This window comes from Streptomyces sp. NPDC021080, from assembly GCF_044333225.1.
Lineage (GTDB): Bacteria > Actinomycetota > Actinomycetes > Streptomycetales > Streptomycetaceae > Streptomyces.
The window spans coordinates 66,895-123,782 of the sequence record NZ_JBIRQM010000010.1 but is presented as its reverse complement, the minus strand read 5'-3'; the positions used below and the strand labels follow the sequence as shown (position 1 = coordinate 123,782).

Below are 56,888 nucleotides of genomic sequence, written 5' to 3'. Positions count from 1 at the left end.
CGCCATCAACCGGTTCTCGGACGAGGGCTTCAAGTGCCGGCTCGCGATCTCCCTGCACGCCCCGGACGACGAGCTGCGCGACACCCTCGTCCCCGTGAACACGCGGTGGAAGGTGCGCGAGGTGCTGGACGCGGGCTGGGGGTACGCGGACAGGTCAGGGCGGCGTCTGTCCATCGAGTACGCCCTGATCCGCGACATCAACGACCAGGCGTGGCGTGGTGACCGTCTCGGGCGGATGCTCAAGGGCAAGCCCGTGCATGTCAACCTCATCCCGCTGAACCCGACCCCGGGCTCGAAGTGGACCGCGTCGCGGCCCGAGGACGAGAAGGCGTTCGTCGAGGCGATCGCGGCCCACGGTGTCACGGTGACCGTCCGGGACACCCGGGGCCAGGAGATCGACGGAGCGTGTGGTCAGCTCGCCGCGACCGAGCGGTAGTCTGAACCGAGCCGGGCCGTCGTCCATCGCGTGGTCCGGCGGCACCATCGCCGGACATGGACATGGACCGGCATCTTTCACCGTCCGACATCTTCATATTCCGACAGGGGAGCGCCACAGCGCTGAGAGTGCGGGACAGACCGCAGACCCTCTGAACCTTGCCCAGGTCATTCTGGGTAGGAAGTTCGGTCCTTACTCAAGCTGTTGCGCCCTGCCCGGGAACCGTCAGAGGTCCCGGGCAGGGCCGCGTCTCTTCCTGGTCACCCAGGAGGAATCAGTGAGCATCACCACCACCACGACCGGCAGCGGCAGACGGTTCGCGGCCATGGCCGTCGGCCTCGGCCTCGTCGCGCTGCCCGCACTGTCCGCGTGCGGCTCGTCCGGCGCCGCCGGCTCGGGCGACTCGAAGACGATCACGCTCGTCAGCCACGACTCGTGGCTCGTGTCGAAGAACGTGCTGGCGGACTTCGAGAAGCGGTCCGGCTACAAGGTCCGCGTCCTCAAGGACGGCGACGCCGGGCAGGCCGTGAACAAGGCCGTCCTGACCAAGGACAACCCCCAGGGCGACGTGTTCTTCGGCGTCGACAACACCCTGCTCTCCCGCGCGCTCGACAACGGGCTCTTCCAGCCGTACACGGCCAAGGGAGCGGACCAGGTCCTGCCCCCGTACCGGACCGACCAGGCCAAGCACCGGGTCACGCCCGTCGACACGGGTGACATCTGCGTCAACTACGACAAGGCCTGGTTCGACAAGCACAAGATCGCGCCGCCGCGGTCCTTCGACGACCTGGTCAAGCCCGCGTACAAGAACCTCCTCGTCACCGAGAACGCCGCCACCTCCTCGCCCGGCCTCGGCTTCCTGCTCGGGTCCGCCGCGCACTACGGCGACCAGAACTGGCAGGGCTACTGGAAGAAGCTCAAGGCCAACGGCGTCAAGGTCGTGGACGGCTGGGAGCAGGCCTACAACGAGGAGTTCTCGGGGTCCGCCGGCGGCAAGAAGGCCAAGGCCGACCGGCCGCTCGTCGTCTCGTACGCCTCCTCGCCGCCCGCCGAGGTCATCTACGGCGACCCCAAGCCCGCCACGGCCCCCACCGGGGTCGCGGACGGCACCTGCTTCCGGCAGGTGGAGTACGCGGGTCTGCTCAGCCACGCCAAGAACGCCAAGGGCGGCAAGGCGTTCCTGGACTTCCTGCTCACCAAGGAGTTCCAGGAGGACATGCCGCTCAACATGTTCGTCTACCCGGTGCGTGAGGGTGCGCGGGTGCCGGCCGAGTTCACGCGGTTCGGTCCGCAGGCCAAGGACCCCGAGACCATGGCGCCCGCGAAGATCGCCGCCGACCGCGACCAGTGGGTCAAGTCGTGGACCTCGCTCGTACTGAAGTAGCCGACAGGCCCGAGGCGGCCGACGGGGCCGGTGGAACAGGAGAGGCCGGCCCCGCGGACGCGGCCTCGCGCCGCGCGCGCCGCCGAGGGAACGCGGCGCGGTTCGCCCTGATGGCGCTGCCCGTCGCGTTCTTCGCGGTGTTCTTCGCCTACCCCGTCGCCGCGATCGTCTCGCGCGGGCTCCACGGGGACGGCGGCTGGCAGCTCGGCCGGATCTGGGACGTCGCGACCCGGTCCGACATCCGGCACGTGCTGTGGTTCACCACCTGGCAGGCGCTCGCCTCGACGGCGCTCACGCTGCTGGTCGCGCTCCCCGGCGCGTATGTCTTCGCGCGCTTCGACTTCCGGGGAAAACAGATCCTCCGGGCCGTGGTGACGGTGCCCTTCGTGCTGCCGACCGTGGTCGTCGGCACCGCGTTCCTCGCGCTGGTCGGCCGGGGCGGGCTGCTCGACGACCTGTGGGGCCTGCGCCTGGACACCACGGTGTGGGCGATCCTGCTCGCGCACGTCTTCTTCAACTACGCGGTCGTGGTGCGGACCGTCGGCGGGCTCTGGTCGCAGCTCGACCCGCGTCAGGAGGAGGCCGCGCGCATGCTCGGGGCCTCGCGCCTCGCGGCCTGGCGCAGGGTGACGCTGCCCGCGCTCGGGCCCGCCGTGGCCGCCGCCGCTCTCATGGTCTTCCTCTTCACCTTCACCTCGTTCGGTGTGGTGCAGATCCTCGGCGGCCCCACCTTCTCGACCCTGGAGGTCGAGATCTACCGGCAGACCTCCGAGATCTTCGACCTCACGACGGCGGCGGTGCTGACGATCGTCCAGTTCGTGGCGGTCGGCGCGATCCTCGCCGTGCACGCGGCGACCGTGCGCCGACGGGAGACCGTCCTGCGCCTGGTCGCCCCCGACACCACCGCGCGCCGGCCGCGCGGCGGCGGACAGTGGGCGCTCCTCGCGGGCGTGCTGGCGAGCATCGCCGTCCTGCTCGTGCTGCCGCTCGCGGTCCTCGTCCAGCGGTCCCTCGACGCCCCGGGACTCGGCTACTACCGGGCCCTGGCCCACGACGACGGAGGGGTCTTCCTCGTCGCCCCGATCGAGGCGGTCGGCAACTCGCTGGAGTACGCGCTCGCCGCCACCGCCATCGCCGTGCTGATCGGCGGTCTGGCCGCAGCGGCCCTCACCCGGCGGGCCGGGCGGCTGATGCGGGGCTTCGACGCGCTGCTGATGCTCCCGCTCGGCGTCTCCGCGGTGACCGTCGGCTTCGGGTTCCTGATCGCCCTGGACGAGCCGCCGCTCGATCTGCGCGCGAGCTGGATCCTGGTGCCGCTGGCGCAGGCGCTGGTCGGCGTCCCCTTCGTCGTACGGACCATGCTGCCCGTGCTGCGCGCGGTGGACGGGCGGCTGCGGGAGGCCGCGGCCGTCCTCGGGGCGTCCCCGTGGCGGGTGTGGCGCGAGGTCGACCTGCCGATGGTGCGGCGGGCCCTGCTGATCGCGGCCGGCTTCGCCTTCGCCGTCTCCCTCGGGGAGTTCGGGGCGACCGTGTTCATCGCCCGGCCCGACAACCCGACGCTGCCGGTCGCCGTGGCCCGGCTGCTCGGCCGCGCGGGCGATCTCAACTACGGCCAGGCGATGGCCCTTTCGACGATCCTGATGGTGGTGTGCGCGGTGTCGTTGCTGCTCCTGGAACGGGTGCGGACCGACCGGACCGGGGAGTTCTAGATGCTGCTGAGCCTTCAGGGCGCGACCGTACGCTTCGGCGGACGGGCCGTGCTCGACGCCGTCGACCTCGATGTCGCCGAGCACGAGATCGTGTGCGTGCTCGGACCGAGCGGCAGTGGCAAGTCCACTCTGCTGCGGACGGTGGCCGGACTGCAGCCGCTGGACGCGGGCCGGGTGGTGCTGGACGGACAGGACCAGACGGCCGTCCCCGCGCACAAGCGCGGCGTCGGCCTGATGTTCCAGGACCACCAGCTCTTCCCGCAGCGGGACGTGGGCGGCAACGTCGCCTTCGGGCTGCGGATGCGCGGCACGTCCAAGGACGGACAGGCGGCACGGGTGGGGGAGCTGCTGGATCTCGTCGGTCTGCCCGGAGCCCGGGACCGCGCCGTCGCCTCGCTCTCCGGCGGCGAGCAGCAGCGCGTGGCGCTGGCCCGGGCCCTCGCGCCCCGCCCCCGGCTGCTGATGCTCGACGAACCGCTCGGCCAGCTGGACCGCTCGCTGCGCGAACGGCTCGTCGTCGAACTGCGCGAACTCTTCGGTGAACTGGGCACGACGGTGCTCGCCGTCACGCACGACCAGGGCGAGGCCTTCGCGCTCGCCGACCGGGTCGTGGTGATGCGCGACGGGCGGATCGCCCAGTCCGGTACGCCGCTCGAGGTCTGGCAGCAGCCCGCGGACGCCTTCGTGGCCCGTTTCCTCGGCTTCGACAACGTGGTCGAGGCGACGGTGGGCGCGACGGCCGCCGACACCCCGTGGGGCAAGGTCCCGGTGCCCGAGGGCACCGACCGGGGACCCGGCACGCTCCTCGTACGGCCCGCCGGCGTACGGCTGGTGGCCGCTGCGGACGGGCTGCGCTGCACCGTGGCCGCACGCACCTTCCGGGGCACGCACGTCGCCGTACAACTGCAGCCGGAGGGGGCGCCCCGGCTGGAGGCGGCGTGCGCGCTGCGGGACGCGCCCGAGCCCGGGGACGTGGTCGGGGTCGAGTTCGACGCCGCCGAGATCGTCGTCCTCGGGGATCCCGGGACTCCGGGGACTCCGGAGGCGCGGTCCACAGTGAAGGGCTCGGCGCCTCACGCCGGTTGAGCGCGGCGTCCGGACAGCCGTGTGGCCCGCCCCCTCGACGGGGACGGGCCACAGGCTTGTTCAGGAGGTGGTTCAGCTCGCCTTCGAGGCGCCACGGCGGCGCATGCCGAAGAAGACCGCTCCGCCACCGACGAGGACGAACGCACCGGCGATGCCGGCGATCATCGGGGTGTTGGAGTTCGCACCGGTCTCGGCGAGGTTGGACTCACCGGCGGCCGCGGACGGCTGGTTGTCGCCCGGGGTGGCCGGAGCGGCGCTGCTCTCCGAGTCGGAAGGGCTGGCCGAGTCCGAGGGAGCCTCCGAGGAAGCGGACTCCGACGGCTCCGGGCTCGCCGACGGGGACGGCGACTCCGACTTCGTGGAGCAGGCCTCGTCCTTCGTCACCAGGTTCGGCGAGATGTCCTTGTCCACGATGTTCGGGACGCTGACGTGGATCCGGTACTCGGCCTTGGGCGCCCAGTCCTCCGAGAAGGAGATGGTGGCGCCGTTCTTGCTGCCGGTGACCTTCTGGGCGTCGCCGACCTGGCGCGCGTCGGCGCCGTTCGACTCCAGGAAGACCGTGACGGTGGCTTCCTTGGCGGAGCCGTCGATGTCGGTCACGGTGATGATGCCCTTCCCGTTGCCGTCACAGGTGGCGGCGGCCGAGAAGTCCTTGATGTTGCAAGCGAGTGCGTTGCCGGCGACGCCGAGCGCGAGCGCGGCAGAGGCGGAGGCAACGCCGAGGATTCGCACGGAACGTGCGGTGCGTCGAGATATGGACACGATTGCCCTTCACAGGTTGCGCAACTGCGGGGGGTGTTGGGGGATTTGCTGTGAATCATTCCAGCAACATGGCCCCCAGCGGTTTCACAGGTTTATAAGCGCGACCTAAGGGCTGTCAATGCATATGCCCTCCCCCGCTGTTGGCTTTGCCGAGTCGTTAACCTCCGAGGTGTTTGAGCGCCTGCGGAGCGTCATCGACCTCGTCGACGAGCGCGATCCGCGACTCCATCGCACGGTCCCGGGCCAGCGACTTGAGCAGCTCCCAGGCCGGGAACCGCTCGGTCCAGTGCGCGCGGTCCACCAGGACCATGGGAGTCGGCTCACCCCTGGACCCGTAGAAGTTGGGCGTCGCGTTGTCGAAGATCTCCTGTACGGTCCCGGCGGCGCCCGGCAGGAAGACGACCCCCGCGTTCGAGCGGGCCAACAGCCCGTCCTCACGGATCGCGTTGGCAAAGTACTTGGCGATGTGCTCGGCGAAGGCGTTGGGCGGCTCGTGGCCGTAGAACCAGGTGGGGACCCCGACCGAGGGGCCGCCCGAGGGCCAGCGTTCGCGCACCTCGAACGCCGCGCGCGCCCAGTCGGTGACGGACGGGGTGAACGAGGGGGCGGCGGCCAGCACGCGCAGCGCCTCGTCGAGCATGCCGTCGTCGAACGGGGCCGCGTACGCGCCGAGGTTCGCCGCCTCCATGGCGCCGGGGCCGCCGCCGGTGGCGACCATGAGGCCGGAGCGGGCGAGGGTGCGGCCGAGCCGCGCGGCCCCCGCGTAGGCCTCCGTGCCGCGCTCCATCGCGTGGCCGCCCATCACGCCCACCACCCGTACACCGGAGAGGAGTTCGTCGAGCGCGTCCGAGACGGAGTCGTCGTGGAGCGCGCGCACCATCGAGGCGAATATGTCGCCGTCGGCCTTGGTCCGCTGGAACCAGGCGTACGCGCGGGCGTCCGGCGTCGACTCGTATCCCTCGTCGAGCGAGGCGAAGAGTTCGCCGGGGGAGTAGAGACGACCCCGGTACGGGTCGAGGGGGAGGCCCGGTACGGGCGGGAAGACGAGGGCGCCCGAGAGCCGGACCCGCGTGGCCGCCTCGGGCTCCATCGGGCAGCCGAGGAACACGGCACCCGTGGTGTCCACGGAGAGCAGCTCCCGGGTACGGCCCGTCAGGTCGACGGCCTGGACCCGGAATCCGGCGAGCGAGCCGCCCGCCGAGACGACCCCGTCGAACTCGGCGAGGGATTCGATCTCATGGTCGGGGGAGACGTGAAGAGGAGTCGGCAGCACGCGGCCATGCTAGGGGCTGCCGCCCGGGGACACCGGGGATACCGGGGTCCGGGGCACCCGGCACCCGACCCGCCCCGGAGTCCGGCCGCTCTCGAAGTCCGGAACACCGGCACCCGACCCGCCCCCGGGACGGCTGGTACCCGACCCCGTCGTGGGGTGGCCGGTACCGCGATCCGCCCCGGGGCCGGGATGCGAGACCGAAAGGCGCCCGTGTCAGGGTTCCCGCCCGGTGCGGTGGTGTCCGGGGAGGTGGGCTGTCGTCGCGTCAGCCGGGCTCGTCCGGTGGGCGGGTGACGCTCCGGTGGATGCCCCACCGGTGTCCAGGGCCGGCCCAGGGCTCCGGGCGACGCGCCGGGCCGGCGCGCGGACCCCTGTACCGCGCGCCGGCCCCGGGAAACCGGCCGGCTGTGAGGCCCGGCCTCGGAACGCAGGCCGGTCGGTGGGGCTCAGCCCTGGACCGCCGCCGGGTCCATCCACATGACCTCCCAGGTGTGGCCGTCCAGGTCGTCGAAGGCGCGGCCGTACATGAAGCCCTGGTCCTGGGCCTCGCCGGTCCCCGAACCGCCCGCCGCGATGGCGGCGTCGACCAGCTCGTCGACCTTCTCGCGGCTCTCGGCGCTCAGACACAGCAGCACCTCGCTGGTCTTCGTCGCGTCCGCGATCTCCTTCTTGGTGAAGTCCGCGTAGCGCTGCTTGCCGAGCAGCATCGCGATGATCGTGTCGCTGATCACCACGCAGGCGCAGTCGTCGGTGGAGAACTGGGGGTTGATCGAGTAGCCGAGCTCCGTGAAGAACTTCCTCGAGGCGGCGACGTCGGACACGGGCAGGTTCACGAAGATCATCTGCTGGTACATGCGAGGTTCTCCCGTCGGTGTTGTGCCGTTCGCAGGGACAGACCGGGGGCCCGCCCGGAAATCATCGGCCGGGCACGGATCTTTTTTCCGGGGGACCGCGCCGACCGGTCCGCGGGCGTCTCGGCCGATCGGCCCGCGGGCCGGTCAGTTGATCAGAGGAAGCGCGGCCAGTTCGGCGACCACCCAGGTCAGCGGGGCGAACACGACGAACAGCGCCCCGGCGCGCAGAACCGCGGCAGCGCGCAGCATCGAGGCGGGCGCCCCCAGCCGCAGCAGGGCCGCCGTGGTGTCGGCACGGGCCTGCCTCGCCTCGACGGCGGCGGTCGCCAGGGTCAGCAGCGTGCACCCGGCCACCAGCAGGGCGCCGAGGGTGGTCAGCGGACCGAACGCGGGCCGGGCGCCGGTGTACAGCGCCGTCATGGCGAACCCGCCCGACGCCACCGCGCACACCACCCCCAGCGGCTGCCCGATGCGCCGCGCCTCCGACTGGAGCATCCGCCCGGCCAGCAGGCGCAGCGCGCCGGGCCGTACGGCCTGGAGCAGCCATCCGCACAGATACGTGATCGCGGGCCCGGCGAGGGCCAGGCCGAGCGCCGTCAGCACCCAGCCGAGCAGCACCCCGGCCGGTCCGCCGGCGAAGCCGCCGGGCAGCGCGAGCGCGGGCGCGGGTCCCGAACGGCTCGCGTACGTCTCCACGGCGAGTCCCGCCGCCAGCGTGGCCGCGCCCCAGGGGAGCCCGTCGGGGCAGGACTGCGGGGGCGTCGGCCGCCGGGTGCCGGCCACGGCGGCCCGGCGCAGGTCCGCGCGCACCCAGGGCACGGACGCCCCCTCGTACGCCATCGCCGCCCCCTCGGCCACGTATGCCGCCGTCACGCCATCGGCCGCGTACGCCACAGTCGTCCCCTCGGCCGCGTACGGCATGTCCATGAACTCGTACGAGGAGGGGGATCCGTGTCGAGCTCGGTCTTCGGGGGCGACCGCGGCCGGACGGTCCTCCAGGGCCGGACGCGGGGTCTCCCCGGAGGCGTACGCCGCGGCGGTCCAGTGGAAGTCGGGGCCGACGGAGCCGTCCGGTCCGGGGGCTCGGGGGTCGGGTGCCGGCAGGACGGCGCCGTCGGCATCCGTCGACGCGTCCCGGAACCCGTCGCCGGTGCCGGTCACGGTGAGCCCCTCGGCCGTTCCGGTCGCTCCGGGCGTGCCGGGCGCGGTCCTGCCGGGAGCGCCGGCCACCGGCCGGCCGTCGCCGCCGCGGGTACCGGGCCGGGGAGCGCTCGCGACCGCGTTCTGCCGTGCCGAGAGCCAGGTGCGGCCGTACGACCACGCGGTGCGCGCCGGACGGCCGCCGCGCGGGCGCAGGGCCAGGGCGGCCGCTCCGGAGGCCGCGGCCGGCACCAGGACGAGCAGCGTCAGGGCCGCGGGCAGGGGCAGGGACTGGCCGGAGGCGAGGAAGTCCGCCGCCGCTCCGCCGAACGGGACGCCGGTCAGATCGCCGCGCAGATGGAGGAAGACGAGCAGCGCGAGCAGCGAACCGAGGAGCGTGGACAGGGCCGTGGTGGCGGCGGAGACCGCCATCAGCCGGCCCGGGCCGAGGCCGATGGCGGACAGGCCGGACCGGGGCCGGGTGGCGGGGTCGGTGCGGGCCACCGCGACGGCGAAGTAGACCGTGGCGGCGAGGGGGGCGACGCACCAGGCCAGGCGCAGCGCGCCGGCGGCCGAGGCGTCCGGATGACTCATCGCGTAACCCAGTGTGCACAGCAGCAGGAACCCGGTGCCCGCGGAGGCGGCGGCGACCAGGAGCCGGCGGAACTGGACGAGGGGGTGGCCGCCGCGGGCTAGACGGAGAGCGAGCACGCGGCCCGGCCTTCCGCCTCGACGACCGGGGGCAGGTGGACGGTGTTCACACGCCGTCCGTCGAGCAGGGACACCGTGCGGTCGGCGAGGGCCGCGGTGGCCGGGTCGTGGGTGGCGAGGACGACGGTGATGCTGTGCGACCGGGCCGCCGAGGTGAGGGTGCGCAGTACGTGCGTCCGGTCGGCGCGGTGCAGCGGCGCCGTCGGCTCGTCGGCGAACAGCACGGTGGGCGCGGGGGCCAGGGCACGGGCGACGGCCACCCGCTGCCGCTCGGACTGGAGCAGGGCGTGCGGGCGCTTGCGGGCACAGCCGCCGATGTCCAGGCGCGTCAGCCACTCCAGGGCGGCGGTCTTGGCGTCCCGGCGGGTCCAGCCGCGCAGCATCAGCGGGAGGGCGGTGTTCTCCCAGGCGTTCAGTTCGGGGACCAGCATCGGGACGGGGTCGATCCAGCCGAACCGGTCCCGGCGCAGCCGCTCGCGGGTGAGCGGCCCCATGGTGTGCACGGGCGTGCTGTTGAACCAGACCTCGCCCCGCTGCGGCAGCAACTGGCCGGACAGGCAGCGCAGGAGGGTCGTCTTGCCGCTGCCGCGCGGGCCGCCGACGGCGAGGATCTCGCCCTCACGGACACCGAGCGAGACACCGCTGAGCGCGGGCGAGCCGTTGTGCTCGACGTGCAGGGCGCGTGCCCAGAGCACGTCGTTGTCGGGCGGGGCCACCATGGCGTACACCTCGTTCGGATCTGATGTGCCGTGCCCGGCGATCTCTTCGAGGTCGCTCGGTCCCCCGGACGGAGGAACGAAGGCAGGGCCGATCGGTTACAGGGCACGCTAAGGAGTCGGGGCCGGGAGGCCGGACAGCACGCGGCCCCGGGCCGCCCATTCTCACTCGAACGGGCGCCACCGGGGCCGGTGCCGGTCAGCCGTACGGAAGACCGGACCCGCCGGGGGAAAAGGCGGGGCCGGGCTCACGGCTCGGGATCAGAGCTTGGTCCACGCCTCCGTCAGGACCTGACGGACGATCCCCTCGATCTCGTCGAAGGTCGACTGGTCGGAGATCAGCGGCGGCGACAGCTGGATGACCGGGTCACCGCGGTCGTCGGCGCGGCAGTAGAGGCCGTACTCGAAGAGCTTCTTGGAGACGAAGCCGTAGAGCACGCGCTCCGACTCCTCGTCCGTGAAGGTCTCCTTGGTGGCCTTGTCCTTCACCAGCTCGATGCCGTAGAAGAAGCCGTTGCCGCGGACGTCGCCGACGATCGGCAGGTCGTGCAGCTTCTGCAGGGTCTTCAGGAAGTTCGCCTCGTTGTCCAGCACGTGCTGGTTGAGGCCCTCGCGCTCGAACAGGTCGAGGTTGGCCAGGCCCACGGCCGCGGAGACCGGGTGGCCGCCGAAGGTGTAGCCGTGCAGGAAGGTGTTGTCGCCCTTGTAGAACGGCTCGGCGATGCGGTCGGAGACGATGCACGCGCCGATCGGGGAGTAGCCCGAGGTCATGCCCTTGGCGCAGGTGATCATGTCCGGTACGTAGCCGAACTTGTCGCAGCCGAACATCGTGCCGAGGCGGCCGAAGGCGCAGATGACCTCGTCCGAGACCAGCAGCACGTCGTACTGGTCGCAGATCTCGCGCACGCGCTGGAAGTAACCGGGCGGCGGCGGGAAGCAGCCGCCGGCGTTCTGCACCGGCTCCAGGAAGACCGCGGCGACGGTGTCCGGGCCCTCGAAGAGGATCTCCTGCTCGATCTGGTCGGCGGCCCAGCGGCCGTAGGCCTCGGGGTCGTCGCCGAAGAGCGGGGCGCGGTAGATGTTGGTGTTGGGGACCTTGTGGGCACCCGGGACCAGCGGCTCGAAGGGGGCCTTCAGGGCCGGCAGGCCGGTGATGGACAGGGCGCCCTGCGGGGTGCCGTGGTAGGCGACCGCACGCGAGATGACCTTGTACTTGGTCGGCTTGCCCTGCAGCTTGAAGTACTGCTTGGCCAGCTTCCACGCGGTCTCGACGGCCTCGCCGCCACCCGTCGTGAAGAACACCTTGTTCAGGTCGCCCGGCGCGTGGTGGGCGAGGCGCTCGGCCAGCTCGATGGCCTTGGGGTGGGCGTAGGACCACACGGGGAAGAAGGCCAGCTCGGCGGCCTGCTTGGCGGCCACCTCGGCCAGCTCCTGGCGGCCGTGGCCCGCCTGGACCACGAACAGGCCCGCGAGACCGTCGAGGTAGCGCTTGCCCTTGTCGTCGTAGATGTAGGTGCCCTCACCACGGACGATCGTGGGAACGGGCGCGTTCTCGTACGAGGACATGCGGGTGAAGTGCATCCACAAGTGGTCGTACGCGGTCTTGCTGAGGTCCTTGGTGCTCACGGTTATCGGGTTCCCCACATGTAGGTCTGCTTCTTGAGCTTCAGATAGACGAAGCTCTCGGTGGAGCGCACCCCGGGCAGGGCCCGGATGCGTTTGTTGATGACGTCCAGCAGGTGGTCGTCGTCCTCGCAGACGATCTCGGCGAGGATGTCGAACGAGCCCGCGGTCATCACCACGTACTCGACTTCCGACATGGCAGCCAGCGCTTCGGCCACCGGGTCGAGGTCGCCCTCGACGGTGACACCCACCATCGCCTGACGGCGGAATCCCACGGTGAGCGGGTCCGTGACGGCGACGATCTGCATGACGCCCTGGTCGAGCAGCTTCTGGACCCGCTGGCGCACGGCGGCCTCGGAGAGGCCCACGGCCTTGCCGATCGCGGCGTACGGGCGGCGTCCGTCCTGCTGGAGCTGCTCGATGATGGCGAGGGAGACGGTGTCCAGCTGGGGACTGCCGTTCCTGGACTCGCGGGAGTCCCTGGGTTCCGCGCTTCGACTGACCACGACCCCACTGTGCACGACGTATCGACAGTTCCGCAAGGTTCGGGCGATGAAATTCGTTGTTTACGGGTACGTGTCTTGCGGATTTCGCAGCTCTGGGCCGTTCGGGGGTGTTGAAAACGTGGAGCCACGGATTAGGGTGGGGACTCAGGCATCTCAGGTAGTGGACACCTGGGTCGTTGGACATCCGACAGGAGGGCCGGGCAGTGAGCACCGAGCTGCGTCGTCTGCGCAATTACATCGACGGAGAGTTCCGCGATGCCGCCGATGGACGGACCACGGAGGTGGTCAACCCCGCGACCGGCGAGGCGTACGCGACCGCGCCGCTCTCCGGCCGGGCGGACGTGGACGCCGCCATGGCGGCCGCCGCCGCGGCCTTCCCGGAGTGGCGGGACAAGACCCCCGCCGAGCGGCAGAAGGCCCTCCTGAAGATCGCGGACGCGTTCGAGGAGCGTGCCGAGGAGCTGATCGCGGCCGAGGTGGAGAACACCGGCAAGCCGATCGGTCTGACCCGGTCCGAGGAAATCCCCCCGATGGTCGACCAGATCCGCTTCTTCGCGGGTGCCGCCCGCATGCTCGAGGGCCGCTCGGCCGGCGAGTACATGGAGGGCATGACCTCGATCGTCCGCCGCGAGCCCGTCGGCGTCTGCGCCCAGGTCGCTCCGTGGAACTACCCGATGATGATGGCGGTGTGGAAGTTCGCCCCGGCCCTCGCCGCGGGCAACACGGTCGTCCTCAAGCCGTCGGACACCACGCCGGCATCCACCGTCCTGATCGCCGACATCCTCGGCGGCATCCTGCCCAAGGGCGTCTTCAACGTCGTCTGCGGCGACCGTGACACGGGCCGCGCGATGGTCGAGCACCCGACCCCGGCGATGGCCTCCATCACCGGCTCCGTCCGCGCGGGCATCTCGGTCGCCGAGTCGGCCTCCAAGGACGTCAAGCGCGTCCACCTGGAGCTGGGCGGCAAGGCCCCGGTCGTCGTCTTCGAGGACACCGACATCGCCAAGGCCGTCGAGGACATCTCGGTCGCGGGCTTCTTCAACGCCGGCCAGGACTGTACGGCCGCCACCCGCGTCCTCGTCCAGGACTCCATCCACGACGAGTTCGTCGCCGCGCTCGCCAAGGCCGCCTCGGAGACCAAGACCGGTCAGCCGGACGACGAGGACGTGCTCTACGGCCCGCTGAACAACCCCAACCAGCTCAAGCAGGTCGCCGGGTTCATCGAGCGTCTGCCCGCGCACGCCAAGGTCGAGGCGGGCGGCCAGCAGGTCGGCGACAAGGGCTACTTCTACGCCCCGACCGTCGTCTCCGGCCTCAAGCAGGACGACGAGATCATCCAGAACGAGGTCTTCGGCCCGGTCATCACCGTCCAGTCCTTCTCGGACGAGGCGCAGGCCATCGAGTGGGCCAACGGCGTCGACTACGCGCTGGCCTCCTCGGTCTGGACGAAGGACCACGGCCGCGCGATGCGCCTGTCCAAGTCCCTCGACTTCGGCTGCGTGTGGATCAACACCCACATCCCGCTGGTCGCCGAGATGCCGCACGGCGGCTTCAAGAAGTCCGGCTACGGCAAGGACCTGTCGGGCTACGGCTTCGAGGACTACACGCGCATCAAGCACGTGATGACGTCGCTGGACGGCTGAGGACCGTCGGCCGACGGCTTCACGGTTGCCGGCCGAGGCCCGACGGCCGAGGGTTGTCGGCTGACCGGCTGACCGGCTGACCGGCTGACCGGCTGACCGGCTGACCGGCTGACCGGCTGACCGGCTGTCGGCCGGCGTCGCGTCACGGCCCACCGCTTGCCTGCGGCCGTGCGCCGGTCGTGTGAACCACGTGGCCCCGGACGGGAGTCGATCCCGTCCGGGGCCACGCTGTTCCCCCTTCGCGCCGGATCAGGCGCTCTCGGTCACGCCGGAGAGCGTGGGCTCGTCGGGTGTGCCCGGCTTCCCCTTCTCCGTGTGGAATCCGGGCACCTCGCCGAAGCCTCCGGCGGAGCTTCCGACGGAGCCGCCGTCGGACCTTCCGATGGAGCCGCCGACGGAGCCCCCGCCGGATCCGGAGCCGGGCTTGCCGGGCTTGCCCGGAACGGGCGGCGCCGGCAGGCCGGCCTTCGACGAGAGGGTGATGCCGGCCTTCTTCAGGATCGGCGCGCACGCCTTCTGCGCGGAGCGGTAGCTCTTGGAGTCCGGGTCGAATCCCTTGGTCGCCCCGACCCGCACGCTGAACCGGATGCGGCCCTCCTTGTCCTTCGAGGCGTGGAAGGCGGGAAAGACCTTCTGGCCGTGGCCGCGCATGCAGGCCGCGAACGCGTCGTTGGCGGTGTTCACGTCCCCGGGCGCGTGCGAGGTAGGCCGGTACCCGACGGCGCCCGGGGCTCCGACGGGGGGCAGACCGTCCTTCGGCGGCTTGCCGGTCGTCGAGTGCTGCGTGATCCGGGCCGACGCGGCGGTACCCGTCGTCGCCGTGGACCTGTCGGACGCCGAAGCGGCCGAGGCGCTGACGGTCCCGAGAGTGGCGGCCGAGATCAAGGCGCAGGCCAGGGCGAGTCGTCGTGGCCGAGCGGTCGGTGCACGCATGGGCTTCCTCCATGGGGTGGGCGGCGGTGCCGCCGGTTCGTACGGGTGGCGCACGACGGCGCGCCGCCGTGCCGTCGCGCGTCGTGGTTCGACGCGTCGCGCCGCGATGTGCCCGGCGGGATCCGTCGTGCCGGGACACGGCTCGGCGGGGTGTGCGCTGTCGTGCTGCGCTCCAGACAAGCCCGGGAGCGGTTACGGCACGGGAACGGCCGCCCTTATCGCGAACCGACAGGGAGCCGGGGGCCGCGGGCCGACCTCGAGTGCGGGTCCGGCCCCGGCCGAGGAGCGCGGGGGCTCGCACAGGGGGCGCTTATCCCCGTGTAACCACCGGGCCGCCACACTGACCGCCATGCGTGTGCTGGTGGTCGAGGACCATGAAGAGCTGGCCGAGACCGTGGCCGCCGGGCTGCGCCGTGAGGGCATGGCGGTCGATCTCGCGCTGGACGGGCCCACGGCGCTGGAGCGCGCCGCGGTCAACGGGTACGACGTCGTCGTCCTCGACCGCGATCTGCCCGGCGTCCACGGCGACCAGGTGTGCCGGACGCTGGCCGCGGGCGACAGCCGGGCGAGAGTGCTGATGCTGACCGCGTCCGGCACGGTGGCCGACCGGGTCATGGGACTCGGTCTCGGCGCCGACGACTATCTGCCCAAGCCGTTCGCGTTCGCCGAACTCGTGGCACGTGTACGGGCATTGGCGCGACGCGCGCAGCCCGCGCTGCCTCCCGTCCTGGTCCGCGGGGAGCTGCGGCTCGACCCGGCCAGGCGGCAGGCGACCCGGGGCGGTTCGGGGCTCGCCCTCAGCCCGAAGGAGTTCGCCGTGCTCGAACTCCTGCTGGCCGCGCAGGGCGCCGTGGTCTCCACCGAGGAACTCCTGGAGCGGGCCTGGGACGAGGCGGCCGATCCCTTCAGCCAGACCGTGAAGGTCACCGTGAGCCGGCTGCGCCGCAAACTGGGGGAGCCGCAGCTGATCGCGACGGTGGACCGGGCGGGATACCGGATCGCATGACGGACGTGTCCGCAGGCGTGAACCGGGCGGCCCCGTACGGCACGCGCCCGCGGTCGGCGCAGCCCGGTCACCGCTGGTGGCGAGTTCTGCCGGCCGTCCGCGGTCGGCAGGCCCCGGCAGGTGTCCGCGGGAGGCAGGCCCCGTACGGCACGCGCCCGCGGTCCGTTCCGCCCGGTCGCCGTCGGTGGCAAGCCCCGCAGACCACCCGCGGGCGGGAGGTGCCCGGCGGCGTCGGCGGACGGCAGGTTCCGGGCGGTGTCCGGTGGCGGCCGGCTCCGCGCAGTATCCGCTGGCGGCTCACCCTGATCTACAGCGCGCTGTTCATGGCCGCGGGGGCCGCCCTGCTCGGCTTCACCTACCTGCTGGCGTCGCGGGCCGCACCGTCGGCGGCGGTCGGGGGCTCGGTCTCGGGGTCCGGGATGCCCGGCAGTGACGCCTACACCCCCGATCCGCCGACCCTCACGATGTACGCCGAGGCCCTGCGCGCCGATCAACTGCACCAACTGCTCGTCGAGGCGGGCATCGCGCTCGCCGTGATGACGTTCGCCTCGGTGGTCCTGGGCTGGCTGATGGCCGGACGCGTTCTCGCGCCGCTGCGCACGATGACCGCCGCCGCCCGGCGGATCTCCGCGGACAACCTCCGCCAGCGGCTGGCGATGCCGGGTCCCGAGGACGAACTGAAGGCGATGGCGGACACCTTCGACGACGTACTGGGGCGGCTGGAGGGCGCGTTCGAGGCACAGAAGCAGTTCGTCGCCAACGCGTCGCACGAACTGCGCACACCCCTCACGCTCCAGCAGGCGATCGTGGACGTCGCGCTCGCCGACCCCGGGGCGTCGGTGGAGAGTCTGCGGGCCGCGTGCCTGCGCGTTCGCGCCGCCGGACAGGAACAGGCGCGTCTCATCGACGCCCTGCTGACTCTTGCCCGCAGCCAACGCGGGCTTCAGCGCAGGGAGTTCGTCGACCTCGCCGAGATGGTGCGGGAACGGCTGCCGGACGGCGCGGTGGTGGACGACGGCTCCTGTGGTGCCGGGTCGCCGTCCGGCGAGGAGCCGGACGGAGGGCCCGGGGACGGCGGGCCCGGGGATGCCGAGTCCGAGGGCGGCGGGTCCCAGGAAGGCGCGCCCGGGGACGGCGGGTTCGAGGGTGGCGGGCCCGGGGATGCCGAGTCCGAGGGCGGCGGGTCCCAGGAAGGCGCGCCCGAGGAGGGCGGGTCCGAGTGCGGCGGGTCCGAGGGGGGCGGGCCGCAGGTGCGGGCCGATCTCGGCTCCGCGCTCGTGCTGGGCGACCCCCAGCTGATCGAGCGACTCGTGGTCAACCTCGCGGACAATGCCGTACGGCACAACAACCATGGGGGCGACGAGAGGTGGGTCCGCCTGTGGACCGGGACCGAGGCGGGGCGCCCGGTCCTGCGGATCGACAACTCCGGCCCGGTGATCGCGCGTGAGCAAGTGGCCGGACTCTTCCAGCCGTTCCGGCGACTGGGCGCGGAACGGACCCGCACGCACCCGCGCGGGAAGGGTCGGCCCCGCGAGGGCCTCGGGCTCGGCCTGTCCATCGTCACGGCCGTGGCCACCGCCCACGGCGGCACGGTCGAGGCGTGGCCCCGTCCGCGGGGCGGCCTGTCGGTGAGGGTCACGTTCCCGCCGTGCGCGCTGCCGCGCCCGGACACGGATCGACAGGGTGTCGGGCCCACGCGCGAGTGATCGACGCAGCGTCCATTGTCCGGACCGGGCCAGGGTCGGCATGCTTCGCGCGTGCCCGTGAATCGGAAGACCTCGCCCCCTCCCGCCGGTCCCTGCTGCGCGCCCTGGGCGGTGGTGCCGCGCTCGGCGCCCTCGCGGGATGCGGGGTGCCGGCGGCGTACGTGGGGCCGGGCGACCGGGCCGGAGCCGACCTCTCCGCCACGGACAAGCGGCTGACCTGGGCGAACTGGCCGCTGTACATCGACACCGACGACGAGGACACCACCCGGCGGCCGACGCTGGAGGCCTTCGAGAAGCGCACCGGGATCTCCGTCGACTACATCGAGGAGATCAACGACAACGACGAGTTCTTCGGCAAGATCAGTCCGTCCCTGATGAACCACCAGCGGACCGGCCGCGACCTCATCGTCATCAGCGACTGGATGTGCGCCCGTTTCGTCCGGCTCGGCTGGGTCCAGGAGATGGACAGGACCCGGCAGCCGAACGTCGCCAAGTACCTTGATCCGCTGCTGAGTTCGCCCGCCTTCGACCCCGGCCGCAAGGCCTCGGTGCCCTGGCAGTCGGGGATCACCGGCATCGCGTACAACCGCCGCAAGACGGGTCGCGAGATCCGGCACGTGTCCGACCTGTGGGCCGACGACCTCAAGGGCCGGGTCACCCTGCTCTCCGGCCTGGACGAGGCGTTCGCGCTGCTCATGCAGGGCAACGGCGTCGACATCACGAAGTGGCGGGCCGACGACTTCCATCAGGTGTGCGATCAGGTCGAGAAGCAGGTCCGCCGCGGTCAGATCCGCCGCTTCACCGGCAACGACTACATCAAGGACCTGGCCGGCGGGGACGTGCTGGCCTGCCAGGCCTACTCGGGCGACGTGATCCAGCTCCAGGCCGACAACCCCGACATCCGTTTCGTCGTCCCCGAGGAGGGCGCCGAACTGTGGGCCGAGTCGCTGATGATCCCCAACCTTGCCCGGCACAAGGCCAACGCGGAGAAGCTCGTCGACTTCTACTACGAGCCGGAGGTCGCCGCCGAGCTGGCCGCCTGGGTCAACTACGTCTGTCCGGTCCCCGCCGCCCAGGACGTCCTCGCCTCCTCCAAGGACAAGGACACCGCCGCCCTCGCCGAGGACCCGCTGATCTTCCCGGACGCGACCATGCGGAAGCGCCTCGCGATCGCCCGCGACATCACCGCCGACGAACGCACGGAGTTCGCCAAGCGCTGGAACGCGATAGCGGGCCTGTGAACCGGAGGCCTCCGCTCCTGTGACGCCGAGGCCCTCTCGCCCCGGACGGCGAGAAGGCCCGTTTGGACTGCCCCTGCCCCTGCTCCTACCCCTGCCCTTGCCGCTCAGCGAGACAGCCCCGATGCCCTCAGTACGGCGCGCACCGTCTCGTCGTCGATCCGGTGCCCCAGCCGGTCGAGGAACTCGGCTCCGTGGCGCAGTGTGCCGCGCTCGACGGAGCGGCGCACGCCGGTGTCGAGTTCGTGCCAGATCAGCGGGTTCGCGGTGAGGACGCGGGGGTCGAGCTCCAGGCGGTGGCCGCTCGCGTCCCGCAGGACGAGGTGGGAGGAAACACCGTCGTACTGCCGTACGCTCGTCAGCGCGTCCGTGCGGACGACGCGTCGGCGCCACGGTGTGCGGACCGCCAGCCAGCCGGGGCCGGCGCTCACCCGGGGTGGCAGCAGGACGACACCCACCGCCGCGGACACCGTGAGCCACAGCAGGGCGCGCAGGGGTGTCACGCTGCCCGCGTCCCAGTCGACGAGCAGGGCCATGGCGCAGAACAGCAGGGCGCAGGTCACCGCGAGCCGCGCGCTGCCACTCCAGTTCCGGTCGCCGACCGGGCCGACCGGTCCGCTTCGTTCCACGCAACCGACGCTATGCGGCCCCGCCGGGTCCGGCGATCGTCGCTGACGGACTCCTGACGCCAAAGGCGTGGATGCTGACGGGTTCCATACGCGCGGACCGACGTCAGCCGGTGTGGACATGGGGGCGGCGGGCCCGGTCCGGTTCCGCCTCGCGCAGCACCTCGCGCGTGACCGGGGCGACCTCGCCCTGTCCGAAGAGGTAGAAGCGCAGGAAGTTGGCGAACGGGCTGCCCTCGGTCCACTCGAAGTAGATGTGCGGGATGGAGCCGGTGAGATCGCGCGCGTGCAGGAGAAGCGCGGCCAGGGCGTTGGGGATGGACGCCGACTCCAGGGTCAGCACGCGATGGCGCCCGTGCAGGACCTCGCCGCGTACGGTCAGGCCCGCCTCGAACTCGGACGGGTCGGTGACCGTCACCTCGACGAAGACGAAGTCCTCCTGCTCCGGCATGTCGTTGTCCGCGCGGATCTGCTCGGCCTTGTCCCGGTACTCGGCCTTGTCGCGGTGCCCGGGGTCGTTGGCGATGAACCGCAGCTTGCGGTTGGCCATGTCCCGGATGAATCGTTCCGCGACCGGGTCGAGCGTCACACTGGTCACGCGCAGCTCGAAGGCGCGGAACAGCCGGGACAGCAGCGAGACCAGCATGATGCCGACGATGAAGAAGGCGCCGATCTTCACACCGTCCGGGCGTTCGATGACGTTCACCACGGTCGTGTAGAGGAACACGGCCGAGATGAGCGCGAAGGCGATCGTCCAGTTCCGTTGTCCGGCCTTGCGGGCCGCGATGGTCACGGCGACGGCGGCCGAGCTGATCAGGACGAGGACACCGGTGGCGTAGGCGCCGCCCTGGGCGTCGACGTCGGCGTCGAAGATCCAGGTCACGAGGAACGCGACCAGCGTGAAGACGATGACCATCGGACGCACCGCACGGGCCCAGTGCGGGGCCATGCCGTAGCGGGGCAGATAGCGCGGCATCAGGTTGAGCAGCCCGGCCATGGCGGAGGCGCCGGCGAACCACAGGATGGCGATGGTCGAGACGTCGTACACCGTGCCGAAGGCGTTGCCGAGGTACTCGTGCGCGAGGTAGGCGAGGGCGCGGCCGTTGGCCGCGCCGCCCGGCTTGAACTCGTTCTCCGGTATGAGCAGCGTGGTGATGAAGCTCGTGGCGATCAGGAAGCAGCTCATGATCAGCGCGGCGGTGGTGAGCAGCCTCTTGGTGTCCCTGATCCGGCCGGTCGGCCGCTCCTCGGTCTCGCCGGGGTCCCCTTGGACGTGCGGCATGACGGCCACGCCGGTCTCGAAGCCCGACAGACCGAGGGCGAGCTTCGGGAAGACGACGAGAGCGACTCCGATCATGACGAAGACGTTGCCGTGTTCCGCGGTCAAGGCGCTGGTCCAGTCGGTCACCACGTGACCTGCGGTGAGGACGTGCCACAGGCCCACGACCACCACCACGACGTTCAGGCTCAGATAGATCCCGACCAGGGCGACCGCGACGCCGATCGCCTCCAGGAACCCCTTGAGGAAGACCGCGCCGAGCAGTGCGACGAGGACCAGCGTGATCAGCATCTGCTTGCCGTGCAGGGCTTCCGTCAGATGCGGGTTCTCCACCAGGTGCGTCGACGCGTCCGCCGCCGAAAGGGTGATGGTGATCAGGAAGTCGGTCGCCGCGAAGCCCAGCAGGGTGAGGACGAAGAGCTTGCCCTGCCAGAAGGACAGCAGGCGTTCCAGCATCGCTATGGAGCCCTCGCCGTGGGGGCTCTCCTCGGCCACCCGGCGGTAGACCGGCAGGGCGCCGGCCAGGGTGACGACGACCAGCACGATCGTCGCGATCGGTGACAGGAGGCCGGCCGCCAGAGCCGCGATGCCGGGCTGATAACCGAGGGTCGAGAAGTAGTCGACGCCGGTCAGACACATCACCCGCCACCAGCGCTGCCCCTTGTGCGCGGGTTCCGGCGCGGCGTGCGGCTCTGCGTGGCCACCGTGTCTGCCCACCTCGGACAGACCCTCCAGCATCCATGCCCGCAGTCGGCTCGGCGGAGGGTGTTCGGTGGTGGCCATCGACGTGTTCTCCCGGTGTGCGGCTCAGCGAAGGCATGGCCATCACTCGAATGGCCGCACCAGCGTAAGCAAGCAGTCACGTCATGGCCCGCGGCTGGGGCATGGGCGCGCATCAAGACGGCGTTAAGACTTGGTGAGCACGCGGCCCGGAGGCGATCGGCCTCGCGCTCCTCGCTCTCCCGGCTCATGCCGGAGGCGTTGACGGCGGCGGCCTTCCTCGGCGGAGCGTGGGGGAGCCTGCTGCAGAACCAGCGGGGTGCGGTGGTCGCCCACGCGGTACGCCGGGAGACGGACACCGTGATCCGCCGGCTCCGCTTCCGGCTTTCGTGACGCGGACGGACGAAGTCCACGGTGGCCTGCTCGCCGGTGCGGGCCGACGGCCGTAAGGGCTCCGTCAAAGCCGCGCGCACCGCCGTAAGGGAGCCGTCAACGGCGTCCGAATCCGGCCACGGAAGCGGTTTCCTCTAACCGTCCGCTTCAACCGAACCTCACCTCAGGAGTTCGCGATGGCCGATCTGGCCTTCGTCGTCACCGTGCTCGCGGGTTTCGCGCTGGTGGCCCTTGTCGCCAAGGGGGTGACGAAGCTGTGACCGCCGAGAACGTCGTCGGCCTGATCACGGCCGTCGCCCTGCTGGGCTATCTCGTCCTCGCCCTGATCTTCCCGGAGAGGTTCTGACCGTGACATCAGCTGCTACCGCGGCGGGCGACATGGGTTCCGTACTCGCAGGCGTGCTCCAGCTCGTCGCCCTCATCGGCGCGCTGGCGCTCGTCCACGTCCCCGTCGGCAATTACATGGCCCGGGTCTACTCCTCCACCAGGCACCTCAGGGCGGAGAAGTGGATCTACAAGGGCATCGGTGCCGATCCTGACGCGGAGATGACCTGGCCCGCCTATCTGCGCGGTGTCCTGGCCTTCTCCGCGGTCAGTGTCCTGTTCCTCTATCTCCTGCAGCGGCTGCAGGGCGTGCTGCCGGGTTCGCTGCACTTCTCCTCGGTTAATCCGGCGCAGTCGTTCAACACGGCCGTGTCGTTCGTGACGAACACGAACTGGCAGTCGTACTACGGCGAGCAGACCATGGGGCACGTCGTGCAGACCGCCGGTCTGGCCGTGCAGAACTTCCTCTCCGCCGCTGTCGGCATGGCGGTCGCGGTGGCGCTGGTGCGCGGCTTCGCCCGCTCGCGCACCGGCGAACTCGGCAACTTCTGGACCGACCTGGTCCGCGGAACGCTGCGCATCCTGCTGCCGCTGTCCGTCGTCGCCGCCCTCGTCCTGGTGGCGTGCGGTGCGATCCAGAACTTCTCCGGCATCCATGAGGTCGGACAGTTTTTCAACGGGCACAGCATGGGTGGCTCGCAGCAGTGGAACGGTGGCGCGGTCGCCTCCCAGGAGGCCATCAAGGAGCTCGGCACCAACGGCGGCGGCTACTTCAACGCCAACTCGGCCCACCCCTTCGAGAACCCGACCCCGTTCACGAACCTCTTCGAGATCTTCCTGATCCTGGTGATCCCGTTCTCCTTGACCCGGACCTTCGGCGTGATGGTCGGCTCGGTGAAGCAGGGCTACGCGATCCTCGCCACGATGGTCACCATCTGGCTGGGCTTCACCGCCCTGATGATGTGGACCGAGTTCGCCCACCACGGCCCGGCACTGCAGGCCGCCGGCGGGGCGATGGAGGGCAAGGAGGTTCGCTTCGGCGTCGGCGGTTCCTCCATCTTCGCGGTGGCGACCACCCTCACGTCGACCGGTGCGGTGGACTCCTTCCACTCCTCGTTCACCGGACTCGGCGGCGGCATCACCATGCTCAGCATGATGTTGGGCGAGATCGCGCCCGGCGGCACCGGCTCCGGCCTCTACGGCATCCTGATCATGGCTGTGATCGCGGTGTTCATCGCGGGTCTGATGGTCGGTCGCACCCCCGAGTACCTGGGCAAGAAGATCGGCGGCCGCGAGATGAAGCTCGCCGCCTGCTACATCCTCATCACCCCCGCCCTGGTGCTGGTCTTCACCGCGGCCTCCATGGCGCTGCCGACCCCGCCGCACTCCATGCTCAACTCCGGCGCGCACGGATTCTCCGAGGTGCTGTACGCCTTCACCTCGGCGTCGAACAACAACGGCTCGGCCTTCGCCGGCCTGAACGCGAACACCGACTGGTACAACACGATGACCGGGCTCGCGATGCTGCTCGGCCGGTTCCTGCCGATGGTCTTCGTCCTGGCACTGGCCGGCTCGCTCGCCGGACAGCGGCCGGTCCCGGTGACCGCGGGCACGTTGCGCACCGAGAAGCCGCTGTTCACCGGTCTACTGGTGGGCGCGATCCTGATCATCACCGGCCTGACCTACTTCCCGGCCCTCGCTCTGGGCCCGCTGGCCGAGGGGCTGGCGTGATGACGACCCGCACAGAGAACTCAGAGGACTCGATGTCCACAGCCATACCCACCCGGGCGCCGCACAGTGACGTCCCCACCGGGCACAAGGACGAAGGAAGGGTCGGCGGGGGTCTCTTCGACCCGAAGCAGCTGCTGAAGTCGCTGCCGGAGGCCTTCCGCAAGCTGGACCCGCGGGTGATGGTCAAGTCGCCCGTGATGTTCGTGGTGTGGATCGGGTCGGTCCTGACCACCGCCTTCTCCTTCCAACACCCGGGCCAGTGGTTCGGCTGGGCGATCAGTGCCTGGCTGTGGCTCACCGTCGTCTTCGCCAACCTGGCGGAGGCGGTGGCCGAGGGGCGCGGCAAGGCGCAGGCGGACACGCTGCGCAAGGCCAAGACCGACACCGTCGCCCGGCGGCTCGCGGGGGACGGCCGGTCCGAGGAGCAGGTGCCGGGTACCGAACTGACGATCGGTGACCTGGTCGTCTGCGAGGCCGGCGACATCATCCCCGGCGACGGTGACGTCGTCGAGGGTGTCGCCTCCGTCGACGAGTCGGCGATCACCGGTGAGTCGGCCCCGGTCATCCGTGAGTCGGGCGGCGACCGGTCGGCGGTGACCGGCGGCACGAAGGTGCTCTCCGACCGGATCGTCGTCAAGATCACGACGAAGCCCGGTGAGACCTTCATCGACCGGATGATCGCCCTGGTGGAGGGCGCGGCCCGGCAGAAGACGCCCAACGAGATCGCGCTGAACATCCTTCTGGCCTCGCTGACGATCGTGTTCCTGCTGGCCTGTGCCACGCTGCCGCCGTTCGCCGACTACGCGGGCACGCATCTGACGATGGTCGTGCTGGTGGCCCTGCTGGTCTGCCTGATCCCGACCACCATCGGCGCGCTGCTCTCCGCGATCGGCATCGCGGGCATGGACCGCCTCGTGCAGCGCAATGTGCTCGCCATGTCCGGACGGGCGGTCGAGGCCGCCGGTGACGTCTCGACGCTGCTGCTGGACAAGACCGGCACCATCACGCTGGGCAACCGGCAGGCTTCGGAGTTCGTCCCGGTGACGGGGACCACCGAGGCCGAGGTGGCCGACGCCGCCCAGCTCTCCTCGCTCGCGGACGAGACTCCCGAGGGCCGTTCGATCGTCGTCCTGGCGAAGGAGAAGTACGGGCTGCGCGAGCGTCATCAGGGCGAGCTGGCCGGTGCCGAGTGGATCGCCTTCACCGCCCAGACCCGCATGTCCGGCGTCGACGTCGACGGACGCAGGATCCGCAAGGGCGCGGCCGGTTCGGTCATCGCCTGGGTCACCGAGCGCGGCGGCGAGGTCTCGGCCGATGCCGACACCCTCTCCAGCCGGATCTCCGAAGCGGGCGGCACTCCGCTGCTGGTGGCCGTCCAGGACACCGACGGTGCCCGGGTCCTGGGTGTCATCCACCTCAAGGACGTGGTCAAGGACGGCATGCGGGAGCGGTTCGACGAGCTGCGCCGGATGGGCATCAAGACCGTCATGATCACGGGTGACAACCCGCTGACCGCCAAGGCGATCGCCGAGGAGGCGGGCGTCGACGACTTCCTCGCGGAGGCGACCCCCGAGGACAAGATGGCGCTGATCAAGCGGGAACAGGCGGGCGGCAAGCTCGTCGCGATGACCGGTGACGGCACCAACGACGCCCCCGCGCTCGCCCAGGCCGACGTCGGCGTGGCCATGAACACCGGGACCTCGGCCGCCAAGGAGGCCGGGAACATGGTGGACCTGGACTCCAACCCCACCAAACTCATCGAGATCGTCGAGATCGGCAAGCAACTGCTGATCACCCGGGGCGCGTTGACGACCTTCTCCATCGCCAACGACGTCGCCAAGTACTTCGCGATCATCCCGGCGCTGTTCGCCGCGGTCTACCCGGGCCTGGACAAGCTCAACATCATGAACCTGTCCTCGCCTGACTCCGCGATCCTCTCCGCCGTCGTCTTCAACGCGCTCATCATCATCACGCTGGTCCCGCTCTCCCTGAAGGGCGTGCGCTACCGCCCGATGAGCGCCGACAAGATGCTCCGCCGCAACCTCACGATCTACGGACTCGGCGGCCTGATCGCCCCGTTCATCGGCATCAAACTCATCGACCTGCTCATCTCCCTCATCCCCGGAATCGGCTGATCCCATGAACAACTCGGTTACGAACACCGCCCGGTTGCTCTGGGCAGCCCTGCGCGCCCTCCTCGTGCTCACCGTGGTGACCGGCGTGATCTACCCGCTCGCCGTCACCGGGGTCGCCCAGGGTCTGTTCAACGGCAAGGCCAACGGCTCCGAGATCAAGGCGGACGGCAGGGTCGTCGGCTCCTCCCTCATCGGGCAGTCCTACGACCTGCCGCTGAAGAAGGGCCAGGAAACCCCCGACCCGGACCTGAAGTGGTTCCAGGGCCGCCCCGCCAACGGACTCGGCAGCAACAGCATCAACACCCGGTACAAGCTGATCCTGTCCGGTGCCACCAACCTCGCCGCCGACGACAAGGACCTGGTCAAGCAGGTCGAGGACGCCAAGGCCGCGGTCGTGAAGGACAACTCGGTGAACGGCTACACGGTGAAGCTCTCGGACGTGCCCGCGGACGCGGTCACCTCCTCCGGCTCCGGCCTGGACCCGGCCATCTCCCCGCAGTACGCCGACATCCAGGTGCACCGGATCGCCGCGAAGAACGGCCTGCCCGTCACCGCGGTGCAGAAGCTGGTCAAGGAGCAGACCCAGGGCCGCACCCTCGGCTTCATCGGCGAGCCGCAGGTGAACGTCCTGAAACTCAACATCGCGCTCAAGGACCTTGCCGCGAGGAACTGACCGCCTTACGCGATGCGCGACGGGAGTTGACACCTCGGGGTGCCAACTCCCGCAGGCATGACAGGAGAAGCACACCCCATGACCGGGGTGCTCGCGGTGGAGGACGACCCGCAGCTCGTACGGGCCCTCGTCATCAACCTGCAGGCACGTCACTACGGCGTGGCCGCCGCCCCGACGGAGCCACGGCCCTGCGGCTCGCCGCCGTCCTCCGGTGGGCGAGCACCTGGCCCTGTCACTGCGGGGCCGCGTCCTGCCGGCCGCGCCGGAGCGCGGCGGAGCGCGGCGGACCGAAGCAGCCGGACCGGCCGACCTCGGTCACCTCCTGACGACCTCAGGGAGAACCGACGGAATGTGCTGGCCAAGGGATATGCCATGGTCCCGAAGATCGACTCCCGCGACCACCAAGAACTTTCCCGCATGCCAGGTGGAAAGCGATGCTCGTGGAGAAGATGAAGACGTTCTCCATGCGGCACAGCGGGTGATCGGCCGATTCCCGCGGAACGCGACGGACTCCTCGACGACCCCGCTCACATCAAGGGCCTCTTATGCGACTGCTCGTGAAGGCTGCACGGAGCAGGGCTTCAGTGCCCCGCGCGAAACACCAGAGCGGCCGATGACCGACACCCCCGTCGCACGGCTGGCCCCGGCCCGGCAGATGTGGCCGTTGTACGCGGCCGGGTTCACCACCGCGTTCGGCGCCCACGGCATCGCCGCGAACCTCGGCGGCCACGGGAGCGGCGCGGTCACGTCGCTGATGGTGCTCGGCGGTCTGCTCGCCCTGTACGACGGGGCCGAGGTACTGCTCAAGCCGGTCTTCGGCACGCTCGCGGACCGCGTCGGGGCCCGCCCGGTCCTGCTCGGCGGACTCGTCGCGTTCGCCGCCGCCTCCGCCGTGTACGCGCTGGCGGACAGTCCCGGTCTGCTGTGGGCGGCGCGCCTCGGCCAGGGCGCCGCCGCCTCCGCCTTCTCTCCCTCGGCCTTCGCCCTGGTCGCCCGGCTCAACCCGGCGGCGAAGCACGGCAGGGCCTTCGGCAGTTACGGCTTCTACAAGTCCGTCGGCTACACGCTGGGCCCGCTGCTCGGCGGTGTCCTCGTGTGGACCGGTGGGCTCCGGCTGCTGTTCGTCGTCCTGGCCGTGCTCGGCGCGGCCGTCGCCGTCTGGGCGGCGCTCGCCGTTCCCGCGGTACCGCCGCTGCCGAAGGCCCGCCAGACAGTGCTGGACCTGGCCGGGCGGCTCACGCATCCGGACTTCCTCCGCCCGACCGCGGCTTTGGCCGCCGCGACCGCCGCCCTGTCCGTCGGCGTGGGCTTCCTGCCCGTCTCCGGCCGGACGGCCGGCCTGGACCCGGTCGCCACCGGTGCGGCCGTGTCCGTACTCGCCGCCTGCGCGGCCGTCGTCCAGCCCCGGACCGGACGCGCCCTGGACGCCGGGCGCCTCACCGCGCGCGGCGGCATCCTGGCCGGGCTGCTGCTCACCGCCGCCGGCCTGGGCTGCGCGACCCTGCCGGGCGTGGCCGGCGTGCTGTCCGGCGCGGTCCTGATCGGCACCGGGACCGGCCTCATCACCCCGCTCGGCTTCGCCGCCCTGGCCGCCTCGACCCCCGCCGAACGGCTCGGCCAGACCATGGGAACCGCTGAACTCGGCCGCGAACTCGGCGATGCGGGCGGCCCGTTGCTGGTGGCCGGCGTCGCCACGCTCACCACCCTCGACCACGGATACGCGACCCTGGCCGTGCTGTTGGCCATCGCTCCCGCGGTCGGTCTCGTACGCCGGGCCGCCGGGAGGCGTACCTCCCGCTGACCGGCTCAGCAGGGCACGTCGAGCGTGACCGCGGCTCCCGTGACCCCTCCAGTTCCCGTGGCTCCTGGCGGGATGTTCTCCGCGCGGGCCGTTCCGCCGTGCGAGGCGGCGACCGCGGCCACGAGGGCCAGGCCCAGTCCCGCGCCGGGCGTGGTGCGGCTCGCCTCGGCGCGGCTGAAGCGGTCGAAGGCGTGCGGGAGGAAATCCGGCGGGAAAGAGTCGGGCTGGGATCCAGGAGGCTTGGGGGTGTCCGCCCAGCGAGACGGCGAGTGCCGCTCCGGCGACAGGATGACGAGCACATGGGCCAGTTGGGGAACGACGACATGGGACGAGGCACTCGGTGGAGTGTTTGGCTGCCGGGATGGAGGAAGACCCATACGATGAGCCCATGATCTCCAGCGTTCGCGCCGACTCCGGGGGGAGTTCTGCGCGCTGGATGTGGCTGGTCCTGGCCGTGGTGGCGGGGGTGCTGGGCATGCATGCCCTGTCACCCGCCGGTATGCCGGCTGCGGGCCGGCACGACGTCATGATGTCGGCAGGGTCTCCTGGGCATCGCCCCGCGCCCGTCCACGTTGCCGGTGCGGGCTGCCGGCACCTGTCCGACGCGGGTGGCGGCGGCATGGTCATGGACCACAGCGGCGGGACATGCGCGGCAGGCGGTACGTCCACTGCTTACGTTCCGCCCGCTCTGATGTCCGGCGTGGCTGCCCGTGTCGAACCTGCGGCGGCCGTCAGCGGGGGTTCGGCTCCCGGGTCGGTCGACGGCCGCGCACCACCCGATCTTTCCGAGTTGCAGCTCCTGCGGATCTAGAGGCTCCCGCACGGCACCCCCTGACGGGGTGGCGTGCTCCGGCCTGCATGCATCCGTTTCTCCCGCGCGTGGGCGCGGGCACTTCAAGGAGTCGTACCTCTCATGGCACCTCGCCGTTCTGTCCTCCGTCGGACCGTGGCCCTGGCCTCCGCCGCCACCGCAGCGGTGGTGCTGGCCGCCTGCGGCAGCAGCGATTCCTCGTCCTCGCCGTCAGGGCACACAGGCCACGACGCGGGGGCGATGTCCACCGCCGGCCCCTCGGGCACCGCTTCCGCCGCGCAGGGCAGTCGCAATGCGCAGGACGTGTCGTTCGCGCAGGGGATGATCCCGCACCACCGGCAGGCCGTGGCCATGGCCGACCTGGCCTCCTCGCGGGCGAAGTCCCAGCAGGTGAAGGACCTGGCCGCGAAGATCAAGCAAGCGCAGGATCCGGAGATCAACACCCTGTCCGGCTGGCTGAAGGCCTGGGACGCGAAGGTCCCGGACGCGGACACGTCCGGCATGGAGAGCATGCCGGGCATGGACCATTCCGGCTCGTCGATGCCCGGCATGATGTCGAACGACGACATGGGCAAGCTGAAGGGTCTCTCCGGTGACGCCTTCGACAAGGCGTTCCTTCAGATGATGATCAGGCATCACGAAGGTGCGATCGCGATGGCGAAGACCGAGCGGGACAAGGGCGCCTACGGTCCCGCCATGACGATGGCGAAGTCGATCGTCACCTCGCAGTCGTCCGAGATCACCGGCATGGACGAGATGCTCGGCAAGTAGCAGAACCTTCGGCCTTCCCGGGCTCGGGGCGGTTGCCGGACAGCCGCCCCGAGCCCGTGGGCCGATCCACCGAACCCGAAACATTCACAGGAGCCCGTTTCACCACATCGGAATACCCTAGGGGGGTATGTAGTTAGGTGGGAGACACGATCCGGTAAGGGGAGGCCGACGATGGACCACACCGCACACCACCAGCACCACGCCCACCACGACTCCGGCACGTCCTGGCGCACCGCCGCTCAGGCGACGCTGCACTGCCTGACGGGCTGCGCCATCGGCGAAGTCCTCGGCATGGTCATCGGTACTGCCGCAGGACTGCACAACGCGACCACCGTCGCCCTCTCCATCGCGCTCGCCTTCGTCTTCGGCTACGCGCTGACCATGCGTGGCGTGTTGCGTGCCGGGCTGCCGCTCCGCCGGGCGCTCAGGGTCGCGCTGGCCGCGGACACCGTGTCCATCGCCGTCATGGAAGTGATCGACAACACCGTTGTCGTGGGTGTGCCCGGTGCAATGGACGCAGGCCTCGGCCAGTTCCTGTTCTGGGCCTCGCTCGCGCTTTCCCTGGCTCTGGCCTTCGTGCTCACCACGCCGGTCAACCGGTGGATGATCGGCCGCGGCAAGGGGCATGCCGTCGTGCACGCCTACCACTGACCCCACCGGCTCCTACCTGGCCCGGAGCTGCGCCGCCCCAGTGGAATCCCGGCCGCGGAGCGGGTACCCGAGCAGCCTGTCGCCGGCCGGGTCGGACAGCCCGCCGCTACAACAAGAAACGGGCCCCACCAGGATTTTCGTCTCCGGTGAAGACCCGTTTCGTCGGTGCTTCCCTCAGGCGTCGGGCGGCACGCTCTCGCATTCCCGTTCCAGGTGACCGGTGTCCAGGCGCAGCCGCAGGGCGTTGCGGCGGTGCGCGGCCGTCAACGCCGCCTGGAGCGGGGAGGGCGGGACCGCGAGAACGGGGCAGACGGCGTGGGCGAGACAGTGGCGGCTGACCGACGGCCACAGCGCGCGGCGCAGCAGACCCCGTGCGCCGGCGCCCACGACGAGGAGGTCGCCGTCCCGGTCGGCGACGCGCACCAGCGCCGGTCCGGGAGCGCCCCGGACGACGAGCGCCCGCCCCGGCAGCCCCGTGGAGGCGCTGCCGAACGCGTCCCGCAGCGCCTCCACGAGCCTTTCCCCGGCGAGCCGCTCCCACTCCGGGACCAAGGTCCTCGTGGCCGGGAACCTGCGAGCGGCGAGATCCCCTCCGGTGGCTCCCAGGCGACCACCGGCCAGAGCTCCGCACCCCGCAGCCGGGCCTCGTCGGCGGCCCGGCCCAGGACCGTGAGGCTTCCCGGCGAGTCACCCACGCCGACGACGACGCGAGCGGCCGGGGGCGTGGGGGAGTCGGGCATGGACTTCACCTTCTGCACGGGCCGACCGAGGGTTCCCGGTCGGTGAATTCTTGTGGAACCGCCCCCCATCTCACCTCCGTTCCCCGGCCCTCGACACTGCGGGCACCGGTTCTTGGCGCCTCTCTGACGGTCCTCTCGGCACCCTCCCGCCAGCACTGTCAGCGTCCCGTCAAAGTCGACCGGATCCTCGTCAGCGTCCCGTCAGGACCGGTCCGAGGGCCGGGGGCTCCGGGCATAACGTCGACAGCGAACCCCGGACCGCCTCCCCGCGTCCGGGGTCCCACGGATCAGAACCCACGCTCCCTGCCCCTCGGGAGGCACCCCATGACAGAACTCCTCCACGGCGAAGACCCCGAGCCCGCCGATCGGTTCCCGGCCGGACCCCTGTACGTACCGGTCCGACCGGGACCCTCCGGGTGCGCGGCCCGGCTCTTCCGCACCCCGCTCGGCGACCGTACGGCCGTCGGCTTCACCTCCGAGCGTCGGCTGACCGCCACCCTCGGGCCCGACCAGGCATGGATCAGGCTCGCCGAGCCCGCGCTGCGCGCGCTGACCGCGCCGCTCGGCGTCACCGCCGTCACGGTCGACCCGCAGTTCACCGCCCCGGCGCCCGCGCGGGTCACACCGCCCACCCCGATCACACCGGTGGCCCCCGTCCCACCGGCCGGGCCGGTCACCCACGAGATGCCCGCGCTGTGGATCGCCTGAGAGGGGCAGCCACGATGACCACGGTTCACGAACCCACCACCGCGACCGACGCAGCCACCACCGCGGTGGACCTGTCGGTGTGGCCCGCCTCCACCACCGAGGCACCGCACGGCCACCTCGCCGTGGGCGGTGTACCGATCGCCGAGGTCGCCGACCGCTTCGGCACGCCCGTCTACGTCCTGGACGAGGCCGAGGTCCGCGACCGCTGCCGTACCTACCGGGACGCCTTCCCCGACGCGGAAGTCCTGTACGCGGCCAAGGCGTTCCTGTGCCGAGCGATGGCCCGCTGGATGGACGAGGAGGGCTTCGGCCTCGACGTCTGCTCCGCCGGTGAGCTCGAACTCGCCGTCACCACCGGCTTTCCGCCCGAGCGGATCGTGCTGCACGGCAACGCCAAGTCCCCCCGCGACCTGGATCTCGCCCTGCGGCTGGGCGTCGGCCGCATCGTCATCGACAGCCCCTCCGAGATCACCCGGCTGGCCGCCGCCGTCGGCCCGGACGGCCACCAGAAGGTGATGGTCCGGGTGGTGCCCGGCATCAGCGCGGGCGGTCACGAGAAGATCCGCACCGGCACCGACGACCAGAAGTTCGGCCTGTCCATCACCGACGGCTACGCGGCCCACGCCATCACCCGCATACTCGACCAGCCGCAGCTCGAACTCACCGGCCTGCACTGCCACCTGGGCTCGCAGATCACCAGCGTCACGCCGTACCTGGTCGCCGTCCGCCGCATGGTCGGCCTCATGAGTCGGCTGCACCGGCAGCACGGCCTGGTCCTGCCCGAGATCGACCTCGGCGGCGGCCACGGCATCGCCTACCGTCCGGGCGAACCGGCCCTGGACCTCACCACGCTGGCCCGCAAGGTACGTACCGAACTCACCGCCGCCTGCGCCGCGGCCGGGCTCCCCGTCCCCCGCCTGGTCATCGAACCGGGACGGGCCGTCGCGGGACCGGCGGGCATCGCCGTCTACCGCGTCCTGTCCGTCAAACACACCGGCGGGCACGTGTTCGTGGCCGTCGACGGCGGGATGAGCGACAACCCGCGTCCCGCCCTCTACGGCGTCCGCTACGCCCCCCGTCTGATCGGCCGGCGCAGCACCGCCGACACCGCCCGGGTGACGGTGGTGGGCCGGCACTGCGAGGCCGGCGACGTCCTCGCCGCCGACGCGGACCTCCCCGCCGACGTGCGTCCGGGCGACCTGGTCGCCGTTCCCGTGGCCGGCGCCTACCACCTGTCCATGGCCTCCGGTTACAACCTGGTCGGCCGCCCGCCCGTGGTCGCCGTCCGCGACGGACAGGCCCGCCTGCTGGTCCGCCGGGAGTCCCTGGAGGACGTCAGCCGCCGCGACGTGGGCCTGTAACCGGGCCCTTGATCTCCCGGGCGGGCCGGTCATCCCTCCCTCGCCGACCGGACCGCCCGGGATTCCGCGTCTACACGTCGATCTGGGAGCCCATGATGACCGTGCGGTCCCGGGGGAGGCCGAAGTACTCGGCGGCGTCCGCGGTGATGTACGAGGTGGCGATGAACAGCCGCTTGCGCCAAGGGGCCATCGTCGGTGCCTTGCCCCGACGGAGTTCGATCGTCGACAGGAAATAGGACGCCCGGTCGAGCTGCAGCGGCCCTTCGGTCCGCGCCGGATCGAGCACGGCCAGGGTGCTGGGCACGTCCGGCGTCTCCATGTAGCCGAACCGGGCGGTGACGTGAATGATGCCGTCGTCGCTGTAGCCGAGGTCGTCGACGACGAGCCGCCGTTCGGCCGGGACGCGGGGCACCGGCTCGGTCTCGATGGCCAGCAGCACGACCTGGTCGTGCCGTACGTGGTTGTGCTCGACGTTGGCCCGCATGGCCAGCGGCGTGGTCTGCTTGCCCCGGTTGAGGAAGACGGCCGTTCCCGGGACGCGGAGCGTCGACAGCTCACCGCTGCGCAGGCGCTCGATGAACTCGGGCAGCGGCCCCTCGTCCCGTACCCGCGCCGCGGTGACGATCGCGCGTCCGCGCTGCCAGGTGGTCATGACGGTGAACACGGTGAGACCGATCAACAGCGGCAGCCAGGCGCCGTGGACGAGCTTCGTCAGGTTGGCCGCGACGAAGAGAAGGTCCACGAAGAGCAGCACACTCGCGCCGACCGCGACCAGCCACTTGGGCGTTCCCCACTTGGCCCGTGCGACGTAGAAGAACAGAAGCGTGGTGATCGTGATGGTGCCGGTCACGGCCATGCCGAACGCGAACGCCAGAGCCGTGGAACTGCGGAAGGCGAAGACCAGGGTGAGGACCGAGACCATCAGCAGCCAGTTGATCCAGGGAACGTAGATCTGGCCGATCGTGGACTCGGAGGTGTGCGCGATGCGCAGCCTCGGCAGGTAACCGAGCTTGGCGGCCTGGGAGGTGACGGAGTACGCGCCGGTGATCACCGCCTGGGAGGCGATCACCGTGGCCGCCGTGGCCAGCAGGACCATCGGCCACCTGCCCCAGTGGGGCACGAGCAGGAAGAAGGGGCTGCTGATGTTGCTGTGGTCCGCCAGGATCAGCGCGCCCTGGCCGAAGTAGCTCAGAATGCACGCCGGGAAGACGAGGAACATCCAGCCGCGGGTGATGGCCCGGCGGCCGAAGTGCCCCATGTCCGCGTAGAGCGCTTCCGCGCCGGTGACCGAGAGCACGACCGCGGCGAGGGCGAAGAAGGCGGTGCCGAAATGACCGAACAGGAAACCCAGGGCGTACGTGGGTGACAGTGCCCTGAGGATCGTCGGGTGGTCGATGATGCCGTCCACGCCGCAGGCGCCGATGATCAGGAACCAGGTGACCATGACCGGCCCGAACATCCGGCCCACGGCCGCGGTTCCCCTGCGCTGCACCAGGAACAGCAGGACGATGATCACCGCGGTGATCGGTACGACCGCGCTCTCCAGCGACGGCTGGACGACCTTGAGCCCCTCGACCGCGGACAGCACCGAGATCGCCGGAGTGATCATGCTGTCGCCGAAGAACAGCGAGGCGCCGAAGACGCCGAGCGCGGCCAGGACGGCCGTGACCCGTCGGCCGCGCTGCGAGCCCCACCGCTGCACGAGCGTGATCAGCGCCATGATGCCGCCCTCGCCGTCGTTGTCGGCGCGCATCGCCAGCAGCACGTAGGTGACCGTCACGATGGTCATCACCGACCAGAACACGAGGGACACGACGCCGTACACGTTGTCCGTGGTGACGGGGACCGGATGCGGGTCGTTCGGGTCGAACACGGTCTGCAGGGTGTAGATCGGGCTGGTCCCGATGTCGCCGAAGACCACGCCGAGAGCACCGATCACCAGCGCGAGGCGCACCGCGTCGTGCGCGCTCGGACCGTGTCCCTCCGGTGCCCCCGCCGCCGTTCCGCCGCCCGCCGCGGCCCCGTTCCGGGGATCGGTCATGGCGTGCTCCTCCGCTCGGATCGCTGCGCTTCAGACGAGGTGTGCCAAAGGGGGCCTTCCGCCGCGACGATACCGATCACGTGCGCAATCGCCCGTAGCGCACGCCGGTTCGTTCCGGGCGGGTCCGGCGGGTCCGGCGGGTCCGGCGGCTACGGGCGCAGGCGCCGTGTCCGACCCGCGCTGTGCCGAAGCGCCGACCGTGTCTCTGAATCACGTGCCTCCAGCGGCTCAAGCCGCTCGGCACCGGTGCAGGTCGCGAACACGGTCCGGTGCCAACCGCCGATCCTGGTCACAGCTCCCGCCCAGCGCCTTTGCCATCCCTTTGCAACCTCGTCCGCCGCCGGCTCGTCTCTTCGCTCGATCCGTAACCGGCCCGCCGTACCCACCGGCGGGCGGACCGACGAAAGAGAGCGATTCATGCGCCGAACCGTCTTCAGTGCCACCGCACTCGCGTGCACCGCCGTGCTGGTGGGCACGGTGCCCGCGTTCGCCGACGGGGCCTCCCCGCGCCCCTCGACCCGTCCGAGCGTCACCTCGGCGCCCGCTTCGGCGAGCCCCACCACGGCTCCGGCCCCGGCGAGCCCCACCGCGACCCGCGCGCCGTCCGCCGTGCCCAGCCCCGTACCGACGCGTGCGCGGGACGCGCGTCAGGTCTCCGTCCGGCCGGGCGGAGCGCCCGACACCGGTGTGGCGGCGGCCACGGCGCCGTCCTCGGGGCCGGCCGGGCTCGTCGGCGGGAGCGCCGCCGCCCTGGTCGCCGCGGGTGCGGCGGTCTTCGTCGTACGCCGTCGGCGGGCGACCGGGGCATGACGCCCCTCTCCAGGCGCGCGTTCGTCGCCACGGCGGTGGCCGCGCTGCTCGTGGGCTGCGGCGGCCACCCGGCCGGCCCGGCCGCGGACTCCCGGCCGGGTGCGCGGTCCGATGCCGCACCCACGGCCTCGCGGTCCGGCGGCTCCTCCGCGGCCACGCGGTCCGGCGTGAAGCCGGTGCGTGCGCTGGGGCGTTCGGCTCCGGTCGGGCTGCGGATACCGGCCATCGGGGTCGACACCCCGCTGATGCGGCTCGGGCTGGCCCCGGACGGCGGTGCCCAGGTTCCCCCGGTCGTGGCACACGACCGGGCCGGGTGGTACCGGTACTCACCGACGCCGGGCCAGAAGGGCCCGTCGGTGATCCTCGGTCATGTCACCGTCGGCGCGTACGGCGACGGCGTCTTCCGGCACCTCGCGCGTCTGCGCCACGCCGACCGGATCGTGGTGCGCCTGGAGAACGGCAGGTCGGCGGTGTTCGCCGTCACCGAGGTCCGTACGGTCGCCAAGGCCGACTTTCCGGCGGACGCGGTCTACGGCGACGTGGACCGCCCGGAGCTGCGGCTCATCACCTGCGGAGGCCCCCGCTCCGGAAGCGGCTACCGCGACAACGTGATCGTGTTCGCGGTGCTGACCTCCGCGAGCCCCTGAACCCCGGCCGGCGGTCCGGGATCCTGGGCCGGCGGGCCGTACCCGCCGCGGCCCGGGATCCCTCCCGTCCGGCACCGTCACGACCATGGAGAATGTTGAAAGGGTCCCGTGAGAAGGCAGCGTCCGAGCTGTTCGCCGCCCTCTACCCGCGCCTCGCCGGCTGGTGCCGCCGTCTCGTCGACGACGACGGGACGGCCCACGAGATCGCCTCGGAGGCGTTCACCCGGCTCTGGTCCCGCTGGACCTCCGTGGCCGAGCCGCGGGGATTCCTCTACGTCACGGCGGCCAACCTCGTCCGGGACCACTGGCGCAAGCTGGAGCGGGAACGCCGGGCCGTGCGCCGGGTCACCGCCGAGGCCGTCGTCGGCCCGCGGAACGAGCAGGCCGATCCGTCCGTACGTCTGCTCGTGCAGTCGCTGCCCGAACGGCTGCGCGTCCCGATCCTGCTGCACTACTACGCTGACATGCCGATCCGGGAGGTGGCCGCGCTGACCGGGCGCAAGGAAGGAACGATCAAGGCCGACCTCCACGCGGCCCGCGAACTGCTCCGCGCCCACCTGGGGAGAAGTCTTGATCACACACTCTGACGACGGTCCGGACTTCGGCCCCGACGATCCGCTCGCCGTCATCATGCGGCCCCCCTCCGCGTACCTCTCGCCACCGCCCGGCCGCTACGAGGCGATCCGCCGGGGTGCGGCCCGCCGCCGGCTGCTGCGCGCGGCGGCCGGGGCCGCGGTGGCGTGTGCCGTCGGCGCGCTCGTCGTGCTGCCGCTGCGGTCGGCCGCACCGGCGGCGCCCGTGTCCCCGGTGGTCCCGCTGGCCCCGCCGCCCGCGAGCAGCCCCCCGGCCGAGCCCACCCCGTCGGTGTCGCCGGGGCCGGTCAGCCCCCGTCCCGGCAGGAGCGGCCCCACCGGCCGGACCTCCGCTCCCCGCACCGCGCCCGGGCCCATGGCCCGGACGGCCGGCGCGCCCACCCTCACCCGCACTCCGTCGGCCACGCAGACCTCCGCGTCCGTGTCCGCCCGGCCCTCCGCCGCCCGTACCGGCGCCGTTCCCACCCCGACCCGGGGGGACCGGCGGTAGGGGGTGCGGGTTCCTCCCCCGTCCCGGGGCTCGGCGGCCGGGGGCGGGGGCCAGGCGCAGGGAGGCGGGATCCCCGTCGCTCCAGGGGCCCGAAGGCAGGGGGTGGGAGAGGGCCGGTCCTGCCGCCGTGCGAGGGTGGTCGGCGCCACCCATAAAGCGGTCCTTCAGTACCCATAAGTCAGCCTTATGAGGTCATAGCCCGGACCCGCCTACTGACTTAGGTTTGCCTCAGTTTAGGCTTCCCGTCGAGTCCCCCGCCCCTGCTCGAAGGGAACCTGATCATGCCTCGCCCTCTGCGGGTAGCCATTGTCGGAGCCGGCCCCGCCGGAATCTACGCCGCCGACGCGCTGCTGAAATCCGCAGTGGCCGCCGATCCCGGTGTGTCCATCGACCTCTTCGAGCGGATGCCGGCCCCGTTCGGTCTCATCCGCTACGGCGTCGCCCCCGACCATCCCCGGATCAAGGGCATCATCACCGCCCTGCACCAGGTGCTCGACAAGCCGCAGATCCGTCTCTTCGGCAACGTCGACTACCCGCGCGACATCAACCTGGACGATCTGCGCGCCTTCTACGACGCGGTGATCTTCTCCACGGGCGCGACGGCCGACCGGGCCCTCGACATACCCGGCATCGACCTCGACGGCTCGTACGGCGCGGCGGACTTCGTCTCCTGGTACGACGGTCACCCGGACGTCCCGCGCACCTGGCCGCTTCAGGCCGAGAAGGTCGCCGTCCTCGGCGTCGGCAACGTCGCGCTGGACGTGGCCCGCATCCTGGCCAAGACCGCGGACGAACTGCTGCCCACCGAGATCCCGCCGAACGTGTACGACGGACTCAAGGCCAACAAGGCCCTCGAGGTCCACGTCTTCGGCCGCCGCGGCCCGGCGCAGGCGAAGTTCAGCCCGATGGAGCTGCGCGAGCTGGACCACTCGCCGAACATCGAGGTCATCGTCGACCCCGAGGACATCGACTACGACGAGGGCTCGATCGCCACCCGGCGCGGCAACAAGCAGGCCGACATGGTCGCCAAGACCCTGGAGAACTGGGCGATCCGCGACACCGGCGACCGCCCGCACAAGCTGTTCCTGCACTTCTTCGAGTCGCCGACCGAGATCCTCGGCGAGAACGGCGAGGTCGTCGGCCTGCGCACCGAGCGCACCGCCCTCGACGGCACCGGGAACGTCAAGGGCACCGGCGAGTTCAAGGACTGGGACGTCAGCGCGGTCTACCGCGCGGTGGGCTACCTCTCCGACAGCCTGCCCAAGCTGCCCTGGGACGTCGAGTCGGGCACGGTGCCGGACGCGGCCGGCCGGGTGCTGGAGGACTCGGGCGAGCACCTGTCCTCCACCTACGTCACCGGCTGGATCCGGCGCGGTCCGATCGGTCTGATCGGTCACACCAAGGGCGACGCCAACGAGACGGTCGCGAGCCTGCTCGACGACCACGCGAACGGCCGTCTGCTCACGCCCACTTCGCCCGAGCCGGAGGCCGTCGACGCCTTCCTCGGCGAGCGGGACGTCCGTTTCACCACGTGGGAGGGCTGGCACCGGCTCGACGCGGCGGAGAAGGCGCTGGGCGAACCGCAGGGCCGCGAGCGCGTCAAGCTCGTCGAGCGTGAGGACATGCTGCGGGAGAGCGGCGCCTGAGCCGTCGGAGCCCCGGACGGGGGCGGTTTTGAACGCGTTCAAGTCGGGGCGTACGCTCCCGGTATGAGCGACAGAGCCGCCCTGCTCCGGGGCATCCGTGCGTGGCTTGCCTTCTTCGTCGTCAGCCTGGTGCTCAGTGGCGCCACGGCCTTCCCGCTGGTGCACGAACTGCACTGGACCGAGGACCTGTTGAAGGCCCTGTCCGTGCCGGATCACCTGCCCGTCCTGATGGACTGGATCGAACGCGTCAGCCGCGGCCTCGACACCGCCGACGCCAACTACCCCTTCCTGCTCTACGGAACGGACTGGCTGGCGTTCGCGCACCTGGTGATCGCGGTCGCGTTCTACGGTCCCTACCGCGATCCGGTCCGCAACATCTGGGTCGTCGAGTTCGGGATGATCGCCTGCGCCGGCATCGTCCCGCTGGCCCTGATCTGCGGACCGATCCGCGGAATTCCCTTCTGGTGGACGGTCGTCGACATGTCCTTCGGGATCTTCGGAGTGATCCCGCTGTACGTCGTACGGAAGAAGATCAAGCGTCTGGAGGCGTTCGGCGCCGGACCGGGGCCCGTGCCGGCACCCGCCGGCTGACCGCCGGCTCAGTCCTCCCCGCGCAGGGCCGTCAGCGCGTCGATGCGGTTGGTCGTGATCGAGTCGACCCCGGCGTCGAGCAGACGGCGCATGGAGCGGCGGGTGTCCGGGGTCCAGACGGAGAGCAGGTGGCCGCCGCGGTGGACGCGGGCCGCCAGGTCGCGGTTCACCAGGGGGAAGCGGTAGTTGAGCCAGCGGGGCTTCACGGCGTCGAGCACGCCGGGGCGCGGTGGTGCCGTGCTCGTCCAGGTCAGCGCGATCTCCGCGGACGCGTCGGCGGCCCGCACCGCGAGCATGGCGGGGGCCGAGGCGCAGTAGTACACCCGCTCCCCGGCCCCGCATGCCCGCACCACGTCCACGACCTCGCGTGCGACCCGCACGTCCACCGATCCCGGCAGGTCGACCATGACCCTGCTGTCGCCGGTCGCCCCGAGGGCTTCCGCCAACGTCGGCACACCGCCCGCCGTGAGTCCGCGCACCTCGTCGCCGGAGAGCGAGCTCAGCGGCCGGTCGTGTCCCCACAGACGCTTGAGCGTCGCGTCGTGCAGCAGGACGGGTACGCGGTCGCGCGTCAGGCGTACGTCGATCTCGACGGCGTCCGCGCCCTGGCGGAGCGCGGAACGCAGCGAGTCGATCGTGTTCTCACGGGCGCGGTAGGGGTCGCCGCGGTGGGCGACTGCGGTCACGGTGCGCATGGGGCCATTGTGGTGGGTCAGAGCGCGAGCCAGGTCGCGGCGTACGTGTCGATCTCCGCGACGAGTTTCGCCTTCTCCGCCTCACCGAGGAACGACGCGTGCACCGCGTTCCCGGCGAGCTCCGCGACACCCCGCTCGTCGAGCCCGAGGAGGCGGGCGGTGACCGCGTACTCGGTGTTGAGGTCGGTGCCGAACATCGGCGGGTCGTCGGAGTTGACGGTGACCGTCACCCCGGCCGCCACGAACTCCTTGACGGGGTGCTCGTCGAGGGTGCGGACCGCGCGGGTGGCGATGTTCGAGGTCGGGCAGACCTCGAGCGCGATGCCGTGCTCGGCGAGATGGGCGAGCAGTCTCGGGTCCCGCGCGGAACTCGTGCCGTGGCCGATGCGTTCGGCGCCGAGGAAGTTCAGCGCGTCCCAGACCGTCTCCGGGCCCGTCGTCTCACCGGCGTGCGGCACCGACCGCAGTCCCGCCGCGCGGGCACGGTCGAAGTACGGCTTGAACTGGGGCCTCGGCACACCGATCTCGGGGCCGCCGAGCCCGAAGGAGACGAGCCCCTCGGGCCGCAGCCGGTCGTCGGTCGCGAGCCGCATGGTCTCCTCGGCGGCCTCCAGACCGGCCTCGCCGGGGATGTCGAAGCACCAGCGCAGGACGACGCCGAGTTCCTTCTCGGCGGCCTTGCGGGCGTCCTCGATCGCGTCCATGAAGGCGCGCTCGTCGATGCCGCGCCGGGTGGAGGACCACGGAGTGATCGTCAGCTCGGCGTAGCGCACCTGCTGGCGGGCCATGTCGCGGGCGACCTCGTACGTCAGCAGCCGGACGTCCTCGGGCGTGCGGATGAGGTCGACGACGGACAGGTACACCTCGATGAAGTGGGCGAAGTCCGTGAACGTGAAGTAGTCCGCGAGCGCCTCGGGGTCGGTCGGCACCCGGGAGTCGCGGTGGCCCGCGGCGAGTTCGGACACGATGCGCGGGGAGGCGGAGCCGACGTGGTGGACGTGGAGTTCGGCCTTGGGCAGCCCGGCGATGAAGGCGCCCAGGTCGCGGGCGTCGTCGCGTGCGGTGATGTGCTCGGTCAACGGGTTCCTCCCCGGAACGGCGTCCCCGGGTCGTGTCCGGCGGGACGCGGGTGATCGGCTGATCGACGGTTCGGGATCATCGTAGGCGGCCCCCGCCGTCCGGGCCCGGTGTGTCCGGCGCGCAGGGCGAGCGGGGCGTCGTGCGACGGTCGCGCGGCACGAGCGGGCCGTCGTCCGACGGCCGCGGGGCAAGCGGGTTGTCGTCCGACGGAGATCCACGGAGCGGCATGGGCCGTAGCATGACGGAACGTACAGGAGAGGGGACCACGCGCATGTCCGACGACGCCCAGAGCCCGACAGCCCCACGCGACGCGGGTGCGTGGGCTCCGCCGGGCGGGGCGAACCCGACGTCCGCGCGGAGCGGGTCACCTGAGCGGAGCGGGTCGGCCGGGACGAGTGCCGCGCCGGATTCCGGTCCTGCGGCGGGCTCCGGTCCTGTGCCGGATTCCGGATCCGTGGCGGAGGCGACGTCCGGCGTGGACCGCGCGCCCGGCGCCGGCCCCGATCACGAGGAACCCGCTGCCGGCCCGGATCACGGGGCGCCGGCCGCCGCCCCGGACGACACGGCCGCTCCGTCGGGCGGAGCCCGCGACGGTGATCCGGGGCCCGGGCCCGAGGAGGCCGCGCGGTGGGGGGCGGACAGCGCGTTCGACGACGGACCGGGGCACGCGGCGTCCGCATCGGCCGCCGCGTCCGGTGCCGAGCCGAAGGGTTCCGTGCCCGCGCAGGCCGCCGCGCCCTTCACCACCCCCGCCCCCGACGCCCGGATCTCCCTCGGGAAGCCGGACGCCGACGGGAGGTCCGAGTTCGATCCCTGGGCGCCGCCCGAGGAGATCGCCTCGTCCGGGGGGACCGCCCGGGGAAGTGCCGCGCCTCCGCCGGCGTACGGTCTTCCGGCGATCACCTCGATGCCCGGCGCGCCGGTCCCGCCAGGACCCGGAAGCCCCGGAGTCCCCTCCTGGGACAACCCCTTCGCGCCGCCGACGGCGAACAACCCCTTCGCGCCGCCGACGGGCCACAGTCCCTTCGCGCCGCCGGCTCCCCGCACCCCCTACCCGCAGCCCGCTCCCGGCGAGCACGTCCCGCCGCCGCCGATCGCCCCCGACGGCCCGGGCCTCCCGTACGGCTACGGCTACGGCCACCCGCAGTACCCCGGTGCTCCCGCGGGTGCCGCCTATCCGGGAGCACCGGGCTACGGCTGGCCCCTGACGCAGTCCATGCCCAGCAACGGGCTGGGAACCGCCGGGCTCGTGCTGGGCATCATCGCCGCGGTCCTGTTCATCGTGTGGCCGCTGGCGATCGTGCTGGGCGTCCTCGCCGTGATCTTCGGCCTGATCGGCCGGGCCAAGGCCCGCCGCGGTGAGGCCACGAACGCCGGGCAGGCCCTGGCCGGGGTCATCCTGGGAGCCGTCGGGCTCGTCCTCGCCGTCGCCGTGTTCGTCCTCGTCATCGCCTTCGCCCGGCACGACGGCAGCGGTGGCGCGGGCGGCGACGACGGCTTCTCGACGTGGTTGGTGGCGTCGTCGGTGGCGGACCGGCGGTGACCCGCGGCCGCCCGGCCCGCCTGCCCGCCCGCGGGTCGGCCCACGGGCGGCGTCAGTCGGCCCGCGGGCGGCGTCAGTCGGCCCGCGACGGTTCGGCCCGGCCCGTCGGCGTGTCCTGGCCCTTCGCCGCGTCCTGGTCGTCCGTCGCCGTCGACCCGCCCCGGTCTCCGGGGTGGCGCAGGGCGCAGAGGAAGCCGACGGCGAGCGCGATCGCCATGCCGTAGAAGACGTACTGATTGGCCTCGGCGAAGTCCGTCCGCACACTCGTCATCACATCGCGCATGGTCGACGCGGCGGCGCCGGTACCGGTGGGCTGCCGTGCGTCGCCGTTGCCCGTGATCGCCTGGGCGATGTCGTCGGCCACCCCGTGGGCCTGTGCCGACGACAGGCCGCGGGACTGGAGCGTCGAGACCACCTTGTCCGTCATGGTGTGGGTCAGGACGGTCCCGAAGACGGCGAGCCCCACGCTCGCCGCGTAGTTGCGGACGGTCTGGGTGATGCCGGTGACCTCGCCGTAGGAGGCGCCGATGGACCGGTTGACGGCGTCGGTGGACGCGGGCGCCAGGATGAAGCCGATACCGGCACCCGCGAGGGCGACGTACGGCCACTGGTCGTGCATGGACAGGTCGGTCAGCTTGCCGGCCCAGAGGTAGAACCCGACCGCGCCCAGGATGGTGCCGATCTTCATGGCCGGCCGGGCGCCCCGCTTGTCGAGCATGCGGCCGCCCCACTGGGAGGCGATCGCGAAGCCCGCGAAGAAGTACAGCAGGTACAGCGCCGCCTGGTTGGGCGAGGCGCTGAGGGAGACCTGCGCGTACACCGAGGCGAAGAAGAACACCGGGACGAAGGCGAGCATGGCGAAGAAGAGCACCAGGGCGTCCACGGTGAACGCCTTGTCCCGGAAGACCGCCAGGTTGACCAGCGGGTGGGCCCTGTCCCGCTCGTAGCGCCAGAAGACGATCAGGACGACGAGGCCGCCCGCGATGCAGCCCCAGGTCGCCGCGCTGTCCCAGCCCCAGGAGGCGGCCTGCTGGAATCCGAGCACGCTCAGGCCCATGCCCACCGCGATGAGCACGGCCCCGACGACGTCCAGCGACTCGTCGCGCCGCCGGTCGGGGATCTGCGCCAGCACGGTCAGGACGAGCGCCACCACGGCGACGGGCACGTTGACCCAGAAGATCGCCCGCCAGGTCCACGCCGTGAGCCAGCCGCCCAGCAGCGGGCCGATGGCCGTCAGCGCTCCCGACAGTCCGAAGAACAGTGCCAGGGCCCGGCCGCGCCGCTCCACCGGGAACACGGCCACGACCACGGCGAGTGCCGCGGGGAACAGGAGAGCGGCTCCCAGGCCCTGGGTCGCCCTGAAGACGATCAGCCAGGTCTGGGCGAAGTCTCCCTCGGGCACACAGCCGCACAGCACCGACGAGACGACGAACACGAGGGTGCCGACGACCACGACCCGGCGTGGCCCGAGCAGGTCGGCCAGCCGTCCGCCGAGGGCGAAGAACGCGGCCAGGGACAACAGGTAGGCGTTCACCACCCACTGCATCCCGGACGCCGAGAGCCCCAGCTCGCGGACGATGTCCGGTGCGGCGATGGAGACGATCGTCTGGTCGATGAACGTCATCGCCACGGCGAAGAGCATCGCCGCCAGCGCGAGCGACTGGTTCGGGGCGCGAGGCCCTGGGTGCGAGGTGTCGTTCCGCGCTGCATCGATGCCGGTCACGGGCACAGTCTCAGCCGGATCACCCGCCGTCGCATCCGGGTGGCCGCGCTGTCGGGCCCGCGCGCGGCCGTGGCGATGGGCACCTGCGGAGCCGCGTCGCCCGGCGCGCCGAGGCCGGCGACCGCCGCGCGCACCCGGAGGGCGAGCCGGCCGGGCCCGGCGTCCCCTGCTGAGCCCAGCGGCTAGCGAAGCCGCTCGCGTGCCTCCATCAGGGCGAAGCCCAGCAGGTTCTCGCCCCGCCAGCGGCGGGGGTCGAAGGCGCCCTGGTCGGTGGCGGCGAGTCCGATGCCCCAGACCCGGTCCATGGGGCTCGCCTCGACCAGCACCCGCCCGCCCGTGCCCAGCAGGAACGCCCGCAGGGCGGGGTCAGCGGCGAACTTGTGGACGCTGCCCTCGACGACGATCCCGAACCGCTCGCGCCCCCACACCGCCTCGTCGAAGCCGCGCACCAGCCGCCCCGCCTTCTTGGCGAGCGCAGGGTTCGCCGCGCCGACGGCCTGGCGCTCTGCCTCGGCGTCCCCGAACAGGCGCGCCTTGGAGGCCATCATCCAGTGTTCCGCCGTCGCGTATTCGACCCCTTCGACCACGAAGGGTGACGGCCACCATTGGCTGAGACAGCTCGGTCCCACCGTGCCGTCCGCTCTCGGGCGGTGCCCCCAGAAGTGCAGGTACTTCACCGGCGTCCCCGACGCGACAGCAGTGACCAGCGCGTCCCGTGTATCGATCTTCCCCATGCACGCCACTGTGGCACGCACCACTGACACACCGTCCCGCCTTTTCCGGGAGGACTCGACACCTGGTCAAAGGATTCCGTCGCGTAACCAAAAGGCAACAACGGAATCACTTGTTGGAGTCCATCGGCTCTGTCAGGATCGGCACTCAAATCGAGCTGGAGCTACGCCGACCCTCGTCTCGACGGGGAGGACGGCGGAGGAGAGCGACATGCACAATCCGGGCCATCGCTTCCAGGCGCAGGAACGCCTCGCGGACGGCGCGCAGTTCATCGGAGGCCGCCTGACGAAGGGCACCTCCGGCCGGACGCACGCGGTCGTGAACCCCGCCACCGGCGAGGAGGTGTACACGTACGAGCTGGCGAGCACCGCCGACGTGGACGCGGCCGTCGCGGCCGCCCGCGCGGCGTTCCCCGGCTGGGCGGCCACCACCCCCGGAGAGCGGTCCGACGCGCTGCACCGGTTCGCCGCCGTGCTCGCCGAGCGGGCCGAGGAGTTCGCCCGGGCCGAGTCGCTGCAGTGCGGAAAGCCCCTCAAGCTGACCCGCGAGTTCGACGTCCCGGGAACCATCGACAACACCGCGTTCTTCGCGGGCGCCGCCCGGCATCTGCAGGGCCAGTCGGCCGGTGAGTACTCCGGCGACCACACCTCGTACGTGCGCCGCGAGCCCATCGGTGTCATCGGCTCCATCGCGCCCTGGAACTACCCGCTCCAGATGGCCGCCTGGAAGATCCTCCCGGCGATCGCGGCCGGCAACACGATCGTGCTGAAGCCCGCCGAACTGACCCCGCTCACCTCCCTGCTGTTCGCCGAGGCGGCCACCCACGCGGGCATCCCGGACGGTGTCGTCAACATCGTCACGGGGCTGGGCAAGGAGGCCGGGGAGCACCTCGTCGGACACCCCGACGTCGCCATGACGTCCTTCACCGGGTCGACGGCCGTCGGCAAGCGTGTCGCCGAGATCGCCACCTCGACCGTCAAGCGCCTGCACCTGGAACTCGGCGGCAAGGCGCCCTTCCTCGTCTTCGACGACGCGGATCTGGAGGCCGCCGTGCAGGGCGCGGTCGCCGGATCGCTCATCAACACCGGCCAGGACTGCACCGCCGCCACGCGCGCGTACGTGCAACGGCCGCTCTACGACGCCTTCGTGGAGCGCACCGCGGCGCTGATGGCGAGCGTCCGCGTGGGCGACCCGTTCGCGTCCGGCACCGACCTCGGCCCGCTGATCTCGCACGCCCAGCGCGACCGTGTCGCCGGATTCGTCGACCGGGCCCGCGGCTACGCGCGCGTGGTGACCGGCGGCGAGGCTCCGCAGGGAGAACTCAAGAGCGGCGCGTACTACGCGCCCACGCTCGTCGCCGACGCCGCGCAGGACAGCGAGATCGTGCAGGCCGAGATCTTCGGCCCGGTCCTCGTGGTGCTCCCGTTCGACAGCGACGACGAGGGCATCGCGCTGGCCAACGACACTCCGTACGGACTCGCCGCCTCCGCCTGGAGCCGTGACGTCTACCGGGCCAACCGCGCGACCCGTGAGATCAAGGCCGGCTGCGTGTGGGTCAACGACCACATCCCGATCATCAGCGAGATGCCGCACGGCGGTTACAAGGCATCCGGCTTCGGCAAGGACATGTCCGCCTACTCCTTCGAGGAGTACACACAGGTCAAGCACGTCATGTTCGACAACACCGCGGTCGCCAGGAAGGACTGGCACCGCACGGTCTTCGGGGACCGGCCGTAGACCGTCCACCGGCTACGGCCCAGTGGCAGACCAGGCCGCGACCACGGCCGCGACCCATCCGAAAGGGCATCAGAGCATGGAGCAGTACGAGCCCGAACGCCTGTCCCCGGTGCAACTGGCCGCCATGCGGCGCAGCCTCCGCAGTGGCAGGGCGTCCCTCACCCGTCGTTCACTGCTGCGCGCCTCGGCGGGCGGCGCTCTGGCCGTCGGCGGATTCGGGGCGTTGACCGGCTGCGGGATCCCCGCCGCCGGCAGGACCCAGGGCGGCACGTCCGCCCAGGACCACTCGGCCACGGAGAAGACCCTCAACTTCTCCAACTGGACCGAGTACATCGACCTCGACGACAGCGGCAAGCACCACCCGACGCTGGACACCTTCCGCAAGCGGACCGGTATCTCGGTGAAGTACACCGAGGACATCAACGACAACAACGAGTTCTTCGCCAAGATCAAGCCGCAGCTCGCCGCGGGCCAGGAAACCGGCCGCGACCTGATGGTCCTCACCGACTGGCTGGCCGCGCGCGTGATCCGGCTGGGCTGGGTGCAGAAACTGGACCCGTCCAACCTGCCGCACGCCTACACCAACCTGTCGCCGCAGTTCCGCAACCCCGACTGGGACCCGGGACGCGCCTACTCGTACCCGTGGCAGGGCATCCCCACCATCGTCGCCTTCAACAAGAAGGCGCTCGACGGGATCGAGGTGAAGTCGGTCTCCGACCTCCTCGACAACCCGAAGCTGAAGGGCCGGGTCTCGTTCCTGTCCGAGATGCGCGACACCATGGGCATGACCCTGCTCGACATGGGCAAGGACCCGGCGAAGTTCACCGACGACGACTTCGACGCGGCGATCGCCCGGCTCCAGAAGGCCGTCGACAAGGGCCAGATCCGCCGCTTCACGGGCAACGACTACACGTCCGACCTGACCAAGGGCGACATCGCGGCCTGTGTCGCCTGGGCCGGCGACATCGTCCAGCTCAAGAACGACAGCCCGGACGTCGACTTCGTCATCCCCGACAGCGGCTACATGACGTCGACCGACAACCTGCTGGTCCCCAACAAGGCGCGTCACAAGACGAACGCCGAGAGGCTGATCGACTTCTACTACGAGCCTCAGCAGGCCGCCGAGCTCGCCGCGTACATCAACTACGCGACTCCGGTCGAAGGCGTGAAGCCCTACCTTGCCAAGATCGACCAGGACGCGGCGAACAACCCGCTGATCGTCCCCGACAAGGCCATGCAGGCCAGGTCCCACTCCTTCCGGGCGCTGAGCCAGAAGGAAGAGACGGCCTACGAAGAGAAGTTCGCGAAGCTCACAGGGGCGTGACGATGATGACGACAGAGAACAGCGGCGACGTCCGCCTCACCGGGATCAGCAAGACCTACGACAACGGCTTCACCGCCGTGCAACCGCTCGACCTGACCGTGCCGCAGGGTTCGTTCTTCGCCCTGCTCGGCGCCTCGGGCTGCGGCAAGACCACCACCCTGCGCATGATCGCCGGTCTGGAGGAACCCTCCTCCGGCACCGTGCACCTCGGCGACCAGGAGGTGACGTACCTGCCGCCCTACAAGCGGCCGGTGAACACCGTCTTCCAGTCGTACGCGCTCTTCCCGCACCTGGACATCTTCGAGAACGTCGCCTTCGGCCTGCGCCGGCGCGGGATCAAGAGCGTCAAGAAGCAGGTCGACGAGATGCTCGACCTCGTCCAGCTCGGCGAGCAGGCACGCAAGAAACCCCACCAGCTCTCCGGCGGCCAGCAGCAGCGTGTCGCGGTCGCCCGCGCGCTGATCAACCACCCCAAGGTGCTGCTCCTGGACGAGCCGCTGGGCGCCCTCGACCTCAAGCTGCGCCGTCAGATGCAGCTGGAGCTCAAGCGGATCCAGACCGAGGTCGGCATCACCTTCGTGCACGTCACGCACGACCAGGAGGAGGCCATGACCATGGCCGACACGGTCGCCGTGATGAACGCGGGCCGTGTCGAACAGCTCGGCGCGCCCGCCGACCTCTACGAGAACCCGCAGACCACGTTCGTCGCCAACTTCCTCGGCACCTCGAACCTCATCGAGGCCGAGGTCGACTCCAGGAGCGGCGCGGACATCGTCCTGAAGGCGGGCGGCGGCAAGCTGGTGCTGCCCGAGGCACGCTGTTCCGCCCCGGCGCGCACCGGCGGCAAGGTGCTCGTCGGCGTCCGCCCGGAGAAGATCTCCCTCACGCACGCCGACGACGCGGGCGAGATACCCGCCGGCCGCAACCGGATCACCGGCAAGATCGCCGACTCGAGCTTCATCGGCGTCTCCACGCAGTACGTCATCGACAGCGCCGTCTGCCCCGAGTTCGAGGTCTACGCCCAGAACGTCGACCGGGACTCCCGGCTGGTCCCCGGCGCGGACGTCGTCCTGCACTGGAGCCCGGCGCACACCTTCGGCCTCGACGCGGCCCAGGACATCGACGCGGGCGTCGACACGGCCGAGGAGGAGGCCGCCTGATGGCCGTCGTCACCGAGGCGCCACCCGTGACGCCGATCCCCGAGAAGAAGCCGCCGCGCAAGCGCGGCAGATGGACCCCGTACTGGCTGCTGCTGCCCGGCCTGCTCTGGCTGGTCGTCTTCTTCGCGCTGCCGATGATCTACCAGGCCTCCACGTCCGTGCAGACGGGCTCCCTGGAGGAGGGCTACAAGGTCACCTGGCACTTCGCGACCTACTGGGACTCGCTCGCCGAGTACTGGCCGCAGTTCCTGCGCTCGGTCTCCTACGCGGCCGCCGCCACGGTCCTGTGCCTGCTGCTCGGCTACCCGCTGGCGTACCTGATCGCCTTCCGGGCGGGCCGCTGGCGCAACCTGATCATGATCCTGGTGATCGCGCCCTTCTTCACCAGCTTCCTGATCCGCACCCTGGCCTGGAAGACGATCCTCGCCGACAACGGCCCGGTCGTGCACACGCTGAACTCGCTGCACGTCCTGGCCGCCACGGACTGGCTCGGCTGGACGGCCGGCGACCGCGTCCTCGCGACACCGCTCGCCGTCGTGTGCGGTCTGACGTACAACTTCCTGCCGTTCATGATCCTGCCGCTCTACACCTCGCTGGAGCGCATCGACGGCCGGCTGCACGAGGCCGCGGGCGACCTGTACGCCAGGCCCTGGACGACCTTCCGCAAGGTCACCTTCCCGCTGTCGATGCCGGGCGTGGTCTCCGGAACACTGCTCACCTTCATTCCGGCGGCCGGCGACTACGTCAACGCGGAACTGCTCGGCTCGACCGACACCCGCATGATCGGCAACGTCATCCAGACCCAGTTCCTGAGGATCCTGGACTATCCGACGGCCGCCGCTCTCTCCTTCATCCTCATGGCCGCGATCCTTCTCATGGTCACGGTCTACATCCGCCGGTCCGGGACGGAGGACCTGGTCTAAATGCCCTTCGTCAACTGGCTCAAGCGCCATCTCGTCGTCATCGCGGGACTGACGACGCTCGCCTATCTGCTGCTGCCCAACATCGTCGTCACCGTGTTCTCCTTCAACAAGCCGAAGGGGCGCTTCAACTACGAGTGGCAGCAGTTCTCCCTGGACGCCTGGAAGGACCCGTGCGGCGTCGCCGACATGTGCGGCTCGCTCGGGCTCAGCCTCCAGATCGCCGTCTGGGCGACGATCGGGGCCACCGCCCTCGGCACGATGATCGCCTTCGCGCTGGTCCGCTACCGCTTCCGCGCGCGCGGCGCCGTGAACTCGCTGATCTTCCTGCCGATGGCGATGCCCGAGGTCGTCATGGCCGCCTCGCTGCTCACCCTGTTCCTCAACATGGGCGCCCAGCTCGGCTTCTGGACGATCCTGATCGCCCACATCATGTTCTGCCTCAGCTTCGTCGTCACGGCCGTCAAGGCCCGTGTCATGTCGATGGACCCGAGGCTGGAACAGGCGGCCCAGGACCTCTACGCCGGCCCGGCGCAGACGTTCCTGCGGGTCACCCTGCCCATCGCGGCCCCCGGGATCGCCGCGGGCGCGCTGCTCGCCTTCGCGCTCTCCTTCGACGATTTCATCATCACCAATTTCAACGCGGGCTCGACCGTCACGTTCCCCATGTTCGTCTGGGGTTCGGCACAGCGCGGAACACCCGTTCAGATCAATGTCATCGGTACGGCCATGTTCCTCGTCGCCGTCCTGTTCGTCCTGTCCGGAATGGTCATCGGAAACCGCCGGAACAGGCAGAAGGCATAACGCCCGTCACCCTTGTAGGGAGTTGAAATCATGGCCCCAAGCGCCATGACCCGTGGTAATCAGTGGACGAAATCCCTTTCCGACGCCCAGCCGGTCCCGTACTGGCTGGACGACCCCGGCAAACCCCACCCCGAGCCCGCGCTCACCGGCGCCGAGACCTGCGACCTGCTCGTCGTCGGCGGCGGTTACAGCGGACTGTGGACCGCGCTGATCGCCAAGGAGCGCGACCCCGGGCGGGATGTCGTCCTGCTGGAAGGGCGCGAGGTGGGCTGGGCCGCCTCGGGCCGCAACGGCGGCTTCTGCGCCGCCTCCCTCACCCACGGTCTGTCCAACGGGCTCACCCGCTGGCCGGACGAGATCGGGAAGCTGGAGGAGCTGGGCGCCCGCAACCTCGACGAGATCGAGGCGGCCGTCGCCCGTTACTCCCTCGACTGCGACTTCGAGCGCAGCGGTGAGATCGACGTCGCCACCGAGCCGCACCAGGCGGCCGAACTGCGCGAGTGGCACCAGGAGCTGGAGCGGCAGGGCCTCGCCGACGGCATCGAGTTCCTCGACACCGCGGCGGTCCGGGAACAGGTCGACTCCCCGACCTTCCTGGCCGGGCTGCACGACCGCCGCGGGGTCGCCATGCTCCACCCGGCCAAGCTGGCCTGGGGCCTCAAGCGCGCGTGCATCGAGCTCGGCGTGCGGGTGTACGAGCACACGCCCGCCCTCGACCTGAAGCCGGCCGGTGCCGGCATGGCCGTCCGTACCCCGTACGGCTCGGTCCGTGCCCGCCGCGTGGCCCTCGGCACCAACATCTTTCCCAACCTGGTCAAGCGCGTTCGCCCGTACACCGTCCCGGTCTACGACTACGCGCTCATGACCGAGCCGCTCACCGCCGACCAGCTCGCCTCCATCGGCTGGAAGAACCGCCAGGGACTCGGCGACTCGGCGAACCAGTTCCACTACTTCCGGCTGTCGGCCGACAACCGGATCCTGTGGGGCGGCTACGACGCGATCTACCCGTACGGCGGCCGGGTGCGCGCCGAGTACGACGACCGCCCGGAGACGTACGCCAAGCTCGCCGAGCACTTCTTCACCTGCTTCCCGCAGCTGGAGGGCGTCCGCTTCTCGCACGCCTGGGGCGGGGCGATCGACACCTGCTCCCGCTTCTCGGCGTTCTTCGGCGGCGCGCACCGGGGCAAGGTCGCCTACGCGGCCGGCTACACGGGCCTCGGTGTGGGCGCCACCCGGTTCGGGGCGGAGGTGATGCTCGACCTGCTGGCGGGGGAGCGGACCGAACGCACCGAGCTGGAGATGGTCCGCAGGAAGCCGCTGCCGTTCCCGCCCGAGCCCTTCGCCTGGACCGGCATCGCGCTCACCAAGTGGTCGCTGGCCCGCGCGGACACCCATGGCGGCCGTCGCAATCTGTGGCTGAAGACGATGGACAAGCTGGGCCTCGGCTTCGACAGCTGACGCCTGACAGCCGACAGCCGACAGCACGAGCGTGGGCGGAGTTATTCGAATTTCTGTCAACGCGTGGCCGGAACCCGCGTAATGCACGACCTGAACCTCCCTCTCCTCTGTGACGCGACCGCGTCGACATGAGAGGGAGGTTCCGTCATGACAGAGCCCAAGGCGGCGGTCGAGTGGCTGGCATCCGTGGCTCCGGACCCCGAGGCCTGCCGCTGGGAGTGGGAGCGCAGTCCGCGCGGGGTCGCGCTGCTGCCCGCGGGGCGGGCCTGGGACGTCCTGATCCTGCCGGCCGAACTCGGCTATCCGACCCTCGACGTGCTGACCCGGGTGCTCGACCAGCCCGGGCCGGTGCTCGTCGACTTCGGCGACGCCCGGATGGGCTTCTTCGTGCCCGCGGGCACCGCGGCCCGGTGGCTGGGCACGGGGGTGCGCACGGCGGGCCACGGCACCTGGATCGTGGTGCCGTATCCCGGGCGGGCGACCGGAGGGGTCCGCTGGCTGGTCCCGCCGGACGGCTCGGGCACGCTCACGGACCCGGCGCTGCTCGAACTGGCCATGCACGAGGCCGCGGCCGGTCTCGCCCGGAAAGGGGACCGGCGGGGGTGAGGAGGAGGCCGGCGGCGGGTGAGGGGCCGGTTCCGGCGGCGGTCCCGGTGAGGGGAGCCGAGGGGGCCGACGGCGATCCCTGCCAGGGGCCGTTCCGGCGGCGGCGCGGGGGCCGCTCCGGTGGAACGGCGAACTCCGTTGCCTGCCGGGGGACTTGACAACCGAATTGGTCTGGACCAAGTTGGGCGCGCGTTCCCTCCTCCAACTCCCCCATGCCCGGAGGCAGTCATGGACCCCACCCGACCCGGCAGACCCCTCGCGCACCGTCGCCGCCGGCTGCTCGCCGCCTGTACGGCCACCGTCCTGGCCGTGCCAGGCCTCGTCGCGCTCTCGTCGGCCGCCCGCGCGGCCGACGCCGACCTCGCCCGCAACGGCGGCTTCGAGTCGGGGCTGGGCAACTGGACCTGCACGGCGTCGACGATCGTCAACTCGCCAGTGCACGGCGGAAGTTCGGCGATGATGGCGACCCCGGCCGGCAGCGACTACGCGCAGTGCTCGCAGACCGTGACGGTGAAGCCCGACGCGCAGTACACCCTCTCCGGCTACGTCCGCGGCGCTTACGTCTACCTCGGCGCGAGCGGCACCGGCACCACCGACGTCAGCACCTGGACCCCGTCCGCCGCCGACTGGCAGCAGCTCAGCACCACCTTCCGCACCGGCGCCGCCACCACCCAGGTCACGATCTACACGCACGGCTGGTACGGCACCGGCGCCTACTGGGCCGACGACCTCTCCCTCACCGGCCCCGGCGTCGACGCGGGCCAGCCGCCTGCCGCGCCCGCCGGTCTGAAGACCGGCACGGTCACCTCCTCGTCGGTCGGCCTGTCCTGGACGGCGGTGTCCGGCGCGACCGGCTACAACGTCTACCGCGACGGGGCGAAGGTCCAGACGGCCACCGGAACCTCGGCCACCGTGAGCGGACTCGCCGCCTCCACCGCCTACTCCTTCCAGGTCGCCGCGACCAACGACGCGGGCGAGTCCGCGAAGTCGGCGGCCGTCACCGCGACCACCTCGGCGGGTTCCGGGGGTGGTGGCGGCTCCTCCGACCTGCCCGCGCACGCGCTCGTCGGCTACCTCCACGCGAGCTTCGCCAACGGCGCCGGATACACGCGCATGGCCGACGTGCCCGACAGCTGGGACGTCATCGACCTGGCGTTCGGCGAACCGACCTCGGTCACCTCGGGCGACATCCGCTTCAACCGCTGCCCGGTCACCGAGTGCCCCACGGTGGAGAGCGACGCGGACTTCAAAGCCGCGATCAAGGCCAAGCAGGCGGCCGGCAAGAAGGTGCTGATCTCGATCGGCGGCCAGAACGGACAGGTCCAGCTGACCACCGCGGCCGCCCGCGACACCTTCGTCTCCTCGGTCTCGAAGATCATCGACACCTACGGCCTGGACGGCCTGGACATCGACTTCGAGGGCCACTCGCTCTCCCTGGACGCGAGCGACACGAACTTCAAGAGCCCGACCACCCCGGTGATCGTCAACCTCATCTCGGCCCTGAAGACCCTGAAGGCCAAGTACGGTTCGAAGTTCGTCCTGAGCATGGCGCCGGAGACGTTCTTCGTCCAGCTCGGGTACCAGTACTACGGCACGGGGAAGTGGGGCGGCCAGGACCCGCGCGCCGGAGCGTACCTCCCGGTGATCTACGCCCTGCGCGACGACCTGACCCTGCTGCACGTCCAGGACTACAACTCCGGGTCGATCATGGGCCTCGACAACCAGTACCACTCCATGGGCGGCGCCGACTTCCACATCGCGATGACCGACATGCTGCTGACCGGCTTCCCGGTGGCGGGCGACGCGAACAACGTCTTCCCGCCCCTGCGCCCGGACCAGATAGCCATCGGCATGCCCGCCACCACGAACGCCGGCAACGGCTACGTGTCCCCGGCCGAGGTCACCAAGACCCTGAACTGCCTGACGAAGAGGACCGACTGCGGCTCGTACGCGACCCACGGCACCTGGCCGGGTCTGCGCGGCCTGATGACATGGTCGGTCAACTGGGACCGGTTCGGAGGCTGGGAGTTCTCGCGGAACTTCGACGCGTACTTCGGCTGAGGAAGAGCCACAGACAGGACAGCAGCATCGCGCAGAGGCACCAACTGGCCACGACGTCCAGTGGCCAGTGGTAGCCGCGCCGGGCCAGACCGAAGGCCACGCCCGCGTTCAGGGCCGCGCAGACGCACAGCAGCGCGCCCCGGGCACCTGCGGTGCGGAGCTGGGGGAGGAGGAGCAGGGTCGCCGCGCCGTACGCGACGACGGCGGTGGCGGTGTGCCCCGAGGGATAGAAGCCGGTGCCGGGTCCCATGACCGGGGGGCCCGGCCGGGCGACGAGTTCCTTCAGGGGCACGATCACCGCGGGGACGAGGGCCATCAGGACCGCGGCGGCGGCGGGGGGCAGCCACCATCGGTCCAGACCGGCGGCGCGGTTCCGCAGGGCGACGAAGAACAGCGCCAGGGCGAGGACCGGAACCGCCACCTGGACGCTGCCCAGGTCGGCGAGCAGTTCGGAGAACCGGTCCGGGTGGACGAGAGCGCCGCTCAGCCGCTCGTCCAGGCGCACGAGCGGGCCGCCCGCCACGACCTGCCAGGTGATGAGCGTGAAGCACAGGGCGGGCAGGGCGGACATCAGAGGAGCGCGGGGCATGGGGGACAGCGTGCCATTGCCGGAAGCCGCCGCGGAGCAGGACACCGGCGCAAGACAGGGAGTCGGGCGCCCCCGCCCCGGGGGGGGGGGGGGGGGGGGGCGCCCCCCCCCGCGCGGCCCCCCCCCCCCCCGGGGGCGGGGGGGGGGGGCGGCCGCCCGGGGGGGGGGAACCGCGCCCCACCCGACCC

General features: G+C 71.3%; 51 protein-coding genes, 2 pseudogenes and 1 riboswitch (1 of these 54 running past the window's edge). Of the genes and pseudogenes, 35 read left to right on the top strand and 18 right to left on the bottom strand.

The window, feature by feature from the left end; genetic code table 11:
- From rlmN to ACH4S8_RS24845, 4 genes are all read left to right on the top strand, one after another.
- A protein-coding gene (rlmN, locus tag ACH4S8_RS24860; protein ID WP_398397564.1) for a 23S rRNA (adenine(2503)-C(2))-methyltransferase RlmN crosses the window boundary here: on the top strand, positions 1-436 show its final stretch. It extends 671 nt beyond the left edge of the window; the window shows 436 of its 1,107 coding nt (coding positions 672-1,107); the start codon falls outside the window, past its left edge; it ends in the stop codon at positions 434-436.
- Between the two features lie 95 nt (positions 437-531).
- Positions 532-637, top strand: a riboswitch (TPP riboswitch).
- A 124-nt stretch (positions 638-761) separates the two neighbouring features.
- Entirely contained in the window at positions 762-1,820 is a 1,059-nt protein-coding gene (locus tag ACH4S8_RS24855; RefSeq protein ID WP_398398059.1) for a thiamine ABC transporter substrate binding subunit, read from the top strand.
- Positions 1,821-1,930: 110 nt separating this feature from the next.
- The gene (locus ACH4S8_RS24850) at positions 1,931-3,529 is read left to right on the top strand and encodes an ABC transporter permease (RefSeq protein WP_398397562.1); all 1,599 of its coding nucleotides are present in this window, start codon (positions 1,931-1,933) and stop codon (positions 3,527-3,529) included.
- Positions 3,530-4,615, top strand: coding sequence for an ABC transporter ATP-binding protein (locus tag ACH4S8_RS24845; protein ID WP_398397559.1), 1,086 nt, complete (start codon positions 3,530-3,532; stop codon positions 4,613-4,615). It begins immediately after the preceding gene.
- Between the two features lie 72 nt (positions 4,616-4,687).
- Here the strand turns inward: ACH4S8_RS24845 and ACH4S8_RS24840 are convergent, their stop codons facing one another.
- From ACH4S8_RS24840 to ACH4S8_RS24810, 7 genes are all read right to left on the bottom strand, one after another.
- Complete coding sequence (locus ACH4S8_RS24840; RefSeq protein ID WP_398397557.1) at positions 4,688-5,347, bottom strand: LAETG motif-containing sortase-dependent surface protein; 660 nt, start codon at positions 5,345-5,347, stop codon at positions 4,688-4,690.
- Positions 5,348-5,534: 187 nt separating this feature from the next.
- Positions 5,535-6,647 (bottom strand): LOG family protein, encoded by a 1,113-nt coding sequence (locus ACH4S8_RS24835; RefSeq protein ID WP_398398057.1) that lies wholly within the window; start codon positions 6,645-6,647, stop codon positions 5,535-5,537.
- A 449-nt stretch (positions 6,648-7,096) separates the two neighbouring features.
- Complete coding sequence (locus ACH4S8_RS24830) at positions 7,097-7,504, bottom strand: VOC family protein (RefSeq protein WP_398397555.1); 408 nt, start codon at positions 7,502-7,504, stop codon at positions 7,097-7,099.
- Between the two features lie 144 nt (positions 7,505-7,648).
- Positions 7,649-9,355, bottom strand: a complete 1,707-nt coding sequence (locus ACH4S8_RS24825) for a hypothetical protein (protein WP_398397553.1) — start codon at positions 9,353-9,355, stop codon at positions 7,649-7,651.
- Complete coding sequence (locus ACH4S8_RS24820) at positions 9,337-10,074, bottom strand: ABC transporter ATP-binding protein (RefSeq protein WP_398397551.1); 738 nt, start codon at positions 10,072-10,074, stop codon at positions 9,337-9,339. The genes ACH4S8_RS24825 and ACH4S8_RS24820 overlap by 19 nt, the downstream gene beginning before the upstream one ends.
- Positions 10,075-10,332: 258 nt before the next feature.
- A complete protein-coding gene (locus tag ACH4S8_RS24815; protein WP_398397549.1) occupies positions 10,333-11,715 on the bottom strand; it encodes an aspartate aminotransferase family protein in 1,383 nt (460 codons plus the stop codon).
- Positions 11,700-12,215: an Lrp/AsnC family transcriptional regulator gene (locus tag ACH4S8_RS24810; protein ID WP_339131888.1), complete on the bottom strand. Its 516-nt coding sequence runs from the start codon at positions 12,213-12,215 to the stop codon at positions 11,700-11,702. Before ACH4S8_RS24810 ends, ACH4S8_RS24815 begins: the two co-directional genes overlap by 16 nt.
- 188 nt (positions 12,216-12,403) lie before the next feature.
- On the opposite strand from ACH4S8_RS24810, the gene ACH4S8_RS24805 reads away from it, so the two are divergent.
- The gene (locus tag ACH4S8_RS24805) at positions 12,404-13,843 is read left to right on the top strand and encodes a gamma-aminobutyraldehyde dehydrogenase (RefSeq protein ID WP_398397546.1); all 1,440 of its coding nucleotides are present in this window, start codon (positions 12,404-12,406) and stop codon (positions 13,841-13,843) included.
- Positions 13,844-14,092: 249 nt separating this feature from the next.
- Here ACH4S8_RS24805 and ACH4S8_RS24800 read toward each other — a convergent pair whose 3' ends face one another.
- Entirely contained in the window at positions 14,093-14,776 is a 684-nt protein-coding gene (locus ACH4S8_RS24800) for a hypothetical protein (protein WP_398397544.1), read from the bottom strand.
- Between the two features lie 349 nt (positions 14,777-15,125).
- Here ACH4S8_RS24800 and ACH4S8_RS24795 point away from each other — a divergent pair, with 349 nt between their 5' ends.
- From ACH4S8_RS24795 to ACH4S8_RS24785, 3 genes are all read left to right on the top strand, one after another.
- A complete protein-coding gene (locus tag ACH4S8_RS24795) occupies positions 15,126-15,782 on the top strand; it encodes a response regulator transcription factor (RefSeq protein ID WP_398397542.1) in 657 nt (218 codons plus the stop codon).
- A 218-nt stretch (positions 15,783-16,000) separates the two neighbouring features.
- Entirely contained in the window at positions 16,001-17,488 is a 1,488-nt protein-coding gene (locus tag ACH4S8_RS24790; RefSeq protein WP_398397539.1) for a sensor histidine kinase, read from the top strand.
- Between the two features lie 92 nt (positions 17,489-17,580).
- The gene (locus ACH4S8_RS24785; protein ID WP_398398054.1) at positions 17,581-18,729 is read left to right on the top strand and encodes a spermidine/putrescine ABC transporter substrate-binding protein; all 1,149 of its coding nucleotides are present in this window, start codon (positions 17,581-17,583) and stop codon (positions 18,727-18,729) included.
- Between the two features lie 104 nt (positions 18,730-18,833).
- On the opposite strand, the gene ACH4S8_RS24780 is transcribed toward ACH4S8_RS24785, so the two are convergent.
- On the bottom strand, positions 18,834-19,355 hold the full coding sequence (locus tag ACH4S8_RS24780; protein WP_398397537.1) for a hypothetical protein: 522 nt from the start codon (positions 19,353-19,355) through the stop codon (positions 18,834-18,836).
- A 103-nt stretch (positions 19,356-19,458) separates the two neighbouring features.
- Positions 19,459-21,414: an amino acid transporter gene (locus ACH4S8_RS24775; protein ID WP_398397535.1), complete on the bottom strand. Its 1,956-nt coding sequence runs from the start codon at positions 21,412-21,414 to the stop codon at positions 19,459-19,461.
- A 186-nt stretch (positions 21,415-21,600) separates the two neighbouring features.
- Between ACH4S8_RS24775 and ACH4S8_RS24770 the strand changes: the two genes are divergently transcribed.
- The 7 genes and pseudogenes from ACH4S8_RS24770 (at position 21,601) to ACH4S8_RS24740 (ending at position 28,408) form a co-directional block, all read left to right on the top strand.
- Positions 21,601-21,744 carry a hypothetical protein gene (locus ACH4S8_RS24770; RefSeq protein WP_398398069.1) on the top strand — a complete coding sequence of 48 codons (144 nt, stop codon included), beginning with the start codon at positions 21,601-21,603 and terminating at the stop codon, positions 21,742-21,744.
- Positions 21,745-22,000: 256 nt separating this feature from the next.
- The gene (gene kdpF / locus ACH4S8_RS24765; protein WP_398397533.1) at positions 22,001-22,090 is read left to right on the top strand and encodes a K(+)-transporting ATPase subunit F; all 90 of its coding nucleotides are present in this window, start codon (positions 22,001-22,003) and stop codon (positions 22,088-22,090) included.
- Between the two features lie 32 nt (positions 22,091-22,122).
- On the top strand, positions 22,123-23,799 hold the full coding sequence (gene kdpA / locus ACH4S8_RS24760; RefSeq protein ID WP_398398052.1) for a potassium-transporting ATPase subunit KdpA: 1,677 nt from the start codon (positions 22,123-22,125) through the stop codon (positions 23,797-23,799).
- Between the two features lie 32 nt (positions 23,800-23,831).
- Positions 23,832-25,934, top strand: a complete 2,103-nt coding sequence (kdpB, locus tag ACH4S8_RS24755) for a potassium-transporting ATPase subunit KdpB (protein ID WP_398397531.1) — start codon at positions 23,832-23,834, stop codon at positions 25,932-25,934.
- A 4-nt stretch (positions 25,935-25,938) separates the two neighbouring features.
- Positions 25,939-26,607, top strand: coding sequence for a potassium-transporting ATPase subunit C (locus ACH4S8_RS24750; RefSeq protein WP_398397528.1), 669 nt, complete (start codon positions 25,939-25,941; stop codon positions 26,605-26,607).
- 78 nt (positions 26,608-26,685) lie between these two features.
- Positions 26,686-26,810: pseudogene (locus tag ACH4S8_RS24745) on the top strand (DNA-binding response regulator); the annotation flags it as partial.
- A 410-nt stretch (positions 26,811-27,220) separates the two neighbouring features.
- On the top strand, positions 27,221-28,408 hold the full coding sequence (locus tag ACH4S8_RS24740; RefSeq protein WP_398397526.1) for an MFS transporter: 1,188 nt from the start codon (positions 27,221-27,223) through the stop codon (positions 28,406-28,408).
- A 5-nt stretch (positions 28,409-28,413) separates the two neighbouring features.
- Here ACH4S8_RS24740 and ACH4S8_RS24735 read toward each other — a convergent pair whose 3' ends face one another.
- Positions 28,414-28,785, bottom strand: coding sequence for an ATP-binding protein (locus tag ACH4S8_RS24735; RefSeq protein WP_398397524.1), 372 nt, complete (start codon positions 28,783-28,785; stop codon positions 28,414-28,416).
- 11 nt (positions 28,786-28,796) lie between these two features.
- Between ACH4S8_RS24735 and ACH4S8_RS24730 the strand changes: the two genes are divergently transcribed.
- From ACH4S8_RS24730 to ACH4S8_RS24720, 3 genes are all read left to right on the top strand, one after another.
- Positions 28,797-29,219: a DUF6153 family protein gene (locus tag ACH4S8_RS24730; RefSeq protein WP_398397522.1), complete on the top strand. Its 423-nt coding sequence runs from the start codon at positions 28,797-28,799 to the stop codon at positions 29,217-29,219.
- A gap of 102 nt (positions 29,220-29,321) precedes the next feature.
- A complete protein-coding gene (locus ACH4S8_RS24725) occupies positions 29,322-29,990 on the top strand; it encodes a DUF305 domain-containing protein (protein ID WP_398397520.1) in 669 nt (222 codons plus the stop codon).
- Between the two features lie 171 nt (positions 29,991-30,161).
- Positions 30,162-30,641 carry a DUF4396 domain-containing protein gene (locus tag ACH4S8_RS24720; RefSeq protein WP_398397518.1) on the top strand — a complete coding sequence of 160 codons (480 nt, stop codon included), beginning with the start codon at positions 30,162-30,164 and terminating at the stop codon, positions 30,639-30,641.
- A gap of 174 nt (positions 30,642-30,815) precedes the next feature.
- Here the strand turns inward: ACH4S8_RS24720 and ACH4S8_RS24715 are convergent, their stop codons facing one another.
- Complete coding sequence (locus tag ACH4S8_RS24715; RefSeq protein WP_398397516.1) at positions 30,816-31,154, bottom strand: universal stress protein; 339 nt, start codon at positions 31,152-31,154, stop codon at positions 30,816-30,818.
- Positions 31,155-31,705: 551 nt separating this feature from the next.
- On the opposite strand from ACH4S8_RS24715, the gene ACH4S8_RS24710 reads away from it, so the two are divergent.
- Positions 31,706-32,089, top strand: coding sequence for an SAV_915 family protein (locus ACH4S8_RS24710; RefSeq protein WP_398397513.1), 384 nt, complete (start codon positions 31,706-31,708; stop codon positions 32,087-32,089).
- Positions 32,090-32,103: 14 nt separating this feature from the next.
- On the top strand, positions 32,104-33,450 hold the full coding sequence (gene lysA / locus ACH4S8_RS24705) for a diaminopimelate decarboxylase (RefSeq protein WP_398397511.1): 1,347 nt from the start codon (positions 32,104-32,106) through the stop codon (positions 33,448-33,450).
- Between the two features lie 70 nt (positions 33,451-33,520).
- Here the strand turns inward: lysA and ACH4S8_RS24700 are convergent, their stop codons facing one another.
- On the bottom strand, positions 33,521-35,491 hold the full coding sequence (locus tag ACH4S8_RS24700) for a potassium transporter Kup (RefSeq protein WP_398397509.1): 1,971 nt from the start codon (positions 35,489-35,491) through the stop codon (positions 33,521-33,523).
- A 417-nt stretch (positions 35,492-35,908) separates the two neighbouring features.
- Between ACH4S8_RS24700 and ACH4S8_RS24695 the strand changes: the two genes are divergently transcribed.
- The 6 genes from ACH4S8_RS24695 to ACH4S8_RS24670 all read left to right on the top strand — a co-directional run bounded on the left by ACH4S8_RS24695 (position 35,909) and on the right by ACH4S8_RS24670 (position 40,268).
- A complete protein-coding gene (locus ACH4S8_RS24695) occupies positions 35,909-36,301 on the top strand; it encodes a sortase-dependent protein (RefSeq protein ID WP_398397507.1) in 393 nt (130 codons plus the stop codon).
- Positions 36,298-36,948 carry a class F sortase gene (locus ACH4S8_RS24690; protein ID WP_398397505.1) on the top strand — a complete coding sequence of 217 codons (651 nt, stop codon included), beginning with the start codon at positions 36,298-36,300 and terminating at the stop codon, positions 36,946-36,948. Before ACH4S8_RS24695 ends, ACH4S8_RS24690 begins: the two co-directional genes overlap by 4 nt.
- A gap of 95 nt (positions 36,949-37,043) precedes the next feature.
- The gene (locus ACH4S8_RS24685) at positions 37,044-37,535 is read left to right on the top strand and encodes an RNA polymerase sigma factor (protein WP_398398049.1); all 492 of its coding nucleotides are present in this window, start codon (positions 37,044-37,046) and stop codon (positions 37,533-37,535) included.
- A complete protein-coding gene (locus tag ACH4S8_RS24680) occupies positions 37,519-38,031 on the top strand; it encodes a hypothetical protein (protein ID WP_398397503.1) in 513 nt (170 codons plus the stop codon). The genes ACH4S8_RS24685 and ACH4S8_RS24680 overlap by 17 nt, the downstream gene beginning before the upstream one ends.
- Before the next feature lie 281 nt (positions 38,032-38,312).
- Positions 38,313-39,677, top strand: a complete 1,365-nt coding sequence (locus tag ACH4S8_RS24675; protein WP_398397501.1) for an FAD-dependent oxidoreductase — start codon at positions 38,313-38,315, stop codon at positions 39,675-39,677.
- A 63-nt stretch (positions 39,678-39,740) separates the two neighbouring features.
- Positions 39,741-40,268: a hypothetical protein gene (locus ACH4S8_RS24670; RefSeq protein WP_398397499.1), complete on the top strand. Its 528-nt coding sequence runs from the start codon at positions 39,741-39,743 to the stop codon at positions 40,266-40,268.
- An 8-nt stretch (positions 40,269-40,276) separates the two neighbouring features.
- Here ACH4S8_RS24670 and ACH4S8_RS24665 read toward each other — a convergent pair whose 3' ends face one another.
- Both ACH4S8_RS24665 and ACH4S8_RS24660 read right to left on the bottom strand, forming a co-directional pair.
- Entirely contained in the window at positions 40,277-40,963 is a 687-nt protein-coding gene (locus ACH4S8_RS24665; protein WP_398397497.1) for a glycerophosphodiester phosphodiesterase, read from the bottom strand.
- 17 nt (positions 40,964-40,980) lie between these two features.
- Positions 40,981-42,129, bottom strand: a pseudogene (locus ACH4S8_RS24660) (adenosine deaminase); the annotation flags it as partial.
- A 368-nt stretch (positions 42,130-42,497) separates the two neighbouring features.
- On the opposite strand from ACH4S8_RS24660, the gene ACH4S8_RS24655 reads away from it, so the two are divergent.
- Positions 42,498-43,586 (top strand): DUF4190 domain-containing protein, encoded by a 1,089-nt coding sequence (locus ACH4S8_RS24655; protein WP_398397495.1) that lies wholly within the window; start codon positions 42,498-42,500, stop codon positions 43,584-43,586.
- Positions 43,587-43,659: 73 nt separating this feature from the next.
- Here ACH4S8_RS24655 and ACH4S8_RS24650 read toward each other — a convergent pair whose 3' ends face one another.
- Complete coding sequence (locus ACH4S8_RS24650) at positions 43,660-45,228, bottom strand: MFS transporter (protein WP_398398047.1); 1,569 nt, start codon at positions 45,226-45,228, stop codon at positions 43,660-43,662.
- Positions 45,229-45,491: 263 nt separating this feature from the next.
- Complete coding sequence (locus ACH4S8_RS24645) at positions 45,492-46,043, bottom strand: NADAR family protein (protein WP_398397493.1); 552 nt, start codon at positions 46,041-46,043, stop codon at positions 45,492-45,494.
- A 208-nt stretch (positions 46,044-46,251) separates the two neighbouring features.
- On the opposite strand from ACH4S8_RS24645, the gene ACH4S8_RS24640 reads away from it, so the two are divergent.
- The 8 genes from ACH4S8_RS24640 to ACH4S8_RS24605 all read left to right on the top strand — a co-directional run bounded on the left by ACH4S8_RS24640 (position 46,252) and on the right by ACH4S8_RS24605 (position 56,111).
- The gene (locus ACH4S8_RS24640) at positions 46,252-47,778 is read left to right on the top strand and encodes a gamma-aminobutyraldehyde dehydrogenase (RefSeq protein ID WP_398397491.1); all 1,527 of its coding nucleotides are present in this window, start codon (positions 46,252-46,254) and stop codon (positions 47,776-47,778) included.
- 76 nt (positions 47,779-47,854) lie between these two features.
- Positions 47,855-49,102 carry a spermidine/putrescine ABC transporter substrate-binding protein gene (locus ACH4S8_RS24635; protein WP_398397489.1) on the top strand — a complete coding sequence of 416 codons (1,248 nt, stop codon included), beginning with the start codon at positions 47,855-47,857 and terminating at the stop codon, positions 49,100-49,102.
- 5 nt (positions 49,103-49,107) lie between these two features.
- Positions 49,108-50,262 carry an ABC transporter ATP-binding protein gene (locus tag ACH4S8_RS24630; protein WP_398398045.1) on the top strand — a complete coding sequence of 385 codons (1,155 nt, stop codon included), beginning with the start codon at positions 49,108-49,110 and terminating at the stop codon, positions 50,260-50,262.
- Complete coding sequence (locus ACH4S8_RS24625; protein ID WP_398397486.1) at positions 50,262-51,185, top strand: ABC transporter permease; 924 nt, start codon at positions 50,262-50,264, stop codon at positions 51,183-51,185. The genes ACH4S8_RS24630 and ACH4S8_RS24625 overlap by 1 nt, the downstream gene beginning before the upstream one ends.
- On the top strand, positions 51,186-51,986 hold the full coding sequence (locus tag ACH4S8_RS24620) for an ABC transporter permease (RefSeq protein WP_398397484.1): 801 nt from the start codon (positions 51,186-51,188) through the stop codon (positions 51,984-51,986).
- Between the two features lie 30 nt (positions 51,987-52,016).
- Positions 52,017-53,444: an NAD(P)/FAD-dependent oxidoreductase gene (locus ACH4S8_RS24615; protein WP_398397482.1), complete on the top strand. Its 1,428-nt coding sequence runs from the start codon at positions 52,017-52,019 to the stop codon at positions 53,442-53,444.
- A 147-nt stretch (positions 53,445-53,591) separates the two neighbouring features.
- A complete protein-coding gene (locus ACH4S8_RS24610) occupies positions 53,592-54,050 on the top strand; it encodes a hypothetical protein (protein WP_398397480.1) in 459 nt (152 codons plus the stop codon).
- Between the two features lie 228 nt (positions 54,051-54,278).
- The gene (locus tag ACH4S8_RS24605; protein WP_398397478.1) at positions 54,279-56,111 is read left to right on the top strand and encodes a chitinase; all 1,833 of its coding nucleotides are present in this window, start codon (positions 54,279-54,281) and stop codon (positions 56,109-56,111) included.
- Here the strand turns inward: ACH4S8_RS24605 and ACH4S8_RS24600 are convergent.
- Positions 56,050-56,700 carry a phosphatase PAP2 family protein gene (locus tag ACH4S8_RS24600; RefSeq protein WP_398397476.1) on the bottom strand — a complete coding sequence of 217 codons (651 nt, stop codon included), beginning with the start codon at positions 56,698-56,700 and terminating at the stop codon, positions 56,050-56,052. The two genes, ACH4S8_RS24605 and ACH4S8_RS24600, sit on opposite strands and share 62 nt — an antisense overlap.
- Positions 56,701-56,888 lie beyond the last annotated feature (188 nt).

Bases quoted from the DNA above. Each gene is read 5' to 3' on its own strand.
- ACH4S8_RS24720 (WP_398397518.1), top strand. From the start codon at position 30,162: ATGGACCACACCGCACACCACCAGCACCACGCCCACCACGACTCCGGC.
- ACH4S8_RS24855 (WP_398398059.1), top strand. From the start codon at position 762: ATGGCCGTCGGCCTCGGCCTCGTCGCGCTGCCCGCACTGTCCGCGTGC.
- ACH4S8_RS24710 (WP_398397513.1), top strand. From the start codon at position 31,706: ATGACAGAACTCCTCCACGGCGAAGACCCCGAGCCCGCCGATCGGTTC.
- ACH4S8_RS24830 (WP_398397555.1), bottom strand. From the start codon at position 7,504: ATGTACCAGCAGATGATCTTCGTGAACCTGCCCGTGTCCGACGTCGCC.
- ACH4S8_RS24735 (WP_398397524.1), bottom strand. From the start codon at position 28,785: ATGGGTCTTCCTCCATCCCGGCAGCCAAACACTCCACCGAGTGCCTCG.
- ACH4S8_RS24695 (WP_398397507.1), top strand. From the start codon at position 35,909: ATGCGCCGAACCGTCTTCAGTGCCACCGCACTCGCGTGCACCGCCGTG.
- ACH4S8_RS24795 (WP_398397542.1), top strand. From the start codon at position 15,126: ATGCGTGTGCTGGTGGTCGAGGACCATGAAGAGCTGGCCGAGACCGTG.
- ACH4S8_RS24635 (WP_398397489.1), top strand. From the start codon at position 47,855: ATGGAGCAGTACGAGCCCGAACGCCTGTCCCCGGTGCAACTGGCCGCC.
- ACH4S8_RS24620 (WP_398397484.1), top strand. From the start codon at position 51,186: ATGCCCTTCGTCAACTGGCTCAAGCGCCATCTCGTCGTCATCGCGGGA.
- ACH4S8_RS24610 (WP_398397480.1), top strand. From the start codon at position 53,592: ATGACAGAGCCCAAGGCGGCGGTCGAGTGGCTGGCATCCGTGGCTCCG.
- ACH4S8_RS24770 (WP_398398069.1), top strand. From the start codon at position 21,601: ATGCCGGAGGCGTTGACGGCGGCGGCCTTCCTCGGCGGAGCGTGGGGG.
- ACH4S8_RS24845 (WP_398397559.1), top strand. From the start codon at position 3,530: ATGCTGCTGAGCCTTCAGGGCGCGACCGTACGCTTCGGCGGACGGGCC.
- ACH4S8_RS24800 (WP_398397544.1), bottom strand. From the start codon at position 14,776: ATGCGTGCACCGACCGCTCGGCCACGACGACTCGCCCTGGCCTGCGCC.
- ACH4S8_RS24740 (WP_398397526.1), top strand. From the start codon at position 27,221: ATGACCGACACCCCCGTCGCACGGCTGGCCCCGGCCCGGCAGATGTGG.
- ACH4S8_RS24600 (WP_398397476.1), bottom strand. From the start codon at position 56,700: ATGCCCCGCGCTCCTCTGATGTCCGCCCTGCCCGCCCTGTGCTTCACG.
- ACH4S8_RS24730 (WP_398397522.1), top strand. From the start codon at position 28,797: ATGATCTCCAGCGTTCGCGCCGACTCCGGGGGGAGTTCTGCGCGCTGG.
- kdpB (WP_398397531.1), top strand. From the start codon at position 23,832: ATGTCCACAGCCATACCCACCCGGGCGCCGCACAGTGACGTCCCCACC.
- kdpA (WP_398398052.1), top strand. From the start codon at position 22,123: ATGGGTTCCGTACTCGCAGGCGTGCTCCAGCTCGTCGCCCTCATCGGC.
- ACH4S8_RS24650 (WP_398398047.1), bottom strand. From the start codon at position 45,228: ATGCTCTTCGCCGTGGCGATGACGTTCATCGACCAGACGATCGTCTCC.
- ACH4S8_RS24625 (WP_398397486.1), top strand. From the start codon at position 50,262: ATGGCCGTCGTCACCGAGGCGCCACCCGTGACGCCGATCCCCGAGAAG.
- ACH4S8_RS24670 (WP_398397499.1), top strand. From the start codon at position 39,741: ATGAGCGACAGAGCCGCCCTGCTCCGGGGCATCCGTGCGTGGCTTGCC.
- ACH4S8_RS24605 (WP_398397478.1), top strand. From the start codon at position 54,279: ATGGACCCCACCCGACCCGGCAGACCCCTCGCGCACCGTCGCCGCCGG.
- ACH4S8_RS24700 (WP_398397509.1), bottom strand. From the start codon at position 35,491: ATGACCGATCCCCGGAACGGGGCCGCGGCGGGCGGCGGAACGGCGGCG.
- ACH4S8_RS24645 (WP_398397493.1), bottom strand. From the start codon at position 46,043: ATGGGGAAGATCGATACACGGGACGCGCTGGTCACTGCTGTCGCGTCG.
- ACH4S8_RS24775 (WP_398397535.1), bottom strand. From the start codon at position 21,414: ATGGCCACCACCGAACACCCTCCGCCGAGCCGACTGCGGGCATGGATG.
- ACH4S8_RS24665 (WP_398397497.1), bottom strand. From the start codon at position 40,963: ATGCGCACCGTGACCGCAGTCGCCCACCGCGGCGACCCCTACCGCGCC.
- ACH4S8_RS24750 (WP_398397528.1), top strand. From the start codon at position 25,939: ATGAACAACTCGGTTACGAACACCGCCCGGTTGCTCTGGGCAGCCCTG.
- ACH4S8_RS24820 (WP_398397551.1), bottom strand. From the start codon at position 10,074: ATGGTGGCCCCGCCCGACAACGACGTGCTCTGGGCACGCGCCCTGCAC.
- ACH4S8_RS24675 (WP_398397501.1), top strand. From the start codon at position 38,313: ATGCCTCGCCCTCTGCGGGTAGCCATTGTCGGAGCCGGCCCCGCCGGA.
- ACH4S8_RS24850 (WP_398397562.1), top strand. From the start codon at position 1,931: ATGGCGCTGCCCGTCGCGTTCTTCGCGGTGTTCTTCGCCTACCCCGTC.
- ACH4S8_RS24725 (WP_398397520.1), top strand. From the start codon at position 29,322: ATGGCACCTCGCCGTTCTGTCCTCCGTCGGACCGTGGCCCTGGCCTCC.
- ACH4S8_RS24690 (WP_398397505.1), top strand. From the start codon at position 36,298: ATGACGCCCCTCTCCAGGCGCGCGTTCGTCGCCACGGCGGTGGCCGCG.
- lysA (WP_398397511.1), top strand. From the start codon at position 32,104: ATGACCACGGTTCACGAACCCACCACCGCGACCGACGCAGCCACCACC.
- ACH4S8_RS24615 (WP_398397482.1), top strand. From the start codon at position 52,017: ATGGCCCCAAGCGCCATGACCCGTGGTAATCAGTGGACGAAATCCCTT.
- ACH4S8_RS24630 (WP_398398045.1), top strand. From the start codon at position 49,108: ATGACGACAGAGAACAGCGGCGACGTCCGCCTCACCGGGATCAGCAAG.
- ACH4S8_RS24640 (WP_398397491.1), top strand. From the start codon at position 46,252: ATGCACAATCCGGGCCATCGCTTCCAGGCGCAGGAACGCCTCGCGGAC.